Origin of the sequence: Halostella litorea (assembly GCF_004785955.1) — an archaeon.
Taxonomy (GTDB): Archaea; Halobacteriota; Halobacteria; order Halobacteriales; family Natronoarchaeaceae; genus Halostella; species Halostella litorea.
This window is the reverse complement of sequence record NZ_ML214300.1, coordinates 710379-761778: the sequence shown is the minus strand read 5'-3', so window position 1 is coordinate 761778 and position 51400 is coordinate 710379. Positions and strand designations below refer to the sequence as shown.

Below are 51400 nucleotides of genomic sequence, written 5' to 3'. Positions count from 1 at the left end.
GGTGTCAGTCGTCGTGTCGGTGGTGGTGTCAGTCGTCGTGTCGGTGGTGGTGTCAGTCGTCGTGTCGGTGGTGGTGTCAGTCGTCGTGTCGGTGGTGGTGTCAGTCGTCGTGTCGGTGGTGGTGTCAGTCGTCGTGTCGGTGGTGGTGTCAGTCGTCGTGTCGGTCGTCGTCTTCGTCTGCTCGTCGTCGCAGTCGATGGTGAACGACTGCTTGTCGACCACCTGCCCGTCGACGACGGTCTCGATCGCGTAGTCGCCGTCATCCAGTCCGCCGAAGGTTCCACCGATCTCGTTGGGCGCAAGCGTCAGGGTGTCGACGGTCGACCCGCTTCCGTCGACCAGCCGGACCTGGACCTCGACGTCGTTCAGGTTCGACACCGTGACGAACCCCTGCGATTCACCGTTGACGTCGAACTGGCACTCCAGATCGACGATGGGGACACCCTCCGGTTGGTCCGGTTCGGTGGTGGTGTCGGTGGTCGTATCAGTCGTCGTGTCAGTGGTGGTGTCGGTGGTGCTGTCGGTAGTCGTATCGGTGGTGCTGTCGGTAGTCGTATCGGTGGTAGTGTCGGTAGTCGTCTTAGTTGTCGTATCGGTGGTAGTGTCAGTCCTCGTGTCAGTAGTGGTTTCAGGCGTCGTGGTCGTCTCGCCCGGCGTTTCCGTCGTCTCGCGCGTAGTGGTCGGCTCCGCGGTAGTCTTCCGTTCGGTCGTCGTATCCGCCGGGGCTTCCGTGGTCGTCTCGCCCGGCGCTTGCGTCGTCTCTTCGGTGGACTGCTTGGTGGTGTCCCGTTCGGTGGTGGTCCGATCCCTGGTCGTTTCGCGTTCGGTGGTGTCCTCCGCGGTGGTCGTCGCCTCTTTCGTGTCCGTGTCGGTCGGTTCAGTCGTCGTCTCGGGTTCCTGCTCGACCGGGCAGTCGCCGTTCACGACGTAGGCCGCGCCGTTGTTCTCGCCGTCGGTGTCGTTGCGCGGCGCGCCGACCGCGACGTCCTTGTTGCCGTCGCCGCTGGTGTCGTTCACGTCGGCCACGGCGACGCCGGCGCGGTCGCCCGCGCCCTCGCCGTGGAGTTTCGCGTCGGCGTCCGCGAGGCCCTGCTCGGCGGACGCGTCGTCGCCCCCGTAGACGAGGTACGCGGTCCCGCTGTCGTTGCCGTTCGCGTCGGCGAGCGGCGCGCCGACGAGCACGTCGGCGTACTGGTCACAGCTCACGTCGCCCGACCCGGCCGAGGACACCGACCAGCCGGCGCGGTCGCCCGGCGAGGCCCCACGCAGGCGGCGGTCCGCGTTCCCGAGGTCGATCTCGTCCGGGAGCGACTCGCTCCCGTGGACGACGTAGGCCGACCCGGCGTCGAGGCCGGCGGTGGCGTTGTACGGCGCGCCGACGACGACGTCGTCGGTTCCGTCGCTGTTCACGTCGCCGGCGCCGGCGACCGACCAGCCGGCCAGGTCGCCCTCGCCCTCGCCGGTCAGCGTCGTGGCGTTCGCGAGCGTTTGCTCGTCGTGGTCCGTCACGACGTAGACCGCCCCCGCGTTGGTCGCGGTGCTGTTGGCGAGCGGCGCGCCGACGACGACGTCGTCGGACCCGTCGCCGTCCAGGTCGCCGCCGTTCGCGACGGCGTGACCGGCGCGGTCGCCCGCCGACTCGCCGCGGAGGACCGCGTCGGCGTCGCTCCCGTCGAGCATCACGTCGCCGTCGACGTCGAAGACGTACGCCGCGCCGGCGTCCGACCCGGCGGCGTCGTTGCGCGGCGCGCCGGCGACCACGGCGTCCGACCCGTCGCCGGACCCGACGGCGGCCACGGACAGGCCGAACTGGTCGCCCGCCGCCTCGCCGGTCAGCTTCACGTCGGCGTCCGAGAGGTTCAGCGACCCGTTCAGGTCCGCGGCGCCGTAGACGACGTACACGGCCCCCGTGTTGGCGTCGCCGGCGTCGTGGAGCGGCGCGCCGACGACGAGGTCGCTCCGCCCGTCGCCGTTGACGTCGCCCGCGGCGACGCTGTACCCCGCCCAGTCGTTCCCGGCCTCGGCCCGGAGCGTCAGGTTCGCGTCCGCGGGGTCGTACTCCCCGTCCTCGACCGGCCCGTAGAAGAGATACGCCGCCCCGCTTCGGTTCCCGGACGCGTTCGCGAACTGTGCGCCCACTATCACGTCCGCGTCCCCGTCGCCGTTCACGTCGCCGGCGCTCGAAACCGCCGACCCGAGCCTGTCACCCGGGTCCTCGCCCCGAACCGTGACGTCGGCCGCGGTGAGGCTGACGTTCCCGGAGAGCGTTCCGGTCCGTGTCTCCTGACTGAGGGCGGTCTCTTCCCCCGGACTCGCGCTGGCGGCGGCGAACCCCTGTATGGGTCCGCCGGTGATTGCGACGACGCTCAACGCAACGATCGCCACGAGGGCGACTGCGACGCCGCGATCGGTCGATGTGCTCATACGGCACCGCACGCCGGAGCGGTCCTTTGTTATAAACAACCCTACCGGACTGCTCCGACGTTACTTTCAACCGGCCTTGAGAGACAAACCCACACACTCCCGACACCGTCCACGTACGGTTGGATTACTGGCACGACGAAACGCCGCCGGAACCTGTCGAAACGCCGGACTGCGTCGGGGGACCGCCGAAACTGTCGGAAACTGTTGGGCACCGCTCACTTACCCGGCCACCGTCGCGCTGTGCCGGCCGAACGGACGGGAGGCGACGGGACCGGTCCACCCGAATCCCTTTGCCGCCGGCGGCCCACTGCCGCCCCGTGAGCTACGACATCGAGCGGTACCTCAACGTCCGGAAGGCCTACGGCGCGTCGTTCGGCCCCGACGGCGAGCGCCTCGCGTTCCTGCTGGACACGACCGGCGTCCCGCAGGTGTGGACGCTCGACGCGCCGGGCGCGTGGCCCGAACAGCGGACGTTCTCCGACGAGCGCGTCACGTTCGCCTCGTGGTCGCCCGAGCGCGCCGAACTCGCCTTCGGGATGGACGAGGGCGGCAACGAGCGGACGCAGCTGTTCCGGCTCGACGCCGACGACGGGACGGTGACGCCGCTGACGGCGACGCCCGACGCCAAGCACCGCTGGGGCGGCTGGAGCCACGACGGCGAGCGGTTCGCGTTCGCCTCGAACCGCCGCGACGAGTCCGTCTTCGACGTGTACGTACAGGGGCGCGACGAGACCGGCGACGGGGCGACGCTCGTCCACGAGGGCGACGGCTGGCTCTCGCTGGCGGGCTGGTCGCCCGACGACGACCGGCTGATCGTCCACGAGGCCCACTCCAGTTTCGACCACGACCTGCACGTGCTCCACCTCGATTCGGGCGAACTGGAGCACCTGACGGCCGACACCGACGACGTCCGCTACGGCAGCCCCGAGTGGGGGCCCGAGGGCGACGCGCTCTACCTCGTCAGCGACGCGGGGAGCGACACGACGTACCTCGCGCGGCTCCCGCTCGACGGCGGCGACCTCGCGGTCGTCGAGGACGGCGGCGAGTGGAACGTCGGCGGCGTCGCTCTCGACGACGAGACGGGGCGGCTCGCCTACTCCCGGAACGTCGACGGCTACACCGACCTCACCGTCGGCGAACTCGCCGGCCCGGCCGAGATAGAGACGTTCCCCGAGCCGGACCTGCCCGGCGGCGTCTGCGGCGGCGTGAGCTTCGGCCCGGACGCCGAGCGGTTCTCGATCACGGTCAACGGCGATACGGTCAACCCCAACGTCTTCGTCGTCGACGTCGAGAGCGGCGACGCCGAGCGCTGGACGGACGCCCCGACGGCCGGCATCCCGCGCGAGCGGTTCCGCGAGTCCGAACTCGTCCACGTCGAGAGCTTCGGCGTCGACGGGCGTCGCCCGTCGGATCGTGGGGCGGAGTCCCACGGCGGGCTGGAGGTCCCCGGCTTCCTCACGCTCCCCGACGGGGCCGAGGCGGACGGCGCGGGGGCCTCGGGCGACATCCCCGTCGTCGTCGACATCCACGGCGGCCCCGCCAGCCAGCGCCGGCCGTCGTTCTACGGCGTCAAGCAGTACCTCGTCGACCGGGGCTTCGGGGTGTTCGAGCCGAACGTCCGCGGCTCCTCCGGCTACGGCCGGGACTACGCCGCGCTGGACGACGTGGAAAAGCGGATGGACTCGGTGGCGGACGCGAAGGCCTGCGCCGACTGGCTCGCCGACCACCCCGCGGTCGACCCCGACCGGATCGCCGTCATGGGCGGCTCCTACGGCGGGTTCATGGTGCTCGCTTGCCTCACGGAGTACCCCGAACGCTGGGCCGCGGGCGTCGACATCGTCGGCATCGCCAACTTCGTCACGTTCCTGGAGAACACCGGCGAGTGGCGGCGCTCGCTCCGCGAGGCCGAGTACGGGAGCCTGGACGAGGACCGCGACCTGCTGGAGTCGATCAGCCCGATCCACCGGGCCGACCGGATCGCCGCCCCGCTGTTCGTGCTCCACGGCGAGAACGACCCGCGGGTCCCCGTCGGGGAGGCCGAACAGATCGTCGAGGAGGCCCGCGAGGGGGGCGTCCCCGTCCGCAAGCTGATCTTCGAGGACGAGGGCCACGGGTTCACCAAACTGGGCAACCGGATCGAGGCGTACTCCGCGATCGCCGAGTTCCTCGACGAGCACGTCTGACGCCGTCGGCGGGGCGGCCGCGGGACCGCGGACCGCCCTCTTCAACGTTTCCCCGCGTTGCCGCGCCCGCAACAGCTGAGCCACTTCTAATACCCTTGGGGGAGAGGTCCGAACCGAGATGACCGCCATCGAAACGAACGGCCTGACGAAGCGCTTCGGCGAGGACGTCCTCGCCGTCGACGGGCTCGACCTCACCGTCGAGGAGGGCGAGATCTTCGGCTTCCTCGGGCCGAACGGCGCGGGGAAATCGACGACGATCAACATGTTACTGGACTTCATCCGGCCCTCCGACGGCTCGGCGACGGTGCTCGGCCACGACGCGCAGGCCGAGTCCGAGGCGATCCGGCACAAGGTGGGCGTGCTCCCGGAGGGGGCGGCCGTCTACGACCGCCTCACCGGCCGCGAGCACGTCGAGTGGACGATCCAAACCAAGGGGACGGACGACGACCCCGACGAGATACTCGAGACGGTCGGCCTCTCGCCGGAGGACGCCCGGCGGGCCGCCGGCGGCTACTCGAAGGGGATGACCCAGCGGCTCTCATTCGGCATGGCGCTTGTCGGCGACCCCGACCTGCTCATCCTCGACGAGCCCTCCTCCGGCCTCGACCCCAACGGCATCCAGGAGATGCGGGAGCTGATCCGCGAGGAGGCCGCCGACGGGACGACGGTGTTTTTCTCCAGCCACATCCTCCCGGAGGTCGAGGCGGTGTGTGACCGCGTCGCCATCATGAACGAGGGGCGGCTGGCGACGGTCGACTCCATCGAGAACCTGCGGGACGGCTCCGACTCGCAGGCCCGGATCGACGTGGAACTCGGCGGGGTGCCCGAGGCCGCCGACCTCTCCGGCGTCCCGGGCGTCGTCCGGGCCGATATCGACGACGGCGTCGTCTCGGTCGTCTGCGAGGACGCGACCGTGAAGGTCGACGTGGTGACGACGCTCGCCGAGCAGGCGGAGGTCGTCGACATCCTCTCGGAGGACACGTCGCTGGAGGAACTGTTCAACGCCTACACCTCCGGCGAGACGCCCGAGCGGGAGGCCCCCGCCGCGGAGGTGACGGCATGAGCGTCGCCGACGTCCTCCGGAAGGACTTCAAGGACGTGCGCCGCGCGAAACTCGTCTGGGCGCCGGCGCTCGTGTACACGGCGTTCATGCTGCTTTTCTTCTGGGGGCAGTCCCAGAGCCCCAACCCCGACTTCTACCAGATCCTCTGGGGGCTCGTCGGGATCGGCGGGGCCCTGCTCGTGCCGCTGCTCGCGCTGGTCGCGGCCTACCTCTCCATCGCCGGCGAGCGCGAGTCGGGGAGCATCAAGTTCCTGCTGGGCCTGCCGAACACCCGGTCGGACGTGGTGCTTGGCAAGGTGCTCTCGCGGTCCGCGGTCGTGACGGCGGGCATCCTCGTCTCCTTCGCCGTCGGCGTGCCCGTGGCGGCCGTGCTGGTCCCGGACATGACCTTCGAGTACGGCGAGTACGCGCTGTTCGCCGCCGTGACCGTGCTGTACGCGCTGGCGTACGTCGCCGTCGCTGTCGCCATCTCGGCGGCGACGGCCAGCCGGTCCCGGGCCATGAGCGGCGCGATCGGCTTCTTCTTCGTCTTCAACCTCGTCTGGAACTTCCTGCCGGTCGGCCCGGTCCAGATGATCGCCTTCCTCTCCGACGAGTTCGGCGTGGAGGTCTCCGACAGCGTCACCGAACTCGTCTACAGCATCAGCCCGACCGGCGCGTACCTCAACGGCATCCTGAAGCTCATCATGCCCGACCGGTTCAACGCGCAGGCCGGCGCGGTGGTGGCCGACCCGCCGTTCTACATCCAGGGCTGGTTCATGGTGCTCATCCTCGTGGCGTGGATCGTCGTCCCGCTGGCGATCGGAACCTGGCGGTTCCAGCGCGCGGAACTGGGCTGAGGGCGGTCTCAGATCACGCCCGTCTTCGCGGCCGCCTCGCGGGCCGCCCGCTCGGTGACGCCGTCGCCGAGGATCGTGTAGCGGTCCCGGATCGAGTGGGCGGTCGTCAGCGCCTCTATCACGGTCGCGTCGTCGATCCCCAGTTCGTCGGCCGTCGTCGGCGCGTCGATGCTCGCGAGCGCGGCGCGGATGTCCCGCCAGATGCCCCGGTCCCCGCCGTGGAGGTAGGCGGTCATGATCGAGCCGACGCCGACCTGGTGGCCGTGGAGCGCCTCGTTGGGCGCGATGCGGTCCAGCTGGTGGGAGAAGAGGTGCTCCGCGCCGCTGGCGGGGCGCGACGAGCCGGCGATCGACATGGCGACGCCCGAGGAGACCAGCGCCTTCACGACGACCCACGCGGACTCCTCCAGCCCGGGCCGGACCGTGTCGGCGTTGTCGACGAGCATCTCTGCGGTCATCTCCGCCAGCGAGGCGGCGTACTCGGAGTACTCGACGTTTTTCAGCCGGTTGGCGAGCCGCCAGTCCATCACGGCGGTGTAGTTGCTGATGATGTCGGCACAGCCGGCGGTGGTCAGATCCCAGGGGGCGTCCGCGAGTATCTCCGTGTCCGCGACGACGGCAAGCGGCGGCTCGGCGGCGACGCTGTGGCGCGTGTCGCCCTCCGGCACCGAGCCGCGGCCGCTGACGATGCCGTCGTGGCTCGCCGCCGTCGGGACGGAGACGAACCCGCGGCCCACGTCGTCGCTCGCCATCTTGGCGATGTCGATGGGCTTCCCGCCGCCGACGCCGACGAGGAAGCCGGGGTCGACCTCGCGGGCGCGGTCGATGACGTGCTGGATCGCGTCGAAGCTCGCGTCCTCGATTAGCACCGTCTCCGGCTCCATCCCGGCGGCGGCGAACTCCTCGGCGATCCGCTCGCCGGCTATCTCCCAGGGCGTCGGGCTGGCGACGATGAGCGGCTGCCCCTGCAGGTGGAGTTCCTCGACGGCCTCGACCGTCCGGTCGAGCACGCCGTGGCCCACCACCACGTTGCGGGGCAGGCGGATCCACGTCGTCTTGTCGAACATGCTTGCCCCGTCACGTCGGGGGGTAAAGGGAGTTTCGTCGCGGCGTCTCCGGCGCGCTCGCGGGCCGAGCGACGGTTACAGCGTGTCCAGCACGCCGAGCACGCGCTCCTCGGCCCCGCGGTCGGGACCGACCTCGCGGCCGTCCCGGTCGCCGTCGAGGTGGTCGGCGACGCTTCGCTCCATCGCCTCGGCGAGCGGCGTCGACTCCCAGCCGAGGGCCGCGAGCTTGTCCGTGGCGAGCATATGCGGGGGGTCGCGGTAGAGCGGAAAGTCATCGAGCGTCAGGTCCGCCGCGGCGAGTTCGCGCTCGCCGGCGTGGACGACCTCGACGTCGCCGGAGCCCCGCTCCGTCCCGTCGAGCGCGTCGGCGATCAGGTCGACCATCCCGTCGAGCGTCACCATCCGGCGGTCGCCGACGTTGTACGCCTCGCCCGGGTCCCCGTCCTCCGCCACGAGGCGGATCGCGCTGGCCACGTCCTCGACGTACGCCCGGTGCCAGACGTTCGTGCCGTCGCCGGGCACGACGACGCGGTCGAAGCTGTCGACGCGGTCGATCCAGTAGTCCAGCCGCTCGGTGTAGTCGTGGGGGCCGTACACGACGCAGGGGCGGACGCTCATCGCGTTCACGCCGCGCTCGGCGGCGGCGAAGACGGCGCGGTCGCCCTCGGCCTTCCGTGGGCCGTAGGAGGCCTGGGAGTCGTCGGTCGCCTGCTCGTCGGTGCAGTCACACAGCGGGGTCTCGCCCTCGCGTTTGGGCAGGTCCTCGCGGGCGTACGCCGAGCCGCTGGAGACGAACACGTAGGCGTCGACGTCGTCGAAGATCCGCGTCGCGGTGCGCACCTCGCGGGGCTCGTACGCCACGCAGTCGACGACGGCGTCGGGGTCGGCCTCGCGGGCGGCCGCCGCCAGGTCGCCGTCGTCCGTCCGGTCGCCCTCGATGTGGGTCACGTCGTCCGTCTCGGCGAACGGGTTCTCGTGGGTCCCGCGGTTGAAGACGGTGACCTCGTACCCGTGGTCGAGGAACTCCGCGACGACGTGGCGGCCGATGAAGCGCGTGCCGCCGACGACGAACAGGTGGTCCATGCCGCCGACTCGGGGCAGCGGCGGCAAAACGGTGGCGGATCGCCGGCTTCACCTGCCGGCCGCGGCAACTCCCGGCCGTGCCGGGAACGTATGTCCTCGCGGTCGCGGTCGACGAGCCGGCGACGATCGAGGTCGGGGCGCTCGGGGAGCGGGCGTTCGACCGGGGCACCTACGCCTACGTCGGGAGCGCGTTCGGCCCCGGCGGCTTCTCGCGGGTCGAGCGCCACCGCGAACTCGCCGCCGGCGAGCGCGACGCCCGCCACTGGCACGTCGACTACCTGCTCGGCCACCCCGCCGCGTCGCTCGCGGCGGTCGTGAAGTTCCCCGAGATGGACGTCGAGTGCGACCTGGCGTCGGCGCTGCCGGGCGACCCCGTGCCGGCGTTCGGCGCGTCCGACTGCGACTGTGACTCCCACCTCCTCCGCGCGCCCGACCGCGAGGCGCTGCTGTCGGCGGCGCGGGCGGCGCGGGAGCGACTCGGGTGAGCGAGTGCGGGCCACCACAAAACAGATGACGGCAGGCCGAGACCGCCCCACCATGCCCTCCGAAGACGGCTGTCCGAAGTGCGGCCACGGCGAAGCGGACGTCGACACCATCTCCACCACCGGCGGCGGCCTGAGCAAGATGTTCGACATCCAGAACCGGAAGTTCGAGGTCGTCTCGTGTGCGAAATGCGGCTACTCGGAGCTGTACCGCGCCGACCGCTCGGGCGCGAGCGACGTCGTCGACGTGTTCTTCGGCTGATGCCCGCCGGCCCTACGCTGTTCGCGCTCGCCGTCGTCTTCGCCGTCGTCGCCCCGCTGGTCCTGTACGCGCTCGTCTCGGCCGAGGCCGACGACACGGAGCGTGTGGACCGCTCGACGGCCCAGCGGCGGGCGCGCCGGGACGACGGCGGTTCCGAGGAACGGCACGGGGCCGACGACGACCCGTGGGGGCGGCGCGACGACGGGGACGAGAACGGCCGGCCCTAGCCGCGGACGCGGCGCTCTCGCTACGGTGCGGCGGAACGGGACGCCCGCGAACGCGTGTTACACTCGCGACCGTGACGGGTCAGTGGTCGTCCTCGCGCCACTTGTGCTCGCACTCGGTGCAGATGAAAAACCGGGTCTCGGACTCGTCGGCCGCGCGGATCTGTTGCATGTACCAGTGGGCGCGGTCGTTGCCACACTCCGGGCAGTGGGTCTCCGTCGTCGGCAGGCCGCTGTCCTCGGTGCTGGACTCGATGACCTCGCTGACCTCCTGGTCGTCGGTGATGACGTAGTCGGCGTCCGGGTCCTTGATCTGCTCGTTGCCGCAGCTCGAACAGACCCACAGGCCGTCCTCGGCTTTCATCATAGAGCCGCAATCGTCGCAAAACTCCATTACTGCCCTGAGATTGCGCACGGCGCGGTTTAAACGGCGCGGTTACCTGTCGTCGACCGGCGCGTTGACCTCCTCGGGCGGGCCGCCCGAGAGGACGTTCCGGAGCTCCGACTCGATCTCGGCCATGGAGTCGAAGGCGTCGCTCCGGGTCTCCGAGACGAGCCGCCCGAGGTTCTCCTCGCCGTCGTCGAGCCGCAGCGTGACGTCGTCGAACTCGGCGGCTGCGTCGGTGCGCATCACCGGGTACGAGAGGTCGTCGAGGACGGAGTCGATCTGGTTCAGCGTGACCTGGCGGCCCATGTGATACAGTGACGATGTCCAGCGACTTCTAAATACCGACCGACACCTATCGGCCCGGCCGCGGCCGGCGACTCGCTGACGGAAAAGGGAAATACCGCGTTCCCGTAGCCGCGGGTAGATGACTCTCTCGGAGGAGGCCCGCGAGCGGCTCGCCGACGTCGTGGAGCTACAGCCCACGAAGAACGCCGAACTGCAGGAGCGGTGGGGGGTCGAGGGGGGGAGCGACGTCCACTCGTACCTCGAATCGGAGCTGGAGGAGTACTACTACCGGGACGACAACAGCCTGATCCGCGCGACAGCGGAGGCGGCCGAACTGGTCGACGTGGAGCCGGGCGTCGAGGGCGAGGACGGACTGCCGAGCGTGATCCGCGTGCCGGAGCTTCAGGCGCAGGTGTTCCGGGTCGTCGCCGGCCCGGACGAGCGCTCCGAGAGCGTGGTGTCGGTGCTGCACAAGCTCAGGGCGGAGTTCGACGTCGACCCCGACACCGACGACGTGCGGTCCGCGCTCCAGAGCCTCCGCCGGAAGGACGTCGTCGAGGTGGAGTACCGCACGGTGCCGACGTTCCGGCTGGCAGTCGAGCGCGACGCGGTCGACGTCGAGGTTTCGGCGTAGTTCTACGGCCGCCGCCGCGCCCGCCGGTCGGCGAGCAGCCGTTCGATCCGCTTGCCGGGACCGCCCTCGATCGGCCACCCGCGCGAGCGCCACGCCGGCGGCTCCGGCTCGAACGAGCCACAGGAGCCGGCGCACTCGGCGGCGGTCTGACACCGGCCCTTCGCGGCACACCACGGGAGGAACTGGTCGCCCTCCGACCGCAACTGGAAGTGCCGGCAGTCCGGCCGCATCGTGTCGACGAACGAGCGCCATCCCCGCTCGTAGGCGCGCTCGGCGATGGCCAGCCGCTTTTCGGCCTTCCACTCGGGGTCGGCGTACTCGAACCGCGCCGCCGACCGGTCGTACGCCGAGCCGTCCGGCCGTTCGAGGATGCGGGTGCCGGGGTCGTCGACGGCCAGCGACCGCGGGTGCCAGGCGACCGACGCCTCGCCGGCGTCGGGGGCGACGGTGAGCACGCCCGCCTCCACGGGCAGGTCCTCCAGCAACACCGGTTCGACCGACGCGCCCGTCTCGCGGGTGGCGACCCACACCTCGTCGGCCAGCGCGAGCGCGACGTCGCGCTCCAGTTGCGGGCGGAGCCGCCGGGCGGCGCTCGCGTCGAGGTCGGGCTTGTTCTCGACGGCGACGATCCGCTCCACCCAGTCCGGGTAGGCCCACTTCCGCCGCAACTCGATCCGGTTACCCTCCCGCCGCGTCTCGACTATCCCGCGGTCGGCCGCGCGGTGGACCGCCTCGCGGACGTACCGCCACGGGTAGCCCGGGTCGGGGAGGGCGTCGCGGTACCACGACCACCCCTCGGGTGCGTTGCGGACGACGTGGAGCAGGTCCGAGTCGAGCCGCTCCGGCCCGAAGCGGGCGCGGCGCGCCAGCGCGTCGGGGTCGGCCTCGACCACTATCGTGTCCCAGCGCCGCCGCTCCGTGCCGAGCTGGCGGGCGACGAGCGGGACCGCGTCCCGCCCGCCGCCGGGCGGCCAGCGCCGCTCGGCCCACCAGCAGACGCGCAACTCGAAGACGAACTCGGCGTCGCCGCCGGGGATCACGGGCGACCGTGCGCGCTCGTCGGGCTAAGGCGTTCGGGTTCCGGACGCGGGGGCGTCGTCACTGAGGGCGGCGGACCCATCGTCTCGCTGCGGGCTGCGGGTCGTCCCGGCGGGCCTACTCCGCGTCGCCTTCCTCCAACTTCTCGTCGAGGAACTCGTGGGCGTCCTCCAGTATCTCGCGCGGGCCGTCCTGCGTCACCGTGTTCACCGCCTGCTCGTAGTCGCGCCACTGCAGGTCGCGGTGCTCGTGGGACAGCTCCGCGCTCGCCTCGTAGGACCGCGCGATGAACAGGTGGACCGTCTTGTGGATGGTCTTCCCGTTGGCCTCGAACACGTAGTCGTAGTCCTTGCGGAACCCGTCGAGCAGCCTGAAGTCCTCGATCCCGGCCTCCTCCTGTACTTCCCGTATCGCCGTCTGCTGTAGCTCCTCGTCTCCCTCCACGCCGCCTTTGGGGAACTCCCAGTCCCCGGGGCGGCTCTTCAGGAGCAGGTACTCGCGCCGTCCGCGCGTATCCCGAAAGAGGATCGCGCCGGCGCTCGTCGCTTCGACCGTCATTACCCTTACGTAAACGACGATCGGTTAAGAGGATACCGGAGCGCCGACAGCGCCCCCGTCGCGGTACGCTTTTACGCGCGGAGCGCCCCAAGCTACGAGTACGATGACGTTCGTCACGAAACTCCGCCTCCAGAGCGGGGACCGGGCGGCCCTCGACGGGGTCGTGGAGGACATCCGCTCGACGGCCGAGCGAAAGGGCGCCGAACTGAAGGGACCGCACTCCGAGCCGCCGACCCAGCTCCGGGTGCCACAGCACAAGCGCGTCGACGGCGGCGGCCGGTTCGGCAACTGGGAGTACGTCGTGTACGCCCGCGAACTGGAGATCCACGGCCACGACGAACTCGCGCGGCGCGTGACCGAGCGGGAGTTCCCCGCCTCCATCCACGTCGAGGCGGAGGTCGAACAGGTCAACCCCCTGGGCAGCGGGCGCGACTAGAACGCCGTTTCGCCGACCACTTCGAGGAGTTCGGCGCGGCCCTCGTGGTCGCCGTCGTCGAACCGCTTTACTCTCACTCTCGCTTTCCTGTCGACGTCCGCAGGCGACGCCCCATCGACCGCGAGCGTCGAGTCGCCGACGCGTGCGACCACGTCGTCGCCGCGGACGCCGGTCAGGATCACCGTCACCTCCTCGCCCGCGTCGAACGACGGCGTCGCCGTGCGGAACCGCCAGCCCCGCAGGTACTTCCGGATCACAGCCGGGCCACCTCCCCGCTCTCCCGGTCGTGGACGTACTCCCTGCCGAAGCCCGTCACCGCGGCGATCAGGAACACCGCGACGAGGAACCAGCCGTGGAACACGTAGAGGAACACGTCCGCCGGGTTGACGACCATCGAACGGCTGAACCACGAGTACGTCTCCGGCAGGTCCGTCAGTTGGGCGTAGCCGACGAGCACCCCGCCCGACCACGGGAAGATGTAGCCGAGCGCCGACGTGTTGGCGTCGAGGATGTTTGCCCGCCGGTAGCCGTTGATGTTGAACCGCTCGCCGATCCGCGCGATGTACGGCGCGATGGCGATCTCGGCGGCGGTGTTTATCGTGATCATCGCGTTGACCAGCGCCGTCCCGCCGACCATCGTCGTCTCGGCCCGCCGGACCGAGGTGGCGACGTTGTCCAGCAGCCAGTCCTGCAGCGCCGCGAACCCGCCGCCGCGGATCATGATCTGCGCCCCGGCGACGATCAGCAACGTGAGGACGATGAGCGGGAAGAAGCCCGCGGCCCCGTCGTAGATGCTCCCCGCGACGGCCGGGTTCTCCCCGACCACCTCGACGAACGGGAGGAACTCGACCGCGTCGCCGATCGGCGCGTCCGCCGGCGCGCGGAGGACGATCATGTCCGACACCGAGGCGAGGCCGAACAGGAGGTTGAACGCCGCCGCGACGATGAGCCCCCACGAGATCGCCTCGACGATGTGGCGGCCGGCGACGGCCGTCGCGATGACGACGCCCATCGAGACGAGATGCACCAGTCCGGCCGGGTCGCTCTCGGCGATCAGGATCGCGCGGGCGTCGCCGCTCACCGAGACCCCCTCCATCACGCTGCCGGCGACGACGTAGGCGGCGAACGCGAACACCGCGGCGACGATCGCGTACTTGAACCGCGAGGCGACGACGCCGCCGATGTCGGCGTCCTGCGTGACCGCCGAGACGATCGTCGTGTCGCTGACCGGTGCGAGGTTGTCCCCGAACACCGCCCCGGAGAGGATCGCGCCGAACAACAACACCGGGTTCGCGCCGAGCAGGACGCCGGCGGGGAAAAACAGGCTGGAGAAGGCGACGGTCGTCCCGTAGCCCGTCCCGATCCCCGTCGCGAGCAGGCCGGCGAGGACGAACGTGATCGCCGGGAACAGCGTCGCGCCGACGCCCGCGGCGTCGGCCGCCCAGACAAGCCCGCTGACGAAGCCGCCGACCTGGATCGTCTCGGCGAACATGCCGGCCCACAGCCAGGCGACGATCGCCGTTGCCGCGACCCGGCGGGTCATCCCCTCGAAGATGGTGTTGGCGTACCCCTTCCACGAGCCGCGGACGAACAGCATCCCGACCGTGAGGCCGATCAGCATCCCCGCGGCCAGCCCGGTCGTGTCGCCGATCCGGAGCAGGCCGCTCTGGACGACCGCCCACGCGATGAAGAAGGCGATGGGGAACGCGCTCATCGCCCGCCCGCCGCGGAACTCGATCTCCGGCTCGTCCCGGGGGGACGTCCCCTCCCGGAGTTCCCGCTCCACGTCGCCGTCCTCGGACGTATCCTCTCCCCCTGCCATGTTCCTGTGGCCAATGCCGACACGTTTCAACGTTGGTGCCCGCCGGGTCCCACGCGGGGGTGACCGCGCGTGGTAACGGATTAAGTCGCCGGCGGCCCTGGAGCGACGTATGTCACGACAGGCTTCCGAGGACCGCATCGCCGACCTCAGACGCGACCTGCACCGCCGGCCGGAGCGGGCGTGGCGGGAGTTCTACACGACCGCACGGGTCGTCGAGGCGGTCGAGTCCGTCGGCGTCGACGCCCTCCACGTCGGGCCGGACGCGCTGGCGACCGACGAGCGGATGGCCGTCCCCGATGACGACGCGATAGCCGCCGCCGCGGAGCGCGCACGCGACGCCGGCGTCGACGAGGAACTGCTGGACGACCTGGCGGGCGGCAACACGGGGGTCGTCGCGGAACTCCATCGCGGCGAAGGGCCGACGGTCGCGCTCCGCGTGGACATCGACGGACTCCCGATCGAGGAGTCGACCGACGACGACCACGCGCCCGCAGCCGCGGGGTTCCGCTCGGAGCACGACGGGTCGATGCACGCCTGCGGCCACGACGCCCACGCCGCCATCGGCGTCGGCGTGCTCGAACGGGTCGCCGAGAGCGACTTCTCGGGGACCTTCAAGGTGCTGTTCCAGCCGGCCGAGGAGGTGATCGGCGGCGGCAAGGCGATGGCCGAGAGCGGCCACGTGGACGACGTCGACTACCTCTTTGCCGTCCACGTCGGCCTCGACCACCCGACCGGCGAAGTCGTCGCCGGCATCGACGGCTTCCTCGCGGTCGAGCACTTCGACGTGACGTTCACCGGGGAGTCGGCCCACGCCGGGGCGAAGCCCAACGAGGGCCGGAACGCGAACCAGGCGCTGGCCGCGGCGGTACAGAACCTCTACGCCATCCCGCGCCACGAGGACGGCGCGACCCGGGTCAACGCCGGGCGGATCGAGGGCGGGACGGCGGCGAACATCGTCCCGGAGCACGCCGAGATGGCCGTCGAGGTGCGCGGGGAGACGACGGCGCTGAAGGAGTACGTCGCCGACCACGCCCGGCGCGTGATCCGGAGCGCCGCCGAGATGCACGACTGCGAGGCCACCGTCGACACCGTCGGTGACGCGCCGAGCGCGGTGAGCGACGCCGACCTCGTCGACCTCGTCGAGGACACGTCGAACGGCCACGCCGACGTCGAACGGACGCTCCGGCGCGACGACCTGGGCGGGAGCGAGGACGCGACCTACCTGATGAAGCGCGTCCAGGAGGCGGGCGGCCTCGCGACGTACGTCGCGGTCGGCACGGACCACCCGGGCGGCCACCACACGCCGACGTTCGACGTGGACGAGGCGACGCTGGGGATCGGGGTCGACGTGCTGTCGGAGTCGGTGCTGGCCGTCGCGGACGAGCGGCCCTGAGCGGCCGCTCGGCGGGTTGCGAGCAGGCGACCCTCGGCGGACCGCGGGGCGGCGGGTCGCACGGCCGCGCAGCCGACCCCGCGGCGGATGGTCAGCGCACGGCGGGGGTGGCCGCGGGTTCGGATAAAAACCTCAGTACTTCGGCTCCGCACCGGTCGCTTCGTACACGTCCTCCATCAGGTCGTCCCGGCGGGCCTGCCAGTCGGCGAACGCGTCGGGGCCGGAGGGGTACCGCTCGTAGTGGTCGATGAGCTCGTCGGCGCGCTGTTTGGTCTTGTACAGCGTCCAGATGACGTCGTAGTAGCCGACGCTCTTGATCGCGGTCTGGAGCTTGAGCTTCCAGCCGATCGAGGCGCTGCCCGAGTACAGCGCCTCGGCGAGCTTGTCGCCGGGGAGCGAGGCGAGCAGCCCCATGAGGTCGTCGACGTCGACGGCCGTCGAGAGGATGTTGTACACGTCGAGGCCGGCGTACCGCGCGCCGAAATGGTCCATCACGCGCTCGTTGTACTCCCAGAGGTTCGCCTCGCTCACGTCGCCGTCCTCGATGGCGCCGATCGCCGCCTCGGCGGCGTACTTGCCGGCGTAGGCCGCGCCCGCGATGCCGCCGCCGGTGGTGGGGTTGACGTGGCCCGCCGCGTCGCCGACGGCCATGAAGCCGGGCGCGACGGCGGAGTCGTAGGGGCGGCGGGTCGGCAGCGCCGCGCCGAGTTTGTCCTCGACCTCCGCACCCTCAAACTCCTCGCGGTTGCGCAGGTCGCGTTTCAGGTCGTCGACGAGTTGCATCGGTTCCTCGGTCATCTGGAAGCCGAGCCCGACGTTTATCTCCGTGTCCGTGCGCGGGAAGTACCAGAGGTAGCCCGCGGCGCGCTCGGTGGGCTTGAACACTAGCGCGTCGTCCCACTCGACGGGCTCGTCGACGTGGACGATCTCGCGGTACGCCGAGCAGAACTGCGAGTAGTTCACGTTCGTGTCGAAGGAGGCGTCCGCAAGGTCGGCCTTGTCCTGGAGGATCGACAGCGACCCCGCGCCGTCGATGACGACGTCGCCCTCGTAGGTGACCGGCTCGCCCTTCCGAACCGCGGTGACGCCGGTGACGCGGCCCTCGTCGTCCTGCCGGACGTCCTGGACGACGGTGTCGTAGTGGAACTCGGCCCCGGCCTCGTCGGCCCCTTCGATGATCCGGCGGCCGTACTCCCAGCGGTCGATGACCGCCAGTTCGCCGGGGACCGGGATCTCCAGGACGGTGTCCTCCTGGGGGATCTCGAAGCGCCCGTGGTCGACGTCCGTGTTCGTCATCGCGGGTTCGAGCTTGGATTTGGGGATCGCCTCGGGGAACGCGTCGGCCCCCTTCAGCGCGTCGCCGCAGGCGATGTGTCCGGCCTCCTCGGCGTCCTTGCGCTCGACGACGACGGCGTCGTACCCCGCGTTCGCGACCGTCGCGGCGGCGTAACAGCCGGCCGTCCCCGCGCCGACGACGACCACGTCGTACGTCCGCGTCCCGCCGGTCGGTGCGGCGCCCGAACCGGCCTCGCTGCTTGTCATGCCACTTCCTGAACGGTCGACCGGCAAAACTCTTTATGTACCCCGTGTGTCCCCCGGTTCCGCCCCCGGATCCGTCGCCCTCCCGGGGACAGGTGTGCATAAAGAGTTTTTTGGCGGTCTTTCGTAGCCGGTGCCATGACCGAGTACACGGTGGAGTTCGTCGGGACCGGCGAGGAGATCACGGTCTCGGACACGGAGACGATCCTGAGCCGCTGCATCGAGGAGGGCATCGCTCAGGAGTACTCCTGCCGCGTCGGGATGTGCCTGGCCTGCTCCGCGAAGATCGAGGACGGCGAGGTCACCCAGCCGGCCGCCCGCGGCCTCACCGACGAGGAGGCCGAGTCCTACGCCCTGACCTGCATGGCCCGCCCGCAGTCGGACCTGAAACTGGACCGCGGGCAGTACCCGCCGAGCATCGAGACGGACGCCGCGGCCGGCGACGCCGCCGCCGACGATTAGCGGTTCTCCGCGAACCAGTCGGCCGCGAAGTCGACCAGCGCCCGCTGCGAGCACAGCGTCGCCGTCCCCTCCCCGACGGGACCCGTCGTTCCGCCGCCCGCCGCCGCGAACGCCTCGCCGACCGCGGGGAAGTCGTCGGTGTGGGTCTCGACGTCGTCGTACTCGACCCAGCGGCGCTGCCCGTCGACCAGCACCGGGCCGCCGCCGGTCGTCTCCACCTTGTCGTGGTCCGACCGGTGCTCGGCAAGGTGGAGCGAGGTGTTCGCGTCGTGACCCGTGCCGAGCAGGAGCACCCGCCCGTCGCGCTCGTACACCCGGGCCAGCGGCGACCCCTCCCCGAGCGGGTATTCGTACGCGTGGTCGTCGACGATCGCGGCCGCGCCCGGCCCGTTCGCGGCGAAGGAGAGGGTCGGGTGGCGGCTCCGAACGGTGTCGGGGTAGTCCCGGAAGCACTCGGGGACTGCGCCCACCCCGCGCGTCGGGGTGACGTCGGGACGGTAGGGGGGCGACTCCTCGCGGATCGTCCCGTGCCACGCCTCGGGGACGGGCGGGTTCGACCAGTTCGCGGGGTCCGAACACTGGAAGCTGTGTGTCGGCATCACGAGCGTCCCCTCGTCGCCGACCGCGGCGAGCAGCGCGTCGACGACTCCGGGCGCGCCGCCGGGGACCCAGCCCAGCGCGGAGAGCGACGAGTGGGCGATCACGGTGTCGCCGGCCGCGACGCCGAGGTCGCGCAGGTCGGCGAGGATCCGCCCGGGCGTGACTGGCTCGTCGGTCCGCTTGACGACGGTCTCGTCGGTCATGGGGCGTTCCGACTCCGCGCCCCGACAACTGCTTTGTGGTCCAGTGGGTGGCGGTCACACGCCCCGGGACTACCCCGCCGCACAGTTGTTCGGCCCGAGTTCGAGTTCGAAGGCGACGTCGTCCTCGGCCTCCTCCTGCCCGAGGTTGACCGCGACGATCCGCTCGTGGTTCGCCGGGGGCGCGGGCAGGTTCCCGGTGACGTGGTCGACGAACGCCGCCTCGTCCATCGCCAGCGCCGGGAGCGACTCCCGAAGGTCGCCGACGGTCGCCGCGTACGCGTCGCCGGTCCGGGGCCGCGCGTCGAGTTCGTAGTGGCCCGGCGCGACGAGGGCGTCGTCCGGCAGCGCGAGGAGGCGCTCGTGGAGGGTTTCGTACAGCGTCGCGGCCGCCGCCTCGGGGTCAGCGGTCGCCTCCAGGTCGGGGCGGGCGACGGCGTCGAGGAAGAGGCTGTCGCCCGCCAGGACGGCGTCGTCGACGCGGAACGCGGTCATCTCCGAGGTGTGGCCCGGCGCGTGGACCGCCGCGAGCGTCGCGTCGCCGACCGGCACCTCGTCGCCGTCGCCGACCAGCGTCGCGTCGAACGCCAGCCCGCGGTCGGTCGCGCCCTCGGGGAGGACGGGCTCAGCGCCGGTTTCGTCGGCCACCGCGCGCACGCCGCTGACGTGGTCCGCGTGGACGTGGGTGTCGACGGCGTACGTGATCTCGACGCCCCGTTCCGCCGCGTCGGCGACGTAGCGGTCGGCCAGGGCCCGGAGCGGGTCGACGACCGCCGCCCGGTCGCCGTCGTGGACGAGGTAGCCCAGACAGCCGCTGGAGGGGCGCTGGTACTGGACGACCGTCGCCGGGCCGTCCGTCGGGACCGGTGCCGCGAGCAGGACGCGCGCCCACGCCTCCATCCCGCCGGCGAGGTTGACCGCGTCGACCCCCGCCTCGCGGAGCAGGCCGGCCGCGTAGTCGCTCGCCTCGCCGCGGCCGCAGACGGCGACGACGGGTTCGGGGACGCCGTCGACGAGGTCGGCCGCGCCGCCGGTCACCTCGGCCTGTACGAAGCGGCTCTCGGGCACCTGCGTCGCCGCGACCGCCGGCCCGTCGACGTGCCAGGTCTCGAACTCGTCGCGGTCGCGCAGGTCCACGACGGAGAGTCGCTCCCCGGCGCGCAGGCGTTCGGCCAGTTCCCGCGGCGTGACGGTGTCGTCGTCCATGCGTCCGGGTACGCGCCGCGCGGTGAAAAGACGTGGCTCGGCTCAGCGCCGGCGCGCCAGCCAGAGCGCGAGCGCGGCGGCGGCCGCCAGCGGCCCGAAGCCGGGTTGGCCGCCCGCGTCGCTCGCGTCGGTCCCCGCGTCGTCGGTCCCGGTCGCGCCGTCCGCAGTCGTCGTTTCGGGCGCGGCGGTCGCCGTACCGTCGGTCGTCGTGGCCGTCGTCGCGTCGGCGGCCTCTACCGACACCGTGCCCGCGTCCGTTCCGTTCACGCTCACCGCGTGGTTGCCGGCGTCGTCGAACGTCACGGTGGCGGTCGCCGTCCGGGACTCGCCGGGCGGGACGGTGACGTCGACGGTGGTCACCGTCTCCCCGTCGACCGACACCGGCAGCGACGCGGTGCCCGCCGCGCCGCCGTCGTTGCCGACCGGCACGGAGACGGTCACGCCCCCGTCGGGTGCGACGGCCGTCCGGTTCAGCGACGGCTCGCCGGCGTCTAGGGCGGGCCGCGCGACGGCCACGGCGAACGCCGACAGTCCCGGCGACCGCGCGCTGACGACGAACCCGTCGACCGTCTCGCGCTCGACCCGGGTCGGGAGCGCGGTCCAGTTGCCGTCGGAATAGCGTTCGACGCGCACGTCTTCCGGCGCGGCGTCGAGTTCGTCCAGCCGCTCGCGCGAGACGGTGACGGTGAACGTCACGGACTCGACCTCGCTGTCGGGGAACTCGTGACCGACCACGACGTAGTCGACCGGTCGGCTCCCGTTCGCTGTCGGGGCGGGTACGTCGGCTGGCGGCGACGCCGCCCCGTTCACCGTCAGGTCGTAGTTCCCGCCCTCCGCCGGAACGAGTTCGACCGCGGTCACCTCGGCGGGGCCCTCGGAGTCGTTTGCCCCCTCTGCGGCGCCGTTGCCGTCAGTGGTGTCGGCTTGGTCGACGTCTATCGTCACCGTCTCGTTCGGCTTGGCCGAACGCACTTCGACCGCCGCCTCGCCGGCGTCGTCGCTCGGCTCGACGGAGACGGTCGTCACTGGGTCGCTGAGGTCCCCCTGCCCGCCGCCGCCACCGCCGACGTCGGCCGGGTCGCTCGTATCGCCGTCGGTGTCGTCAGACCCGCCGTCGGACGAGTCGTCGCCGCCGGTGCCGTCATCGGTTTCGTTGGCGTCGCTGGTGTCGTTGCCGGTGCCGTCGCCGGAGCCGCCGGCGACGCTGACGGTCCGCGGCGTCGCCCCGCCGACGGCGACCGTGCGGTTCCCGGCGGCGTCGAGCGTCACCGTTCGCTTGACGGTTCGGTGTTCGCCGGGGGCGAGCGAGACGGAGACGTTTTCGACCGTCCTGCGGTCGACCGTTACGGGCACGTCGGCCGTCGTCGCCGTCCCGCCCTGGTTCTCGACGGTCGCGGCGACGGTGACCTCGTCGCCCGCGTCGACCTCTGTCGCCGGGACGGTCAGGTCCGAGGCGACGGTCCGGGCGGGCTCCGGGCCCGTGAGCGCCGCCACCGAATACCGCATGGAGACGAACACGGTGTTGCCGCCAGCCCCGACGAGGCTCCCCCGTTCCCGCCGCAGGTCGTAGGTGTAGTTCCCGACGACGCTGCCGTTCGCAGCGTCCAGCGAAACCAGCCCGCTCCCGTCGACGAACACGCGGTCATCGACGGCGACGATCCGTTCCGCGCCGTCCGTGGACGCCGGCGCGGCTCGCCACCGTTCGTCGCCGGTCGCCGCGTCTAGCGCCACGACGACCCCCGTCCCGTTGATCTCGTTGACCGTGTAGACGCTACCGCCGTCGGCCGCGATCGAGACGGGCACGTAGTTCCGGTACGGGACGCGTCTGTCGTAGATATCGAAAAGCGTCGCGTTCCAGACGCGCTCGCCGGTCGTCGCGTTCAGCGCCGTCACGTTGTGTCCGCTGACGGCGTACACCCGGCCGTCGTCCCACCGGATCTCCCCGAGCGTCTCGATTGTGGTGTTCCAGTCCTGCGTTCCGGTTTCGCCGTCGACCGCCGTCAGCGCCCCGTCCGGCGGTACGTCGCGGATCGACCCCTTGTTCACGACGAATACCGTTCCGTTCCGGACGGTCGACCGCCACCCGGCGGTGCCGGTGGACACGTTCCAGGCGCGCTCGCCGGTCGTCGCGTTCAGCGCCGTCACGTTCCCGTCCCGGTCGGTAACGTACAGGCGGTCCGATTCGAGGTGTGCATTGGTCGGTTCGGCGGAGATCGACCGGTTCCATACCACCGTTCCGTCGGTCCGCATCGCTGCGACGGTCCGGCTGGACGCCGCGTACACCCGGTCGTCGGTCACGATCGGCACGATGGCGGCGGCTCCCGCCCCGACGCTTTCGTTCCATTCGACCGCGCCCGTTTCCCGGTCGATCGCGACCAGGGACGTGTTTATGCTCCTGTCCCTGAGCCCGACGCTACCGTTAGTCGCAGTCGCGTACACCGTCCCGTTCGCGACCGTATATCTCGGCCCGTATATCGACCCCGTCGGTGTCCGCCAGTCGACCGCGCCGGTTCCGGCGTCGACGGCGACGATGTCGTGGTTCCAGTCGCTCCGCCTATCGAACTCCTCCGGGGGCTGGCTGTAGTCGGCGACGTACACCGTTCCGTCGTCAACGATCGCGGCCCGGGGGTAGTACAGCGCCTCGCCCGTCGACCACTCCTGCACGAGTTCGCCGTCGGGGACGTTCACGTCCGGACCGGTCCCGTTCAGATACAGGTCGCGCAGCGACCACGCGTCCCGCGGCGCGACGTACACCCGCGTGGCGTCGGTGTCGGAGAGCCCGGATCCGTTCGTCACGCGCAGTCGAACGGAATGGTACCCCGATTCGTCGTACGTCACCGTGACGCGCTCGCCATCGCGCTCGTAGGTCCCGTCGCCGTCGAGGTCCCACTCGTAGGTCAACTCGGTTCCAGCGACGTCCGTGGACCCGCCGGCGTCCAGTTCGACCGCCTCGCCGGCGACCGGCGTGTCGTTGACGGCGACGGCGGCCTCGACGTGCTCGCGGACGGTCACGTTCACCGTCGTCCGGTTCGTCGCCCCGGCGTCGCTCGTCAGCCGGACGCCGACCGCGTGCTCGCCGGGGTGGGCGTACGTCCGGTTCAGCGTCGGCCCCGTGGTCTCGTACGTGCCGTCGCCGTCCGGGTCCCACTCGTAGGCCGTGATCGTCCCGCCCGGGGCCGTCGAGGCGCTCGCGTCCAGCGTCACCTCGCGGTCCTCGACGGCCGCCGACGTGCCGTCGACGGCGATGACCGGAACCGACCCCTCGACTGCGACCAGTCGTCCGTCGCCGGTCGTGAGGTACGCGCGGCCGTCCGCGACGCTCGGCTGACTGGCCCCCGACCCGACGGGAAGCGTCCCAAGCATTGTCCCGTTCGAACGGTCGTACACTTCCAGCGTCCCCTCGTCGTTGAGATACACCGCCTCGGTGGTCGTCGCAGGGTGGCTGTTGGGGATAACCAACCCGGTGAAGTCGATTACCCGTTGCCAGCGGACGGTCCCGTTCCCGTCGTACGCTGTGAGTTGACTTTTTCCTTCGGACGTCGCTGGGGCGATGATCGTCTGCCCTTCGGGACCGCTGGTGACGGCCGGTCGACCGGTAATCCGCCTCTCGTTGAGTAGGTGCGGGCCGGGTGGGGAAAGATCTGTCAGTCCCTCCAGAGTGCCCACGAGGACGTCGTCCGAGACGATCGGTGGGGTTATGAACCGTCCGGGTGTGGACAACTTCTCGACGGAATCGCCGGACTCGCGTTCGTACACCGTTACCTCTCCCTCGACCCGAGCGTTCACGTGGGAAAAGTACACGTAGTCGTCGGACACCGCAGGGGTCCGAACGTGCCCTTCGTTGGTACCCGCGGTCTCTGCCCACCGGCGTTTGCCGTCAGTCGCGTTGACCGCGTGGATTTCCTGCTCCTCGTAGAGGTTGGTCGCGTAGTAGACGGTCCCGTCGGCGACCACCGGCGGGGAAACCTGATCGCCCCGGGTCGTGTACTCCCACACCAGATCGCCAGTCGTCGCGTCGACCGCCGTCAGACTTCCCGGTTCCGTCGTGACGAACACCGTTCCGTTGACGACCGCCGGGGTCCCGACGGCGCCGTCCGCCGGGTGGAGGGATCGCTTCCACGCCACCGCGCCGGTCGTCGCGTTCAGCGCCGTCAGGTTCTCGCCGTCAGCGAGGTACGCGGTCCCGTTCACGACTGCGGGTGGCCCCTCGACGTTCTCGCTGGCGTTGTACGACCACGCCACGCCGAGGGACGTTTGCGGCCCCTCCGCGTTCGGGGCGTAGCCGGTCCCCCGCGCGCTGTACCCGGCCATCGGCCACCCGTCGCCGCCGTCCTCGTTGCTCGCCGCCGCGGCGTCGTCGGCCACCGCGGTCCCGACGCCGGCCCCGACCGACACCATCGCTGCTCCGACGAGCAGTACAACCATCCAGAGCGTCGCCGTTCGCTTGCCGCTCCCGGCCATTCTGTCAAAACGTCTTACATTCTTGTCGGAAGTAAGTAACTGTTCGGCGGAGCGGGGCGACGGTTCCCCGGGCAACGTTCAATGCCCTCCCGACCGAACGTCGTTGCATGGACGCCGCCGACCTCCGCGAGGCCGTCGAGGACGACAAGCGAACCGAACTCGACCGGATCGGCTCGTCGAAGTTCCTGATCGCCGCGACCGACGCCGACCTGGAGGCCGAGCCGGTGCTTCGCGCCGCCGCCGACAGCGAGCACGCCGCCGCGGAGACGTTCGCCGCGTGGGCCGACGACGAGGACGACGCCGCCGCGGCCGAGGCCTTCGCCGCCGTCGCCGAACAGGAGCGCGAGCACTACGACCGCGTCGCCGACCACCTGCCCGATGATTTCGAACCGGCGGACGGCGGGCCGATGCACGCCTACCTCCGGGGGCGCGACGACGGCATCGAACGCGTCGCGGGCGGCCTGCTCGGGCGGCCGCTGGTCAGCGTCCGGAGCCACACGCAGGTGATCAGTTTCTTCGTCAACGAGGCCGACGAGGCCATGGCGAACCTGTTCCGGGAACTGAAAACGGAGACCAACGAGGAACTGGAGAGGGGGCTGGACCTGCTCGACGACCGCTGTGCCGACGCCGACGACTGGGAGCGGGCGCGGTCAGTCGCGGCGTACACGATACAGGTGGCGTACGACGACTACGCGGACTCGCTGACCGAACTCGGCGTCGACCCGCGGCCCATCTGCTGAGGCCGGACGTCGACGGGGGGAGCGAGCGGGGACTGGAGCGCGTCGGTGAGGACGACGAGTCGGAGCGGGTCGACGAAGGAGGCGACGGGACGGACGGGGCCGCGGAGCGGATGGCGGAGTAACGCGCCGTGACCGGGGCCGCGTTTCTATTCTGGTGTGGGCGTGTGCCCCCCGTTCGGCCGGTGTCGCGAAGCGACGTGTATACGGCATAAACGATTCTTATATTCAATATTCTTTAATCAATAATTCATCCCTCTCGTTCTTCGCAGATTATTTATGAACGAAGTAAAAATTTCGAACGGGTGAACTGGTAGGCATGGCAGTCGAATTCGCACACAGCCCGTTGCTGACGTTCGCACTCGGGCTCGCGGCAGTCGTACTGTTGTTGGTCGTGTTAGACCTCCCGGCGTTCGTCGGGCTGATAATCGCCGCGTTCTTCGTCGGCGCGGTTAACGCCGCGTTCGTCCCCGGTTTCGCCCCGTCCGAGGCGGCGAGCCGGGTGGCGGCGGCGTTCGGGGACAACATGGCGGGCATCGGTATCCCGATCCTGATGGCCGCCATCATCGGGAAGTCGATGCTGGAAAGCGGGGCCGCACAGCGGATCGTGCGGGGGTTCCAGAACCTCCTTGGCCGCGAAAACTCCGACATCGCGCTGTGGGGCGGCAGTTCGTTCCTCGCCGTCCCGGTGTTCTTCGACAGCGTGTTTTACCTGATGGCCCCGCTCGCCCGTTCGATGCGGGCGCGGGTCGGCCGGGACTACACGCTGTTCATCGTCGTCGTCGGCGCGGGTGCCGCGACGACCCACGTGTTCGTCCCGCCGACGCCGGGGCCGCTCGCGGTCGCCGACCAGATCGCTGGCGACCAGAACATCCTCGGCACGACGATCCTCGTGGGGCTGGCGACGGCCATCCCGTCGGCCGCCGTGGCCGGCCTCGTGTACGGCCGCTGGCTCAACGCCCGGCTGGACATCCCGCTCCGGGACGCGATGTCGACCACTACCGAGGAACTGGAGGAGGTCGCCCAGCGTGACACGTCGAAGCTGCCGGGCGTGCTCGAATCGGCCGCACCGGTGCTGCTCGCCGTCCTGCTGATCGCCTCCTACACGGCGGTCGACACGTTCGAGGCGGTCGTCTCCTCGCTGTCACAGCTCAAGCCGTACGCGGCGTTCATCGGCGACAAGAACGTCGCCCTGACGGTCGCGGCGATGGTCGCCGCGTGGACGTACTACCGATACAGCGACGTCGACCGCGAGGCCTGGACCGAGGAGATGACCGAGGCGCTGAAAAGCGGCGGCAACATCGCGGCGATCACCGCGGCCGGCGGCGCGTTCGGCGCGCTGCTTGCGGCCTCGGGGATCGGCGACTACATCACCGAGGCGCTCGCCGGCGTCGGCATCCCGCTGCTCATCAGCGCGTGGCTCATCGCCGCCATCGTACGGATCGCACAGGGCTCCGCGACCGCCGCGATGCTCACCGCAGCGGGCATCATGGCCCCGCAGGTGCCCGACCTGTCCGTCCACCCGGCGTTCCTGGTGATGGCGATCGGCGCGGGCGGGAACATCTGCTCGTGGTACAACGACAGCGGCTTCTGGCTGGTCAAGGAGATCGGCGGCCTCACGCAGGGCGAGACGCTCAAGACCTGGACCGTCCTCACGACGATCATCTCCGTCACGGGGATCGTCGTGACGCTCGTCCTCTCGACGCTCTTCCCGATGGCCTGACGGGGGTGACGAGTTCACCGCTCCGACGGCCGGCGGACCGACGGCGCTTTTTTGCGGTCGAGACGTGCTCACCGCGGCAGTCGCGGATCGGTTACTGCACGGGGGCGGAGTCGCGCGTCGATCGCACCCGGTCCGACCCGTCCACCGTCGTGTTCCCTCCCGAAAAGCTGACCGTCGACTCCTCGCCGACCGCCGTCCAGTCGGTGACGTCCGTGACGGTGTCGTTCGCCAGGTCGACATCGACGCTGTACCGCAGTCGCTCCCCCTCCGCGGCGTCCGGTTGCTGGACCCTGACGACCGCGCGGTCCTCGGCGTACGACGGGTCGCGTTCGACGACGACCGTCCCGTCCCGGTCCTCGGCCGTGGCGTTCGCGACGAACACGTCCGTCTCACCGGCGGTGGCGTTCCCGTCGGCTTCGAGGGTGACGTCGTAACTGCTCACCTGGTCGGCCTCCAGCCGCTGTACCGGCTCGACGGCGAGTTCGTACCCGTCCAGTTCGGCGAGTTTCCCCCGGACCGTCCCGTTGCTCCGCGCTATCTCGACGGCCCGATCGCGCTCGGCGGGCGTCAGCGGCCGGTCGGTCTCCGTGCTCACCACGAAGCGCCCGGAATCGGTCTCCTCGAACCGGATCTCGCTGACGTTCGCCGTGCTCTCGACGACGGTCACGTTCTCCCCGTTGCCGGCGAACGTGACCGACCCGTCCGCCACGACGAACTCCCCGCCCGCGTCGGCGTCGGCGATCGGGTCCGTCACGCCGACCGCTGTTCCGACCCCTGCTAGCCCGACGGCGAGGGCGGCGAGGCCGACGAGGACGGCGAGGCGGACGCGGACGTCGTTGGCCATGTTCACTGGTTGGCTGCAAACCCTCATAGCCGTTTCTTGGAAAGGCGTTTGGAAGCGGTTGGAAACACGTTTCGCGCCGTTTCACGGCCGCTACGTGCCGTATAGACCAGTACACTGAAGTTCCGGTCAGCGGATACGTTCGCCCATGAACGCCCGAGCCCTCCGGACCTCCCACCTCGCGGCGGCCGTCGTCTTCATCGCCGCCGTGCTCGTGCTCGCCGTCCAGCTCATCACCCCCTCGCCGGTCGTGGTGTCGGTCGGCGAGAGCGGGGCGGAGACGACGCAGGTCGGCCAGTACTTCACCTACGACGAGGTTGCGGTCGTCGCCGTCGCCGCGCTCGTCAGCGGCGCGAGCGGGACGTATCTGGTCCTCGGCGGCCGTGCCCGCGCCCCCGCGGACCCTCCGACGGCGAACGGACCGGCGGAGCCGGCCCCGTCGCCGGCGGCGAACGGGGGCGGCGACGCCGACCGCGCCGCGGACGACTCCGAGGACCGCCGCGAGCGCCGGGAGGCGACGCTCGACCGCCTCGGCGACAACGAGGCGACCATCTACTCGATGCTGCTCGACGCCGACGGCGAGATCCCACAGCGTGCGCTCGTCGAGGGAACGGACCTCTCGAAGGCGACGGTCAGCCGGACGCTGGACAACCTCGAACACCGGGGGCTGGTCGAGCGCAAGCGCAGCGGGATCGGCAACACGGTCCACCTGCAGGAGCGCGAAATACGCCCCTGAAACGGCTTTCGAAGCCGTTTCCCGGGCGTTTCCAAGAAACGGCTATCAACTCTTTCGCACAACCGTAGACCGCGGCGCGCCGGGCGACGGCACCGGTCCCCGCCGACGGGACGCCCGCCGCCGTCGACCCGCGCCGCCGTACGGCAACCATGCAACGACAGCTACTCACGGTCGCGGTCGCGGCGCTGCTCGCGTTCGGCGCGAGCGGCGTCGCCGCCGCCACGACGAGTCCGCCGACGGCGACCCCTGACGGGTCGCCCGCGGACGTCGTACAGCCCTCCAACCACACCGTCGAGGTCGTCGACCCCGACGGCGACCTGAGCGAGCGCGACGTCGAGCGCGCCTGGCGAACCGCCTGGCAGCACGACGCCGTCAGAGACTGGTTCGAAAGCGGTCCCGTCCACTTTCAGGTCGAGGACGTCGGCGACGACCTGGAGGTGTACGTCGCGCCCGACGAGGACGCCGCGCCCCGGGTCGTCGCCGACGTCGACCTTGACGCCGGGACGGTGACCGACGCCCGGCCGCTGGACAACGTCCTGACGGCGTCGGACTCCGAGACGACGGAGCTGACCGCAGTGAACGACACGGGCGATCGCGTCGCGACGTTCACGGTCACGAACGGGACGGTCGTCGATGGCGAGGCGGTAACGCTCCGGACCACCGACTCGACTGGCATCTCCGTCTTGGGAATCTCCGTCGACCTCCCCGGTTCGTCGGACGCCTACGTGGTCAACGCCACGGACGCGTAACCGGAGGCTTCGCTCCACCCCGCTATCGGTTCGGTCCTCCCCTCAGTCGCCCCTTTTCCCGACGAGCTACGCTCCGTCGCCCCGTAAAATGGAAGAATTAGTTCGTCCGTCGTGCTCGATGAGCCTTACGCCTCGTCGAACAACGCAAACCGGGGATTTGCGAGCCCGACGAAGCTACGCTTCGTCGAACAGCGTCTCGCCCTCGACCATGTGCTCGGAGACGGCGTCGAGGTCGAGCGTCAGGCCGAGGCCGGGCTCCTCGGGGACCTCGATGTAGCCGTCCTCGATGACCGTCTCCTCGACGAGGTCCGACCACCAGCCCAGTTCGTAGGAGTGGTACTCGACGGCCAGCGAGTTGGGGACGGCCGTGCCGACGTGGGCGGAGGCCATCGTGGCGACCGGCGAGGAGACGTTGTGCATCGCGACCGGCACGTAGTACTGGTTGGCGACGTCGGCGACCTTCCGGGTCTCGCGCATGCCGCCGACCTTCGGCAGGTCGGGCGCGATGATGTCGACCGCCTGGTTCTCGATCAGGCGGCGCTCCTCGGTGACGCGGTAGCGGTTCTCGCCGACGGTGATCGGCGTCGTCGTGGACTTCGTGACCTCCTCCTGCACCTCGAGGTTCTCCGGCGGGACGGGGTCCTCCAGCCACCACACGTCGTAGTCCTCGATCGCCTCGGCGAGGCGCTTGGCGCTCCCGCCCGAGAACGTCCAGTGGCAGTCGAAGGCGACGTCGGCGCGGTCCTTCACGCGCTCGGTCACCTTCTCGACGATCTCGGCCTTGTGGCGGATCTCGCCGGGGCGGAGGTGGCGGTTCGCGCGGTCCTTCTCGAAGCCGCTCGGCACGTCGAGGTCGAACTTCAGCGCGTCGAAGCCCAGGTCCTCGACGACGCGCTCGGCCTCGTCGGCGCAGGCGTCGGGGTCGGCCTCCTCCTCGGTGTGGCAGTCACAGTAGACGCGCACCTCGTCGCGGTACTTGCCGCCGAGCAGCTGGTAGGCCGGCACCTCCAGGATCTTGCCCGCGAGGTCGTGCAGCGCCACCTCGATCCCCGCGATGGCGGAGACGGTGACGCCCTCGACGGAGCCCTCGCCGGACATCTTCTGGACGAGGTGCTCGTACAGCCGGTCGATGTCGAGCGGGTTCTCGCCGATCACGAACGGCTTCATCCGCTCGATGAGTTCGGGGACGCCCGCGCCCCAGTACGCCTCGCCGTCGCCGACGACGCCGGCGTCGGTGTAGATCCGGACGAGCGTCCACGGGAAGTTCCCGTCCACCATCGTCGTCTGGACGTCCGTGATCTCCACGTCGCGGCCGCCGCCGCGCTCGCGCGTCACGCCCATCGTCTCCGACGACAGCTCCCGCATCGTGTACTCCGCGTTCGGGTCGTGCAGCTCCGAGTAATCGATCCCCATACGACCCCGTTCACTCACGTCACAGTAAAGCTTTGAGATACCGGTCGGACCGCTGGGACGACCGCTCGCCGAAACCGCCCGCTGGCTACGCGTCGTCGAGCACGGCGAGCCGGTTCAGCGCGTACGCGACGCGGAGCATCTCGGCGCTTTTCCCGCGGTCGAAGACGAGTTCGTCGGTCGAGAGGACGTGGTCCAGCGTGTCCCGCGAGGCGTGTTCCGGTGCGGCCGCGATCCCGGCGTCGCGCTCCCCGGCCCACTCCATCACGCGCAGGTCGCTCTTGCTGTCGCCCATCACCAGCGCGAACGGGTCGTCGATCCCGAGCACGTCGTAGGCCGCCTCGACGCCGGCCACCTTGTTCAGTTCGAGGCTCCCGATCTCGGCGGCGTCGGCCTCGTAGTAGGCGACGTCGATGCGCTCGAACACGTCGGTCACGGCGTCCGGCACGGCGGCGGCGTCGAGCGTCGGGAACTCGCCCTGCCGTTCGAGGACGCCGCGGATCTCCGGGTCCTGGCCGGCGTAGTAGGCGCGCGCCCACTCGCCGGCCGGCGCGTCGCCGTCGACGCCGTCGACTTCCGCGACGACGGCGTCCCCGAGCAGGTCGAGTTCGTACACGAGCCCGTCGTCTATCACGTCGCGGGCCTTCGCACTCCCGATCTCGAAGTTCGGCTTGAGCGTGACGTTGAACTCGTTGCCCTGGAGGTGACAGCCGTACCGGAGGTGCTCGGGGGCGTCCGGCAGGATCCGGGACCGGACCGCGTCGAACACGGCGACTATCCCGTCGTCCAATCCCTCGTACAGCAACTGCTTGGTGTCGGCCCCGTGGCCGGGCGTGAACACGCCGGTGCCGGCCTCGTAGACGATACTCAGGTCGCCGGAGTGGACGATCTCCGACCCGAGCCCCTGGATCATGAACCCCTTCACGTTCTCCAGGGTCTGGCCCGTGCAGATGACGATCGGCACCCCCGCCTCGTGGAGTTCCGTCAGCAGGTGGAGCGTCTCGCGGGGGATCTCGTTGTCGGTGTTGCCGGCCGAGCGGAGCGTCTCGTCGACGTCCAGCACGAGGGCGTTCACGGCGCGTTCGTACTTCGTGTAGAGGTCGAGCGCGGTGAACGCCTGGTCCCGCGTCGCGTGGGCGGCGACCTCGGCGAACGTCTCCCCGGCGGCGAAGCCCTCGCGGATCGCGTCCTTCCGGTCGGCCAGTTCGTCGCTGGCGTTCTGCCAGTGTTCGAGGGCGACCCGCGAGTCCACGGGCGGGAACACGTCGACGAACTCCTGGTACTCCCGGAGCGTCGCCGCGTCGAACTCGTCGTACAGCCGATACAGGAGGTCGTACCGTTCCATACCGGAAGGCGGCGCGGCAGCGGCATAAGCGTGCCCGAAGGGCCGCCGGCCACACGCCGGCTCCCGTCCGTCTCGCTATCGAATATTTACTCAAAACAGAATAAATCTTTTTCGTCCCCCGGCGTCTTGCCACGCGCATGAAGGCCGTCGCAGTTCGCCAGGGCGAGACGAAACCGACCGTCGTCGAGAAACCGAAGCCGGAGCCCGGGCCGGGCGAGGCGCTGGTGCGGACGCTCCGCGTGGGCGTCGACGGGACCGACCACGAGGTCATCAGCGGCGCGCACGGCGGCTTCCCGGCGGGCGACGACCACCTCGTGCTCGGCCACGAGGCCGTCGGCTTCGTCGCCGACCCCAACGGGACCGACCTGCGGGAGGGGGAGGTCGTCGTCCCGACCGTCCGGCGCGCGCCCGACGGCGGCAACGAGTTCTTCGAGCGCGGCGAGCCCGACATGGCTCCCGAGGGCCAGTACCACGAGCGCGGCATCGTCGGGGACCACGGGTTCATGGCGGAGTACTTCACCAGCCCGGCCGAGTATCTCGTCTCCGTCCCGCCGGAGCTGGCCGAACTGGGCTTTCTCGTCGAGCCGGTCAGCATCACGGAGAAGGCGCTGGAACACGCCTACGCCGCCCGCTCGGCGTTCGACTGGCACCCCGAATCCGCGATGGTACTTGGCAACGGCAGCCTCGGCCTGCTCACGCTGGCGATGTTCGAGCACACGGAGGGGTTCGACCGCACCTACTGTCTGGGCCGGCGCGACCGCCCGGACCCGACGATCGAGATCATCGAGGACCTGGGCGCGACGTACGTCGACTCGCGGGAGACGCCCGTCGACGAGGTGGCCGAGGCCCACGAGGGGATGGACCTGGTGTACGAGGCGACCGGCTACGCGAAACACGCCTTCCAGACGATCGAGGCGCTCGCGCCCAACGGCGTCGGCGCGCTGCTGGGCGTGCCGGAGTCCTGGGAGTTCGAGGTCGACGGCGGGCGGCTCCACAACGAGTTCGTCCTCCACAACAAGGCGCTGGTCGGCAGCGTCAACTCCCACGTCGGGCACTTCGAGTCGGCCGTCGACACGCTGCAGGCGCTCCCGGACCCGTTCCTCGACGACCTCGTCACCGGCGTGTACGGGATCGACGACCTCGACCGCGCGTTTGACGACGACGACACGACTATAAAAACCGCGGTCGAACTGGCCGCATATGAAAAACGTTGACGACCTCATGGAGTCCGCCGCCGAACTGGCGGATCGGGGGCTCTCCAAGGGCGAGATCGCCGACGAACTGAACGTCTCCAGAGAGACGGCGAGCTGGCTCGTCGAGCGCAGCGGCACGACCACGCCGGCGAAATCGGCCCCGTCGGACGCGAACGGCGGCGGGGGTCCCCACGACATCCACGTCGACTGGAGCGCGGTCGGCCGGGACAGCGCCCGCCTCGGCGCGGTCGGCTCCGCGATGGCCGACCTGCTCGTCAAGGAGGGCGAGGAGGTCGACCTCACCATCGGCATCGAGAAGGCCGGTGCGCCGCTAGCGACGACCGTCGCGCGCGAACTCGACACCGACCTCGGCACCTACGCCCCCCGGAAGCACCAGTGGGAGGAGGGCGACATCGAGGACCTGGGCGGCACGTTCTCCCGCAACTTCGCCCAGATCCGGGACCGGGAGTGCTACGTCGTTGACGACACCATCACCAGCGGCACCACCATGACCGAGACGGTCGAGGCGATCCGCGAGCAGGGCGGCGAGCCCGTCGCCTGCGTCGTCCTCGCCGACAAGCAGGGCGTCGAGGAGATAGACGGCGTCCCCGTCTACTCGCTGCTGCAGGTCATCCGCGTCGGCTCGGAGGAGCAGTAGCCGGGGTGTATCGCCCCGCGGCCCGTGTTACTGATTCCCACGCCGTACGGCGGTGAACGCCACGTTCCGTCCGGTTCGGTCGAGAATAAAATAGCAGTCCATATAAGCGGCCGTGTCGTAGTTAGGGGTAAGCGATTGGCCGTCGCGGTACCTCGACAGCACATCATCAGATATGTCAAACCAAGTTTATCGCCTTCATTCGACGCTCGAACTGCCACTCGAAACAGTCCACGACTTCTTCGAGGACGCGGACCTCCCCGACGCCATCGAGGACATCGACATCACGCGACGCAACAACACCCTGATACTGAAAGCGGTCGCCGAGGACAAGAGCATCAGCAAGTACACCCCGACGGCCCAGCTGAAAGCCAGCGTCACCGAGAACCGGGTGTACGAGGAGGACCCCGAGGAGCGACGCGCCGCCGGCCCACAGTGGGGCGAGGAGGAAGAGGAGATCGAGTCCGAACTCGTCGAGTACGCGGCGTTCAAGGGCGACCGCGAGACGGTGCTCCAGAACTCCACGCTCCAGTACGAGATGTTCCTCGTCCTCTGTGACATCGCGCGCCAGGCCGAGAAGGGCACGCTGACGGCCATCACCGAGCGCGACGACGAACTGCAGGCCACCCGGATCGTCGACGGCGACGACCGCCCCGCCTCCATCGAGGTCGTCGAGGGACCGGGCGACGGCAACAACGGCGAGAGCGGCGTCAACTGGCGCGACAACAAGTTCATCAGCGACTGACGGCGGCCCGCGTACGGCGGCGTACGGCGGTGTGTGACACGATACCGGGCGTACCGCGGCTCGGCTCCACTAGACTTTTACGGCTCCTAATTATATCTAATTACACGATGTCAGCAGACTTCCCCGACTACCTGGACGTCGACTACGACGAGGGCGAGGGCGAGACCCCCGCCGACTACCCGTCGATCAACCACAAGATCGAGAAGGCCATCGAGGTCACGAAGGAGGGCCTCGAACAGTACGAGAACCCCGTCGTGATGTGGACGGGCGGCAAGGACTCGACGCTGACGCTGTACTTCGTCAAGGAGGTCGCGGACCGCTTCGACCTCGAAGTCCCGCCGGTCGTGTTCATCGACCACTACCAGCACTTCGACGAACTCATCGACTTCGTCGAGCACTGGGCCGACGAGTGGGACCTCGACGTCATCTGGGCGCGCAACGAGGACGTCGGCGAGTACGTCGACGAGCACGGCCTCGAACCCGGCGACGACATCCCGATCGACGAGCTCTCGGAGCACAACCAGCACCACGTCCGTGAAATCCTCGAGTACGAGGAGGAGGACTTCCCGTTCCTGCTGGACACGTACGTCGGCAACCACCTCCTCAAGACGGTCGCGCTCAACGACGCCATCGAGGAGCACGACGTCGACGGCATCATCTCCGGCATCCGCTGGGACGAACAGGAGTCCCGCGCCGACGAGACGTTCTTCTCGCCGCGCCACGACCCGGACATCTACCCGCCCCACGACCGCATCCAGACGATCCTCCAGTTCGACGAGGCCGCCGTCTGGGACGCCTTCTGGAACTTCGTCGTGCCGGACACGGTCGAGGAGTTCCCGGACGAGGGCTACGTCCCCGACACCGACGACGACCTCCCCGAGGGCGTCGAGCAGGAGGACATCCCGGTCTCCCCGAAGTACTTCGCCGGCTTCCGCTCGCTCGGCAGCGAGGTTTCGACCGACAAGGCCGCCGAGGAGCCTGCCTGGCAGCAGGACCTGGACAACACGACCGAGCGCGCGGGCCGCGCCCAGGACAAGGAGGACCTGATGGAGCGCCTGCGCGACCTCGGTTACATGTAGACGACCTTTTCCGCTGCGCCTTGACGAGCGGTCCGCCGAGGGCGGACACGCTCGCAGTGCTCGGGAAAAGCTCGACCAAAATCCTTCGTCACCGCCTCGGGACGGCGTCGCCGTCCCTCGACGGTTTCCTCGGACCGCGACCGCCGATGGCGGTCGCGGCGAACCGCGCTCGCTTCGCTCGCGCGGATGCTTTCTTACGGGACGCGGTTTCGTTAGCCTGCCCTCCCCCGAACGCTCGCCCGCGGCGCGTCGGTGCGCCGCGCGCTCGCGCCGGCCGCGTGAGCAGTGACGCACCGCAGTAATCGGTGTGGTGACCGTATCGGTGACCGAAACGGTCGAAACCGGATCGGTTGTGGTCGCCTCGTTCGGCCGGGGAGGGCACCGGTCGGCGACGAATCGGCCGTCACCCTGAAGCTTTACTGTCGGCTCGGCGAACGGTTTCCCCATGCAAGCCGACGAGATCGACCCGCAGGCGAAGGCGGCGGTCGAACGTCAGGACCGGTTCCCGCTGCCGCACAGCCGGCGGGGGCTGAAGGCGCTCCGTCTCCTCTCGCGGGCGGCGATGTGGGTACAGAACCGAAACCCGCCGAGCGTCGGGGCGACCGTCGACGGAACGGTCCCCGGCCCCGCGGGCGACAGGGACGCCCGCCTCTACGTGCCGGAGGGGGACGGCCCGTTCCCCACGGTCGTCTTCTTCCACGGCGGCGGGTACGTGCTCGGGAGCATCGCCACGCACGACTGGCTCTGTCGCCACCTCACCCGGGAGAGCGGCTGTGCCCTCCTCTCGGTCGACTACCGGCTCGCGCCGGAACACCCGTTCCCCGCGGCGGTCGAGGACGCGTACGCCGCCGTCGAGTGGGCGGCGGCGAACACCGACGCGGTCGCCGGCGACGGGCAGGTCGCGGTCGCGGGCGACTCCGCCGGCGGGACGCTCGCCGCCGTCGCCGCGCTCATGGCCGCCGAGCGCGACGGCCCGGAGATCGCCCACCAGGCGCTTTTGTATCCGGGGATCGGGGTCGATGAGGACCAGGCGTCGGTCAGGGACCACGCGGGCATCGTCCTCGACGAGGCCGACCTGGAGTGGTTCCGGGAGTGTTACTACCGCAGCGAGATCCACGAGCGCAACCCCTACGCCGACCCGACGAACGCCGGCGACGTCTCCGGCGTCGCCCCCGCGACGGTCGTCACCGCGGGCTTCGACCCGCTCCGCGACGGCGGGAAGGCGTACGCCGAACAGCTCGTCCGGGACGGCGTCGACACGCGCTACGAGAACTACGAGGCCATGGTGCACGGCTTCATGACGCTCCGCGGGGTCGACCGCACCCACGACGCCATCGCGGACGTCGCCGGCGACCTCGCGGACGCCCTCGGTGCGGACTGACCGCGGGAAGCCGGACGCGTCGGCCGCGTTACTCCGACTCCGTCAGCGCCGAAACCGGAACGGGCTGGGCCGACAGGTGAGTGTCTTCGAACCCGGACTCGAACTTGCGGCCGTAGCCGAAGAACCGGTCGGCACCGATGTGGCCGGTCCAGACCAGCGCGACGAGGACGGCCGCGTGGCCATCGACCCAGAGGCCCGCTACACCGAGTGCGAGCGAGAGCGTGTAGGTGTGGACCAGATCGTAACTCGCGCTCCCGAAGCGGGGACCGGCGAGGTAGCCGAGCATCGAGAGGTCCGGTGCCAGCGCGAGCGCGAGCAGCAGCCAGAGCGGGCCGTCCGAGGCGGCGTACCCGGCCAGCGCGAGGGCCAGGACGGCCAGCCCCTCGACGCGGAGCACGGTGCGCGGTTCCATACTACCGATCCGTCGCCCGGCTCCTTGAACGCCCTCGCTGTGTGGGCCGTGCGCGGTTCCTCGCGTTCGTGCCGCGAGAAGCGTTTCCCGCGGTCAGTGCGTCGCGCGGTACTGGCCGTGGCCGACGCCGATCGCGAGGCAGATCAGTCCGAAGACGACCATCGAGGGCATCACCATCATGAGAACCGTGCTGTCCTGCATCATCGGCGCGACGATCAGGCCGCCGACGCTGACGGCGATCAGTGCGACGAACGCGACCGCTGTCTTCGTGAGGTCGAGTTCCATACGCCCGGGGGTTAGGACGCCCGATCCGTAACGTTTCCGAGACGGTCGCTGGGCGGACGCTCGATTCGGGCCCGCACGCGGCCGGTTCACTATAGCTCGTCGATGAGGGATTCGAGGGCGGCGACGTGTTCCTCGAACTTCTCCGCACCCAGGTCGGTGAGCGCGTACGTCGTCTGCGGGCGGCGGTCGACGAACTGCTTCTCGACGGAGACGGCGTCGGCCTCCTCCATCGTCCCGAGGTGGCTGGAGAGGTTCCCCTCGGTGAGCCCCAGTTCCTCCCGCAGTTCGGGGAACGTCGCCTCCCCGTGCCGGTAGAGGTAGGCGAAGATCTGCAGTCGCGTTTGCTGGTGGACGAGCTTGTCGAAGTCCATCGTCAGGTGCGGGCGAGGACGGCGTAGCTTGCGAGCGCGTAGGCGAGGTACGCCAGCCCAAACGCGGCGTAGTGCCACGTCAGCAGGGCGTCCACGAACGGCATGACGGTGCCGAGCGCGACCATGAGCGCCCCGCCGCCGTAGAACGCGTAGCGGTCGCGCGTGCGGATGCGGTACGCCTTCAGCGTGTTCCCGACCACGAGGTACGCCGCGCCGATCAGGACGACGATGGTCGCGAGCGTGGACGCGCTCGCGACGGCCCGCGGGGCGTCGACGAGCGACTGCTGGATGTTCACTATCGGGAAGGAGACGGCGTACACGACCGCGATCTGGAGGTACGGGTCGGGCGCGTCGTCGCTGCCCCAGCCGCCCGCATCGTCGCCGGCGACGAGCCGGTTGGCGACGGCCCCGCCGCCGCCGAGGAGGCCGATCCAGATGACGGGGTGGTACCAGTCCGACAGTTCAGCGAGGAACACGTACTGGCTGAGGCCGGCGGCGACGGCCACGAGGCCGCCGAAGGCGAGCCAGAGCACGGCCGCGCCCTCGTAGCGCTCCTCGAGGCCCATCGCGTCCTTGATGGTCTCGATGTCCTCGCGCAGTTCCGCCGGGTCGACGTTTTCGCGTGACATTCGTGGTGTGGGTGACGGGTCCGTCGTGGTCGGTGCCGGGTGCGGATAGGCAGTGCGCCGTGGGGCGCGGGCGATCCGCGACGGATCGCGGCCGGGCCGCGATTGCCGGCGTTTCGCAGGGGCGTGGTAAGTCGGTTGCGTTCGGCGGAGCGCGGCCGGCGGGACCGGCCGCGGGAGGGGGAAGGTCAGCGGGGAGCGGTCGTCGGCAGGTGGACGTGGTAGTTGAACAGGTCGGTGAACGTCGGGTCGGCGACGGTCACGGCGTCGGCGTCGAACGCCCGCTCGACGGCCTCGACCGACGCGTCCGGCCGGAGGAACCCGCGGACGTCGCCGCCCTCCTCGAACACCTCGTCGTCGACTGCGAACTCGGCGAGCGCGCCCGCGGCGGCGGTCCCCCGGACCCGGACCACCGGCGGGACCGCGTCCAGCAGCGCGTCGGGGTCGTCGACCGCGCCGACGTGGCCCTCGCGGACGAACGCCACGCGGTCGGCGAGGTCGACGTCGGCCGGGCGGTGGCTGCTGAGGACGACCGTCGCGCCGGCCTCGCGGCGCTCCCGGACGAAGTCGTGGACGCACTCGACCATCGACACGTCGACCCCCGCGGTCGGCTCGTCGAGCAGGTACACCGGCGCGTCGACGGAAAGCGCGATGGCGAGTTCGAGCTTGCGGCGCATCCCGCCGGAGTACGTCGAGACGCGGTCATCGAGGGCGTCGGCGACGCCGAGGTCGTCGACGTAGCGCTCCCAGCGGTCGGTGAACGCGGGGTGGACGCGGCCGTAGAACCGGACGTTCTCGCGGCCGGTCAGCGACGGGACGGTCAGGGCCTCCTGCCGGAGGTAGCTCGTGTGTTCGCCGGGGCAGTCGCCCCGCGGCCGGCCGAACACCTCGACTTCGCCCGCGGTCGGGGTGGTCGCGCCCGCGAGGCAGGACAGCAACACCGTCTTCCCGACGCCGTTCGGGCCGAGGAGGGCGAGCGTCTCGTCGTCGCGGACCGTCAGGTCGACGCCGTCGAGGACGCCGTCGTCGCCGAAGGACTTCCTGACGCCGCGGGCGCAAAGCGCCGGGGCGGCGTCCGCGTCGGGGGCGCTCACGCGACCACCCCCCGGTCGTAGACGACGGCGCGGACGATGGCGACGCCGGCGAGGAGGGCGACGGCCCCGTAGCCGGCGAGGACGGCGAGCGCGCCGGGGCCGCTCGGCATCGCCGGCGGCGCGAGGCCCGCCTGGCTCCAGTCGGCGACGTCGACCAGGTGATAGCAGATCACCCGCGCCGCGAGCGTGTTCGGCAGGGCGTTCAGCAGGGCCGGGTCGCCCGCGAACATCGCGACCTGCGTCCCGTTGTAGCCGGTGACGAAGTACGACACCACCGCGACGCTGACGGCGACGATGTTCGCGTAGTTCTCGTCGGTGACGACGACGGCCACCGCCACGGCGAGCGTCATCCACGTGACGGCGAAGCCCGCGAACACGGCGAGGACGAGCGGGACCGACAGCGCCGACCGGAGCGTGAACGCCGCCCCGGTGACGACGCCGACGGCCAGCACCGACCCCAGCGAGAGCAGCGCCAGCAGGTATCCGGCGAGCAGGCGGCCACAGAGGTCCGCGCTCGGCGACAGCGGGAGCGACCGGAACTGCCCGTACCGCCCCGCGTCCATGTCCTCGACGAGGTGGGTCGCGAACGCCGAGAGGCAGACGACCACCGCACCGAAGACGCCGTAGCTGACCGCCGTGACGGCCTTCGTCGCGGCGACCACGTCCGCCGGGGCCCCGCCCATGTCGAGGAACAGTTCGACGGTCAGCAGGTAGAACGCGACCGGGAAGCCGACCGCCCAGAACAGGACGATCCGGTTCCGGACGAGCACCCGGAGGTAGCGCTCGGTGAACGCACGCGCCTGCCGGAGCCATCCGCCGGCGTCGGCGGTCGGGGACGGCGCGGGCGACGACTGCGGTATCGTGGAGGTCGTGGGTTCGCTCGGCATCCTCGTTCCACAGATTACTCTCTCCCGACTAATACTTTGTGGAGTAAAGTAGACACAAGGTTTAAATAGTACTGATAGGGCTACGGCCGCAGCTAGGCGGTTCGAAAACACTCATCGGGCGCTGTCGGTCACTTCGGGCGGATCAGGTCCGCGAGCGTCACGACGCCGCCGACCAGCCAGCCCAGCGGGACGGCGATGCCGAACCACATCCCGACGTAGCCCAGTCCGGACAGCGAGTACCGCGAGCGCAGGTACTCGTTGATGTCGCCGACGTACAGCACGTTGTCGAGGAGCCAGATCGCCAGCGACTCGCTCTGCGGGAAGATCCTCTCGGCCAGCACCGGCGAGTACAGCGCCGCGACGACCGGCGGCAGGAAGATGGCCGTCATCCCGAACGGGTAGCCCAGAAACACCGTCGTCTTCCGGCCGCCGATCCGGGAGAACACGACGGCGAGCACGGCGGAGACGGTCGCGACGCCGCCCGCGGCAGCGACGGCGACGAACCCGGTAAACGAGAAGCGCAGTCGCGCGAACACGGTCAGCGCGCCCCACACCACGACCGATATCGCCACGACGCCGAGGATACCGATCCGCGTCGCGGTGCCGTCGGCCTTCCGGGCGTAGAACCGCGCCATGAAGCCGACGAGCGCGAGCGGGTACAGCAAGGCGACGGCGAGCATCCCCAGAACCCCCCAGATCCGGTAGCCGATCCAGCCGGTCGTCGTGTTCGGCGTCCACTTGCCGAGCACCGAGTGGGCGGACTCGCGTTGCCGCGGGAACACGATCTCCATCCAGGCCTCGTGTAGCCGCCGCAGGTCCACCGTTACCGCGCGAAAGACCCCCCCGCTTCCTGACCCGGTAGCCATATCCACGTAGACAGGATCGCCGGATTTCAATTTTCCGGCCTGCGGGACCGACGCGGCGTCCCGCGGTCGGCGTCCGCTACCAGGGCGCGAAGCCCGGGTCGACCTGCCGCTGCCGCTCGTCGATCCCGTCGATGGTCTCGACGTCCTCGGCGTCCAGGTCCAGCGCGAGGCTCCCCCAGTTGTCGCGGATGTGTGCCTCGCTCGTCGCCTTCGGGATCGCCGTGACGCCTTTCTCGCGGAGCCACGCGAGGCTCACCTGCGCGGGGCTGGCGTCGTGTTTCTCCGCGACCTCCTCGATCTCCGGGACGTCGAACACCTCGCCGCGGGCGAGCGGCGAGTACGCGACCAGGTTCACGCCCAGGTCGTCCGCGGCCTCGCGCAGTTCGTCCTGCGGGAGCAGCGGGTGCATCTCGACCTGGTTGGCAAACACCGGCGCGTCGCAGACGTCGACGGCCTCCCGGAGTTGGTCGGGCGTGAAGTTGCTCACGCCGACGTTGTCGATCAGGCCGTCGTCGTACAGCTCCGCGAACGCGGCCAGCGTGTCCTCGGCGTCGTACTCCTCGGCCGGCCAGTGGACGTACAGCAGGTCCACCGACTCGACGCCGAGCCGGTTCAGGCTCTCGCGTGCGGTGTGGAGCACGTCGTCGTACGCGAGGTTGCTCGTCCAGATCTTCGTCGCGAGGAACACGTCGTCGCGGTCGACGTCGGCCGCGGCCAGGCCCTTGCCGACAGACACCTCGTTGTCGTAGGCCTGTGCGGTGTCGACGTGTCGGTACCCCGCCTCCAGCGCCGTCCGGACGCTGTCGGCACACTGGTCGGCGTCCGTGTTCTGCCACGTTCCGAGGCCGAGCATCGGCATGCCGTCGGCTCGGGGTACGCTCTCGGGTGATAGCTGCTGCTGAGTCATCTCGTCTATCGCTTGGGCCGTGACGCCAAAAGGGGTTGTGAAACCGGCGAGCGGGCGGCCGGCCCGCTACCGCTCGGCGAGGCGCTGTTTCCCGAACCGCGCGAGCAGCGGCAGGTCCGAGAGGTGGATGAGCTTCGAGATGGCGCGGACGCCGCCCTCGTTGGCCTCGCTGAGCGTCTCGACGTCCATCGCGTTCAGGTCGGCCATCAGGCGGTCGTAGCGCTCGTTCGGCGCGAGGTAGAGCAGCTGGGTCATCGTCAGCCGGCGGCGCATGTCCGGCGCGACGCGGCCGTGCCAGAGGTCGTCGTACACCGACATCGCGTCCGCGGAGGTGTCCGTCTCGCCGCCCATCAGGCACCGGTCGGCGGTGATGGCGGCCGCGCGGGCCGACTCCATGCACTTGTGGATGCCCTCCCCCCACAGCGGGTCGAGGGTCGGTACCGTGTCGCCGATGGCCATGAAGTTGTCCGTGCTGAGGCTCGCGGGCATCTGGATGTGCGCGGAGCCGCGGTGCTGCTGTTTGTCCGCGATGCGCTGGGCGTCCGCGAACCGCGGGTCGGAGTCGAGCCAGTGTTCGAGGTGGTCGTCGATGCTCCGGGAGGTGTCCCCGTACCGCTGGTACCGCTCGTTCTGGATGTAACAGAGGCCGACCTTCGCGGTGTCCCCGCCCGTGTGGAAGATCCACGAGTAGCCGCCGGGCGCGAGTTCGTGGTCCAGGCGCAGCATCATCGCGTCCGAGAGGTCCGCGTAGTGCCGGTGGTCGACGTCGACGCCCTCCATCTCCCACTCGATGCCGACCGCCTGGTGCTGGCGTTCGAGGCCGGTGACGCCCAGTTTCTTCGCGAGCGGTGCCGCGGGGCCGGTGGCGTCGATCACGATGTCGGCGTACACCTCCTCGTCGCCGGCGTACTTGACGCCCACGACGTTCCCGTCCTCCGTGATGGGGTTGTTCACCCGCGCGTCGAACCGGTACTCCGCGCCGTGCTCGCGGCCCGCCGCGACCAGCCACTGCTTGAAGTCCGCGAACTCCAGGACTGCACCGGGCTGGGTCTGCACGAAGTGGTCGTTCGGGGACTCGAGGACGACGTTGTCGGTGTAGTTCATCACCACGTCGTCCGGAATCCCGAACGCGCCGGTCATCGACGCGAACGTCCCCGCCGTGGACTTGTTGGACTGGCGCGGGAACCCGTCCTCGGGTTCGGCCTCCAGTACCAGCACGTCGTAGTCCCGCTGGGCGAGGTCCCTGGCACACTGTGCCCCTGCCGGGCCGGCGCCGGCGACGACGACGTCGTAGCGCTCAGACATGTCGGGGACCGTGGAACTGCGGCGTTCCGGCCGCCCCTGGTGGTCGCTCCAGCGGGGCGACGTCTACCCCCTCGTCGGCCGCCGTCGTCGGGGCGAAACGGTCGGCGGTCCCGCCGCCGTCGACGACGATGTCGTAGGTCGCTGCCATAGTTGTGCTGAGTTAATGGCCATCTCATAAAAAACAGACGGGAACGGACCCGGCGTCAGACGCCGTGCTCCGGGCGGAAGGCCTATACGCTCTCGGGCCACTGTCAACCAACAATGAATGGTATCGCGAGGGACCTGTCGACCCGGAGACTGATAGCGACGGTCGCCGTCGCGCTGTTGCTGGCGACGAGCGGTTGTATCGGGTTCATCCTCGGAAACGCGCCGGCCGAGTTCACCGCCGCGAACGCGACGGCGGGCGAGGACGCGCTGGCCGAAACCGGCTACGGGCTGAACGAATCGCGGACCGTCGTCGAGAACCGGACCCTCGACGAACTGGGCAACCGCACCGTCCGTGTCGAGGGGCACGCGAACCTCTACACGAAAAGCGACGAGTTCCTCGACAGACAACAGCAGGTGGGGATGTTCGCCGCCGTGTCCGTCCCCCAGGTCGAGGTCGCCGGCCGCTCGTTCAACCCGATCAGCGACCAGTCCAACGCGGAACTGGTCGACCGGTTCCAGTCGGAGATATCCGCGGAGTACCGCGACGTCGACCTCACCGCGACCGGATCGAAGTCCGTCGACGGCGTCCTCGGGAAACGGGCCAACGTGACCCGCTTTACCGGCACGTCCGAGTTCCAGGGCCGGGAGGTCGAGGTCGCCATCTACGTCACGAAAGTCAAACACGACGGGGACTGGGTCGTGCTGATGGGCGCACACCCCACCCAGCGCCCCGAGGAGGAGTTCAACGTCGAGGCGCTGATGCAGTCCGTGGAACACGAAAGCGAGTAGCCAGCGCCGCCGGCCGCGGCGGCGAGACGCCGGAGTTTTGCGGTCGCTGACGACACGGGCAGGCGACGAACCGATCCCGACGGTCGCCGTCGGGCGGGAAGAAAGGCCGTACGGACCGAACCGGGGCGGTCAGTAGAACTCGCGAACCAGGTCCATCGCGTCCTCGGGCGCGCCGTCGGGGATCTCCGACATGTTCGAGTCGAGGCCGTGGAGGTCGCTGTAGGGGACGGAGTTCTCGTCCTCGTAGATGACGCCCTGGTACTCCTTGTCCGCGTCGAGGATCTTCTTCTTGGCCGCGTCGCGGTCCGACGGGTCGTGGTCCTCGTCGTCCAGGTCGACGATGGAGTCGCGGAAGTAGTCGTACGTGTCGACGTCGTTGAACGTCACGCACGGGCTGTACACATTGACGAAGCCGAACCCGTCGTGTTCGACGGCCCGCTTGACGATCTCGGTGTGGCGCTGGGCGTCCGACGAGAACGACTGGGCGATGAACGTGCCGCCGGCCGCCAGCGCGAGCGCGAGCGGGTTGACCGGGGGCTGTTTCGGCCCCTCGGGCGTGGTGCTCGTCTCGAAGTCCTCGCGGCTGGTCGGCGACGCCTGACCCTTCGTCAGGCCGTAGATCCGGTTGTCCATGACGACGTACGTCATGTCGACGTTCCGCCGGACGGCGTGGATGAAGTGACCCGCGCCGATGGAGTAGCCGTCGCCGTCGCCGCCCGCGACCATCACTTCGAGGTCGGGGTTGGCGAGTTTGACGCCGGTGCCGACCGGGAGCGCGCGCCCGTGGACGCCGTGGAGGGCGTACGAGTGCATGTACGTCCCGATCTTGCCGGAACAGCCGATCCCGGCACAGACGAACGTGTTGTCCGGGTCGTTGCCGGTCTCGGCGAGCGCTTTCATCATCCCGTTCATCGTGCCGAAGTCCCCACACCCGGGGCACCACGTCGGCTGCTTGTCCGATTTGAAGTCGGTGAATCTAACGTCCGAGCTCATGCTGTGACCTCCGCTTCGAGTTTCGCCTTGATGTCGTCGGCCAGTTCGTCGGCCTTGAACCGCACGCCGTTGTACTTGTTCACGCGCTTCAGCCGGGTAAGGGTGTCGTGCTCCAGCAGGTCGGCGAACTGCCCCTGCTCGTTACACTCCACGACGATGACCTGCTCGGCCGCCTCGACCGCCTCGGTGAGGTCCGGCCGCGGGAAGATGTACGGCACCGAGATGAAGCGCACGTCGATGCCCTCGTCGTCGAGGTAGTCGAGCGCCTCGACCATCGCGCCCTCGTTCGACCCCCACGAGATGACGAGCGCGTCCGCGTCGGCGTCGCCGTACTCGCGGTAGTCCCACTCCTCCTCGCGCTGTGCGGTCTCGACCTTGCGGTTGCGCTTGTCGACCTGCTTGATGCGCTCGTCGGTGTCCTCCGTCCGGCGGCCCAGTTCGTTGTGTTCGAGGCCGGTGGACATGTGCGCGCCGCCCTCGGTGCCCGGGAACGCACGGGGGCTGATGCCGTCGGCCGCGTCGTAGTGGGGCTGGAAGCGGTCCTGCTCGTCGAGGTACTGGTCGATGTCGTCCTCGTCGACGACGTTGCCCCGCTCGACCTCGACCTCGTCCATGTCGAACTCCTCGGGCCGGAACGTCCGCTCGGTCACGGCCATCGCGAGGTCCGAGACCAGGTACACCGGCACCTGGTACTTCTCGGCGAGGTTGAACGCCTCGATCGTCTTGTGGAAACACTCCGAGATGGTCGTCGGCGCGAGGACGAACCGCGGCACCTCGCCGTGGCCGCCGTACAGGGCCATGTTGAGGTCGCCCTGCTCCTGCTTGGTCGGCATCCCCGTCGAGGGGCCCGAGCGCATCACGTCACAGATGACCAGCGGCGTCTCGCTGGTCGCGACCAGCCCGAACGTCTCGGTCATCAGGTCGATGCCCGGCCCCGAAGTGGCCGTCATCGCGCGTGCGCCGGAGCGCGCAGCGCCGAGCGCCATGTTGATCGCCGAGAGCTCGTCCTCGGCCTGGACGACGTGGCCGCCGTACCGGTCGATCCGGCCGGTGAGGTACTCCATCACGTCCGTCGCCGGGGTGATCGGGTACCCGGAGTAGAAGCGACAGCCGGCCGCGATAGCGCCCATGCCGATCGCCTCGTCGCCGTTCAGCAGGACGTAGTCCTCGTCGGTCTCCGCCAGGCTGTACTCCGGGAGGTCCTCGGCGTAGTGCTCCTGGACGTACTCCTGGCCCAGCCGCGCAGCCTGCTTGTTGTTCTCGACCAGCTTCTCGCCCTTGCTGGAGAAGCGCTTCGCCAGCGCCTCGTCCAGGTTCTCGATCGAGAAGGAGGCGATCTCGCAGGCCGCGCCCAGCGCGACGACGTTGCGCATGATGGCGCCCCCGGCGTCCTCGGCCAGGGACTTCAGCGGCACGTCCACGCCGACGACGCCCTCCGGGATCTCGGCGTCCCAGGAGCGCTCGCCGTCGTAGATGACGACGCTGCCGTCGTGGAGTTCGTCGACGTTCTCGTCGATGGTGCGCTGGGTCAGCGCCACCAGGATGTCCAGTCGGTCGACGACGCTCCGGACGCGGTCGGTCGACGTGCGGATCTTGTACGCGGTGTACCCCCCGCGGATCCGGGACGCGAAGTCCTTCGATGTGAACACGTGGCGTCCCGCTCGTGAGAGCGCCTGCGCGAAGATCTTGCCGGTGGAGTCGATCCCGTCTCCGGCCTCCCCACCGATCGCCCAGTTCAGGTCCTCGGCCATATTGACGTGGGAGTAGCCCCCACCAAATCAAAAGCCTTCTGAAACCCCTACCGTACAGGTCGACCGTGAAGGACTCTCGGCGAAGCCGAGAGAACGGTGCGTACGCCGTCGCCTCCGAAAGGAAGGCCTTTGTCCGGCCCCCCGCTACCGGGGCGTATGGACGCAACTCAGGTGTCGGTCCGCGACGTTCGCTCCGTCGGTGCCGACACGATCGCCTTGCAGTTCGAGACGCCGGCCGGGTTCGACGCCGCGCCCGGACAGTTCGTGCTCCTGCGCGCCACGGTCGACGGCGAGGAGGTCTCCCGCCACTACACGCTCTCCTCGCCCGACGTGAACGACACCTTCGAGATAACCGTCGGCGTCGACCCCGACGGCGACCTCAGCCCCTGGCTGGCGGACCTGTCGCCCGGCGACGAGGTGACCGTCGAGGGGCCGTTCGGCACCGTGGTGTATGACGACACCGACGTGGTGCTGCTCGCCGGCGGGCCCGGCGTCGGCCCCGCGGTCGGGATGGCCGAGCGCGCGCTGGCCGACGGGTACGACGCCGCCGTAGTGTACCGTGACGATGCGCCCGCACACGAGGAGCGCCTCGCGGCGCTGTCCGCGGGCGGCGCGACCGTCGTCCTGACGTCCGACAGCCTCGACGCGGGCGTCGCCGAAGCGCTCGGCCGCGGGCAGGTGTACGTGTTCGGGTTCAGCGAGTTCGTCGACGACGCGCTCGCGGCCGTCGAGGCCGCCGGCGGCGACCCGGACGACGTCAAGGTCGAGAACTTCGGCTGACCGACACCGACGCGAAACCGCCCGACTGCATCGCCGTGAAACGTCGCCGGGTACTAAGTACCGGTCGGCCATTGGAAATCCTACATGTCCTTGACCGAGGAGACGCGGCGGGCAGTCAACGAGCGCGTCTCCAGGCTTCGGGAGGAGTACGGGGAGTTCAGCGTGTCCGGCGACACCGTCGAACTCCCCCGCGAGGAGTTCGACGCCGCCCGGGAGCAGGCCCGCCGGAGCCAGGCCGGGAGCGCGAGCGCCTGCGTCCTCGACGGCGACCGGTTGCTGCTCGTCCGGACCCGCGAAAGCGGCGAGCTGTGGGGCGTCCCCGGCACCACGACCGACGGGGACGAATCCCTGGAGGCGGCGGCCGTTCGGGCCGTCAGGGAGGCGGTCGACGTCCGCTGTGCGGTCAGCGGCCTCCACCGGGTGCGTCGACGGCGGGTCGTGCCCGTTGACGGCGACGACCGCGCGATACACAGCCTCTGGACGCTGTTCGACGCCCGCCACGAGTCAGGGTCACCGCGGGCCTGCGGGGACGCGGTCACCGACGTGGCGTGGTGGGAATCGCCGCCCGACGCGGTCCACGCGAGCGTCCAGTTCCGGGTCGACTCGTGGGCGAACGCCGCGGGTCCGGCGACGCGGTAAGGTGGACGCCTCCTCGCGGGGGTACGGTGACGGTGCCGATTGCTCAGTGCTCCACGTACTCGACCAGCACCCCGCCCGTCGACTTCGGGTGCAGGAACGCGACATCGTGGCCCCACGCGCCCGGACGGGGCTCCTCGTCGATCAGTTCGACGCCGTGGTCGCGCGCGGCGTCCAGCGCGGCCGCGACGTCGTCGGTCGCCAGCGCGAGGTGGTGGATGCCCGGCCCGTTTCGGTCGAGGTAGCGCGCGACGGTCCCCTCGTCGGTCGGTTCGAGGAGTTCGAAGTAGCCGTCACCGAGGTCCAAGAAGACGACCCGCAGGTCGTCGAGGTGCTCCTCGTGTGCGACCGGCGCGTCGAACAGGTCGGCGTACAGGTCGGCGAGCGCGTCGGCGTCGTCGGTGGCGATCCCGGCGTGGTCGAACTGCATGGGCGGGGCAACGTCGGGAACCCACTAAGAAGGTGCGAACGGGCGACGCTCGGGCTCCCGCGCGGCGGTGCGTCGCACACCCGCCTCGGCCGCCGCGCGCCCGCGGTCAGGGCACGCCGGGCGCTGGCCGCGGCTCCGTACAAAAACCTCAGCCCAGCGCGCTCCCGGGGTGGTACTCGCCGAACGTGTCCCGGAGCACGTCACAGACCTCGCCGACCGTCGCGTACGCCTTGACGGCGTCGACGATGTACGGCATCACGTTCTCGTCGCCCTCGGCGGCCTCGCGGAGCGCGGCGAGGGCGGCCTCGACGGCCTCGTCGTCGCGGTCCTCCTTGACCGACTCCAGCCGGTCGATCTGGCGGCGCTCGTCCTCCTCGGTCACCTCCTGGATGTCCATCTCCGGCTCCTCGTCGGTCTCGAACTCGTTGACGCCGACGATGACCCGGTCGCCCTCCTCTATCTCCTGCTGGCGGTCGAAGGCGGTGTCCTGGATCTGGCGCTGGACCCACTGCTCCTCGACCGCGCGGAGCATGCCGCCTTTCCCGTCGACGGTGTCGAGGATGTCGAACGCCTCGGATTCGAGTTCGTCGGTGAGGCTCTCGACGTAGTAGCTCCCGGCCAGCGGGTCGATGGTGTCGGCCGCGCCGGACTCGTGGGCGAGGATCTGCTGGGTGCGCAGGGCGGTGCGGACGCTCTCCTCGGTCGGGAGCGCCAGCGCCTCGTCTTTCCCGTTCGTGTGGAGGCTCTGGGTGCCGCCGAGCACGGCGGCAAGCGCCTGGTAGGCGACGCGGACGACGTTGTTCTCTATCTGCTGGGCGGTGAGCGTCGACCCGGCGGTCTGGGTGTGGAACTTGAGCTGTTTCGACTTGGGGTTCTCGGCGTCGAACCGCTCCTCCATGATCTCGGCCCACATCCGCCGGGCGGCGCGGAACTTCGCGACCTCCTCGAAGATGTTGTTGTGGGCGTTGAAGAAAAAGGACAGCTGGGGGGCGAAGTCGTCGACGTCCAGCCCGGCGTCGAGCGCCGCCTCGACGTACTCGATGCCGTTGCCGATGGTGAAAGCGAGCTCCTGGGCGGCGGTCGCGCCCGCCTCGCGGATGTGGTAGCCGGAGATGGAGATGGTGTTGAACTTCGGCGTCTCCGCGGCGCAGTACTCGAAGATGTCCGTGATGATCCGCATCGAGGGCTCCGGCGGGTAGATGTACGTGTTGCGCGCGACGTACTCCTTCAGCAGGTCGTTCTGGATGGTGCCCCGGAGCTCCTCGCGGTCGACGCCCTGGTCGTCGCCGACGGCGATGTACATCGCGAGCAGCACCGACGCCGGCGCGTTGATCGTCATCGACGTCGACACCTCGTCCAGCGGGATGCCGTCGAACACCGTCTCCATGTCGGCCAGCGTGTCGATGGCGACGCCGGACTTGCCCACCTCGCCGGCGGCCATCGCGTCGTCGGAGTCGTACCCCATCTGCGTCGGCAGGTCGAACGCCATCGAGAGGCCGGTCTGGCCCTCGTCGAGCAGGTAGTTGAACCGCTCGTTGGTCTCCTCGGGCGTGCCGAAGCCGGCGTACTGGCGCATCGTCCACAGGCGGCCGCGGTAGCCCGTCGAGTAGACGCCGCGGGTGTACGGCTCCCGGCCGGGGAACCCGAGGTCGTCGTCGTAGTCCATGTCGGCCACGTCGTCGGGCGTGTACAGCCGGTCGACCGTCCGGCCGCCGGTGTCGGTCGTGAACTCCGCCTTGCGCTCCCCGAACCGCTCGACGGTCGGCTCCACGTCCTCGTCCTCCCACTCGGCTTTCGCCTCGCGGATCGATTCGAGGTCGTCCGGGTCGAACATTATTTAAAACGAGGGTTGCCGGGGACTTAATCGTTGACGGAACG

General features: G+C 70.0%; 52 protein-coding genes. 22 read left to right on the top strand and 30 right to left on the bottom strand.

Annotated features, from left to right (window positions below):
- Positions 1-2424, bottom strand: a 2424-nt coding sequence (locus EYW40_RS19505) for an integrin alpha (RefSeq protein ID WP_202614423.1), incomplete at its 3' end; no start/stop codon positions are given.
- 317 nt (positions 2425-2741) lie between these two features.
- On the opposite strand from EYW40_RS19505, the gene EYW40_RS03970 reads away from it, so the two are divergent.
- The 3 genes from EYW40_RS03970 to EYW40_RS03960 all read left to right on the top strand — a co-directional run bounded on the left by EYW40_RS03970 (position 2742) and on the right by EYW40_RS03960 (position 6509).
- Complete coding sequence (locus tag EYW40_RS03970) at positions 2742-4607, top strand: S9 family peptidase (protein WP_135820309.1); 1866 nt, start codon at positions 2742-2744, stop codon at positions 4605-4607.
- Positions 4608-4725: 118 nt separating this feature from the next.
- Positions 4726-5670 carry an ABC transporter ATP-binding protein gene (locus tag EYW40_RS03965; protein ID WP_135820308.1) on the top strand — a complete coding sequence of 315 codons (945 nt, stop codon included), beginning with the start codon at positions 4726-4728 and terminating at the stop codon, positions 5668-5670.
- Positions 5667-6509, top strand: coding sequence for an ABC transporter permease subunit (locus EYW40_RS03960; protein ID WP_135820307.1), 843 nt, complete (start codon positions 5667-5669; stop codon positions 6507-6509). The genes EYW40_RS03965 and EYW40_RS03960 overlap by 4 nt, the downstream gene beginning before the upstream one ends.
- 8 nt (positions 6510-6517) lie before the next feature.
- Here the strand turns inward: EYW40_RS03960 and EYW40_RS03955 are convergent, their stop codons facing one another.
- Positions 6518-7576 carry an NAD(P)-dependent glycerol-1-phosphate dehydrogenase gene (locus tag EYW40_RS03955; protein WP_135820306.1) on the bottom strand — a complete coding sequence of 353 codons (1059 nt, stop codon included), beginning with the start codon at positions 7574-7576 and terminating at the stop codon, positions 6518-6520.
- A gap of 75 nt (positions 7577-7651) precedes the next feature.
- On the bottom strand, positions 7652-8659 hold the full coding sequence (locus EYW40_RS03950; protein WP_135820305.1) for an NAD-dependent epimerase/dehydratase family protein: 1008 nt from the start codon (positions 8657-8659) through the stop codon (positions 7652-7654).
- Positions 8660-8736: 77 nt separating this feature from the next.
- On the opposite strand from EYW40_RS03950, the gene EYW40_RS03945 reads away from it, so the two are divergent.
- The 3 genes from EYW40_RS03945 to EYW40_RS19825 are packed head-to-tail and all read left to right on the top strand — an operon-like array spanning position 8737 to position 9630.
- The gene (locus tag EYW40_RS03945) at positions 8737-9144 is read left to right on the top strand and encodes a GIY-YIG nuclease family protein (RefSeq protein WP_135820304.1); all 408 of its coding nucleotides are present in this window, start codon (positions 8737-8739) and stop codon (positions 9142-9144) included.
- A 52-nt stretch (positions 9145-9196) separates the two neighbouring features.
- On the top strand, positions 9197-9403 hold the full coding sequence (locus tag EYW40_RS03940) for a zinc ribbon domain-containing protein (protein WP_135820303.1): 207 nt from the start codon (positions 9197-9199) through the stop codon (positions 9401-9403).
- Positions 9403-9630, top strand: a complete 228-nt coding sequence (locus tag EYW40_RS19825) for a DUF8143 family protein (RefSeq protein ID WP_135820302.1) — start codon at positions 9403-9405, stop codon at positions 9628-9630. Before EYW40_RS03940 ends, EYW40_RS19825 begins: the two co-directional genes overlap by 1 nt.
- Positions 9631-9709: 79 nt before the next feature.
- Here EYW40_RS19825 and EYW40_RS03930 read toward each other — a convergent pair whose 3' ends face one another.
- Both EYW40_RS03930 and EYW40_RS03925 read right to left on the bottom strand, forming a co-directional pair.
- Positions 9710-10021, bottom strand: a complete 312-nt coding sequence (locus EYW40_RS03930) for a transcription factor S (protein ID WP_135820301.1) — start codon at positions 10019-10021, stop codon at positions 9710-9712.
- Positions 10022-10063: 42 nt separating this feature from the next.
- Positions 10064-10321, bottom strand: coding sequence for a DUF5789 family protein (locus EYW40_RS03925; protein ID WP_135820300.1), 258 nt, complete (start codon positions 10319-10321; stop codon positions 10064-10066).
- A 118-nt stretch (positions 10322-10439) separates the two neighbouring features.
- On the opposite strand from EYW40_RS03925, the gene EYW40_RS03920 reads away from it, so the two are divergent.
- On the top strand, positions 10440-10934 hold the full coding sequence (locus tag EYW40_RS03920; protein ID WP_135820299.1) for a DUF5797 family protein: 495 nt from the start codon (positions 10440-10442) through the stop codon (positions 10932-10934).
- A gap of 2 nt (positions 10935-10936) precedes the next feature.
- Here the strand turns inward: EYW40_RS03920 and EYW40_RS03915 are convergent, their stop codons facing one another.
- Positions 10937-11971: a DUF5787 family protein gene (locus EYW40_RS03915; RefSeq protein ID WP_135820627.1), complete on the bottom strand. Its 1035-nt coding sequence runs from the start codon at positions 11969-11971 to the stop codon at positions 10937-10939.
- A gap of 118 nt (positions 11972-12089) precedes the next feature.
- The gene (locus EYW40_RS03910) at positions 12090-12530 is read right to left on the bottom strand and encodes a bis(5'-nucleosyl)-tetraphosphatase (RefSeq protein WP_135820298.1); all 441 of its coding nucleotides are present in this window, start codon (positions 12528-12530) and stop codon (positions 12090-12092) included.
- A gap of 103 nt (positions 12531-12633) precedes the next feature.
- Between EYW40_RS03910 and EYW40_RS03905 the strand changes: the two genes are divergently transcribed.
- Positions 12634-12966 carry an uS10/mL48 family ribosomal protein gene (locus EYW40_RS03905; RefSeq protein WP_135820297.1) on the top strand — a complete coding sequence of 111 codons (333 nt, stop codon included), beginning with the start codon at positions 12634-12636 and terminating at the stop codon, positions 12964-12966.
- Here EYW40_RS03905 and EYW40_RS03900 read toward each other — a convergent pair.
- Both EYW40_RS03900 and EYW40_RS03895 read right to left on the bottom strand, forming a co-directional pair.
- Positions 12963-13223, bottom strand: coding sequence for a DUF7513 family protein (locus tag EYW40_RS03900; protein WP_135820296.1), 261 nt, complete (start codon positions 13221-13223; stop codon positions 12963-12965). The two genes, EYW40_RS03905 and EYW40_RS03900, sit on opposite strands and share 4 nt — an antisense overlap.
- Positions 13220-14788, bottom strand: a complete 1569-nt coding sequence (locus tag EYW40_RS03895) for a Na+/H+ antiporter NhaC family protein (protein WP_135820295.1) — start codon at positions 14786-14788, stop codon at positions 13220-13222. Before EYW40_RS03895 ends, EYW40_RS03900 begins: the two co-directional genes overlap by 4 nt.
- 109 nt (positions 14789-14897) lie before the next feature.
- Between EYW40_RS03895 and EYW40_RS03890 the strand changes: the two genes are divergently transcribed.
- Complete coding sequence (locus EYW40_RS03890) at positions 14898-16181, top strand: amidohydrolase (protein WP_135820294.1); 1284 nt, start codon at positions 14898-14900, stop codon at positions 16179-16181.
- 132 nt (positions 16182-16313) lie between these two features.
- On the opposite strand, the gene EYW40_RS03885 is transcribed toward EYW40_RS03890, so the two are convergent.
- Positions 16314-17723, bottom strand: a complete 1410-nt coding sequence (locus EYW40_RS03885) for a geranylgeranyl reductase family protein (protein WP_135820293.1) — start codon at positions 17721-17723, stop codon at positions 16314-16316.
- Positions 17724-17858: 135 nt separating this feature from the next.
- On the opposite strand from EYW40_RS03885, the gene EYW40_RS03880 reads away from it, so the two are divergent.
- On the top strand, positions 17859-18182 hold the full coding sequence (locus EYW40_RS03880; RefSeq protein WP_135820292.1) for a 2Fe-2S iron-sulfur cluster-binding protein: 324 nt from the start codon (positions 17859-17861) through the stop codon (positions 18180-18182).
- Here the strand turns inward: EYW40_RS03880 and EYW40_RS03875 are convergent.
- From EYW40_RS03875 to EYW40_RS03865, 3 genes are all read right to left on the bottom strand, one after another.
- Positions 18179-18985, bottom strand: coding sequence for an AAC(3) family N-acetyltransferase (locus EYW40_RS03875; RefSeq protein WP_135820291.1), 807 nt, complete (start codon positions 18983-18985; stop codon positions 18179-18181). The two genes, EYW40_RS03880 and EYW40_RS03875, sit on opposite strands and share 4 nt — an antisense overlap.
- Before the next feature lie 69 nt (positions 18986-19054).
- Positions 19055-20188: an MBL fold metallo-hydrolase gene (locus EYW40_RS03870; RefSeq protein ID WP_135820290.1), complete on the bottom strand. Its 1134-nt coding sequence runs from the start codon at positions 20186-20188 to the stop codon at positions 19055-19057.
- 42 nt (positions 20189-20230) lie between these two features.
- Positions 20231-24649, bottom strand: coding sequence for an outer membrane protein assembly factor BamB family protein (locus tag EYW40_RS03865; protein WP_135820289.1), 4419 nt, complete (start codon positions 24647-24649; stop codon positions 20231-20233).
- A gap of 107 nt (positions 24650-24756) precedes the next feature.
- Here EYW40_RS03865 and EYW40_RS03860 point away from each other — a divergent pair, with 107 nt between their 5' ends.
- The gene (locus EYW40_RS03860; RefSeq protein ID WP_135820288.1) at positions 24757-25389 is read left to right on the top strand and encodes a rubrerythrin family protein; all 633 of its coding nucleotides are present in this window, start codon (positions 24757-24759) and stop codon (positions 25387-25389) included.
- 316 nt (positions 25390-25705) lie between these two features.
- Positions 25706-27109, top strand: coding sequence for a GntP family permease (locus tag EYW40_RS03855; RefSeq protein WP_135820287.1), 1404 nt, complete (start codon positions 25706-25708; stop codon positions 27107-27109).
- A gap of 91 nt (positions 27110-27200) precedes the next feature.
- On the opposite strand, the gene EYW40_RS03850 is transcribed toward EYW40_RS03855, so the two are convergent.
- Entirely contained in the window at positions 27201-27953 is a 753-nt protein-coding gene (locus tag EYW40_RS03850; RefSeq protein WP_202614421.1) for a hypothetical protein, read from the bottom strand.
- Positions 27954-28098: 145 nt separating this feature from the next.
- Here EYW40_RS03850 and EYW40_RS03845 point away from each other — a divergent pair, with 145 nt between their 5' ends.
- Both EYW40_RS03845 and EYW40_RS03840 read left to right on the top strand, forming a co-directional pair.
- Entirely contained in the window at positions 28099-28686 is a 588-nt protein-coding gene (locus tag EYW40_RS03845; RefSeq protein WP_135820286.1) for a helix-turn-helix transcriptional regulator, read from the top strand.
- Between the two features lie 149 nt (positions 28687-28835).
- Positions 28836-29435 carry a hypothetical protein gene (locus EYW40_RS03840; protein ID WP_135820285.1) on the top strand — a complete coding sequence of 200 codons (600 nt, stop codon included), beginning with the start codon at positions 28836-28838 and terminating at the stop codon, positions 29433-29435.
- A 174-nt stretch (positions 29436-29609) separates the two neighbouring features.
- Here EYW40_RS03840 and EYW40_RS03835 read toward each other — a convergent pair whose 3' ends face one another.
- Together EYW40_RS03835 and EYW40_RS03830 are read right to left on the bottom strand one after the other, a co-directional pair.
- On the bottom strand, positions 29610-30848 hold the full coding sequence (locus EYW40_RS03835; RefSeq protein ID WP_135820284.1) for a mandelate racemase/muconate lactonizing enzyme family protein: 1239 nt from the start codon (positions 30846-30848) through the stop codon (positions 29610-29612).
- 85 nt (positions 30849-30933) lie between these two features.
- The gene (locus EYW40_RS03830; RefSeq protein ID WP_135820283.1) at positions 30934-32190 is read right to left on the bottom strand and encodes an HAD family hydrolase; all 1257 of its coding nucleotides are present in this window, start codon (positions 32188-32190) and stop codon (positions 30934-30936) included.
- 137 nt (positions 32191-32327) lie between these two features.
- On the opposite strand from EYW40_RS03830, the gene EYW40_RS03825 reads away from it, so the two are divergent.
- From EYW40_RS03825 to EYW40_RS03805, 5 genes are all read left to right on the top strand, one after another.
- On the top strand, positions 32328-33404 hold the full coding sequence (locus EYW40_RS03825; protein WP_135820282.1) for a glucose 1-dehydrogenase: 1077 nt from the start codon (positions 32328-32330) through the stop codon (positions 33402-33404).
- Positions 33391-34041, top strand: coding sequence for a transcriptional regulator GfcR (gene gfcR, locus EYW40_RS03820; protein WP_135820281.1), 651 nt, complete (start codon positions 33391-33393; stop codon positions 34039-34041). Before EYW40_RS03825 ends, gfcR begins: the two co-directional genes overlap by 14 nt.
- A 172-nt stretch (positions 34042-34213) precedes the next feature.
- Entirely contained in the window at positions 34214-34783 is a 570-nt protein-coding gene (locus EYW40_RS03815) for a DUF7110 family protein (protein ID WP_135820280.1), read from the top strand.
- A 107-nt stretch (positions 34784-34890) separates the two neighbouring features.
- Positions 34891-35862 carry a phosphoadenosine phosphosulfate reductase family protein gene (locus EYW40_RS03810; RefSeq protein ID WP_135820279.1) on the top strand — a complete coding sequence of 324 codons (972 nt, stop codon included), beginning with the start codon at positions 34891-34893 and terminating at the stop codon, positions 35860-35862.
- 445 nt (positions 35863-36307) lie between these two features.
- Positions 36308-37243, top strand: coding sequence for an alpha/beta hydrolase (locus tag EYW40_RS03805; protein WP_135820278.1), 936 nt, complete (start codon positions 36308-36310; stop codon positions 37241-37243).
- Positions 37244-37271: 28 nt separating this feature from the next.
- On the opposite strand, the gene EYW40_RS03800 is transcribed toward EYW40_RS03805, so the two are convergent.
- The 10 genes from EYW40_RS03800 to EYW40_RS19815 form a co-directional block, all read right to left on the bottom strand.
- Positions 37272-37655 (bottom strand): DUF4260 family protein, encoded by a 384-nt coding sequence (locus EYW40_RS03800; protein WP_135820277.1) that lies wholly within the window; start codon positions 37653-37655, stop codon positions 37272-37274.
- A 93-nt stretch (positions 37656-37748) separates the two neighbouring features.
- Positions 37749-37940: a DUF7333 family protein gene (locus tag EYW40_RS03795; RefSeq protein ID WP_135820276.1), complete on the bottom strand. Its 192-nt coding sequence runs from the start codon at positions 37938-37940 to the stop codon at positions 37749-37751.
- An 89-nt stretch (positions 37941-38029) separates the two neighbouring features.
- Complete coding sequence (locus EYW40_RS03790) at positions 38030-38311, bottom strand: winged helix-turn-helix domain-containing protein (protein WP_135820275.1); 282 nt, start codon at positions 38309-38311, stop codon at positions 38030-38032.
- 2 nt (positions 38312-38313) lie between these two features.
- Positions 38314-38940 carry a hypothetical protein gene (locus tag EYW40_RS03785; RefSeq protein ID WP_135820274.1) on the bottom strand — a complete coding sequence of 209 codons (627 nt, stop codon included), beginning with the start codon at positions 38938-38940 and terminating at the stop codon, positions 38314-38316.
- 185 nt (positions 38941-39125) lie between these two features.
- A complete protein-coding gene (locus EYW40_RS20150) occupies positions 39126-40031 on the bottom strand; it encodes an ABC transporter ATP-binding protein (RefSeq protein WP_135820273.1) in 906 nt (301 codons plus the stop codon).
- Positions 40028-40918 (bottom strand): ABC transporter permease, encoded by an 891-nt coding sequence (locus EYW40_RS20145; RefSeq protein ID WP_135820272.1) that lies wholly within the window; start codon positions 40916-40918, stop codon positions 40028-40030. The genes EYW40_RS20150 and EYW40_RS20145 overlap by 4 nt, the downstream gene beginning before the upstream one ends.
- A 128-nt stretch (positions 40919-41046) precedes the next feature.
- Complete coding sequence (locus EYW40_RS03770) at positions 41047-41784, bottom strand: hypothetical protein (RefSeq protein ID WP_135820271.1); 738 nt, start codon at positions 41782-41784, stop codon at positions 41047-41049.
- Between the two features lie 76 nt (positions 41785-41860).
- On the bottom strand, positions 41861-42691 hold the full coding sequence (locus tag EYW40_RS03765; protein WP_135820270.1) for an aldo/keto reductase: 831 nt from the start codon (positions 42689-42691) through the stop codon (positions 41861-41863).
- Positions 42692-42757: 66 nt separating this feature from the next.
- Positions 42758-43996, bottom strand: a complete 1239-nt coding sequence (locus EYW40_RS03760; protein ID WP_135820269.1) for a digeranylgeranylglycerophospholipid reductase — start codon at positions 43994-43996, stop codon at positions 42758-42760.
- Positions 43989-44144: a hypothetical protein gene (locus EYW40_RS19815; RefSeq protein ID WP_202614420.1), complete on the bottom strand. Its 156-nt coding sequence runs from the start codon at positions 44142-44144 to the stop codon at positions 43989-43991. Before EYW40_RS19815 ends, EYW40_RS03760 begins: the two co-directional genes overlap by 8 nt.
- A gap of 113 nt (positions 44145-44257) precedes the next feature.
- On the opposite strand from EYW40_RS19815, the gene EYW40_RS03755 reads away from it, so the two are divergent.
- Complete coding sequence (locus EYW40_RS03755; RefSeq protein WP_135820268.1) at positions 44258-44932, top strand: DUF6517 family protein; 675 nt, start codon at positions 44258-44260, stop codon at positions 44930-44932.
- Positions 44933-45061: 129 nt separating this feature from the next.
- Here EYW40_RS03755 and EYW40_RS03750 read toward each other — a convergent pair whose 3' ends face one another.
- The gene (locus EYW40_RS03750) at positions 45062-45925 is read right to left on the bottom strand and encodes a 2-oxoacid:ferredoxin oxidoreductase subunit beta (RefSeq protein WP_135820267.1); all 864 of its coding nucleotides are present in this window, start codon (positions 45923-45925) and stop codon (positions 45062-45064) included.
- Entirely contained in the window at positions 45922-47676 is a 1755-nt protein-coding gene (locus tag EYW40_RS03745; RefSeq protein ID WP_135820266.1) for a 2-oxoacid:acceptor oxidoreductase subunit alpha, read from the bottom strand. Before EYW40_RS03745 ends, EYW40_RS03750 begins: the two co-directional genes overlap by 4 nt.
- A 156-nt stretch (positions 47677-47832) precedes the next feature.
- Between EYW40_RS03745 and EYW40_RS03740 the strand changes: the two genes are divergently transcribed.
- Complete coding sequence (locus EYW40_RS03740; RefSeq protein WP_135820265.1) at positions 47833-48456, top strand: ferredoxin--NADP reductase; 624 nt, start codon at positions 47833-47835, stop codon at positions 48454-48456.
- Between the two features lie 84 nt (positions 48457-48540).
- Entirely contained in the window at positions 48541-49095 is a 555-nt protein-coding gene (locus EYW40_RS03735) for an NUDIX domain-containing protein (protein WP_135820264.1), read from the top strand.
- A gap of 43 nt (positions 49096-49138) precedes the next feature.
- On the opposite strand, the gene mce is transcribed toward EYW40_RS03735, so the two are convergent.
- Together mce and EYW40_RS03725 are read right to left on the bottom strand one after the other, a co-directional pair.
- Positions 49139-49522, bottom strand: coding sequence for a methylmalonyl-CoA epimerase (mce, locus tag EYW40_RS03730; RefSeq protein ID WP_135820263.1), 384 nt, complete (start codon positions 49520-49522; stop codon positions 49139-49141).
- Positions 49523-49670: 148 nt separating this feature from the next.
- Entirely contained in the window at positions 49671-51356 is a 1686-nt protein-coding gene (locus EYW40_RS03725) for an acyl-CoA mutase large subunit family protein (RefSeq protein WP_135820262.1), read from the bottom strand.
- Between the last annotated feature and the right edge of the window lie 44 nt (positions 51357-51400).

Bases quoted from the DNA above. Each gene is read 5' to 3' on its own strand.
- EYW40_RS03815 (WP_135820280.1), top strand. From the start codon at position 34,214: ATGTCAAACCAAGTTTATCGCCTTCATTCGACGCTCGAACTGCCACTC.
- EYW40_RS03840 (WP_135820285.1), top strand. From the start codon at position 28,836: ATGCAACGACAGCTACTCACGGTCGCGGTCGCGGCGCTGCTCGCGTTC.
- EYW40_RS03785 (WP_135820274.1), bottom strand. From the start codon at position 38,940: ATGTCACGCGAAAACGTCGACCCGGCGGAACTGCGCGAGGACATCGAG.
- EYW40_RS03750 (WP_135820267.1), bottom strand. From the start codon at position 45,925: ATGAGCTCGGACGTTAGATTCACCGACTTCAAATCGGACAAGCAGCCG.
- EYW40_RS03955 (WP_135820306.1), bottom strand. From the start codon at position 7,576: ATGTTCGACAAGACGACGTGGATCCGCCTGCCCCGCAACGTGGTGGTG.
- EYW40_RS03865 (WP_135820289.1), bottom strand. From the start codon at position 24,649: ATGGCCGGGAGCGGCAAGCGAACGGCGACGCTCTGGATGGTTGTACTG.
- EYW40_RS19815 (WP_202614420.1), bottom strand. From the start codon at position 44,144: ATGGCAGCGACCTACGACATCGTCGTCGACGGCGGCGGGACCGCCGAC.
- EYW40_RS03770 (WP_135820271.1), bottom strand. From the start codon at position 41,784: ATGGCTACCGGGTCAGGAAGCGGGGGGGTCTTTCGCGCGGTAACGGTG.
- EYW40_RS03905 (WP_135820297.1), top strand. From the start codon at position 12,634: ATGACGTTCGTCACGAAACTCCGCCTCCAGAGCGGGGACCGGGCGGCC.
- EYW40_RS03920 (WP_135820299.1), top strand. From the start codon at position 10,440: ATGACTCTCTCGGAGGAGGCCCGCGAGCGGCTCGCCGACGTCGTGGAG.
- EYW40_RS03760 (WP_135820269.1), bottom strand. From the start codon at position 43,996: ATGTCTGAGCGCTACGACGTCGTCGTCGCCGGCGCCGGCCCGGCAGGG.
- EYW40_RS03960 (WP_135820307.1), top strand. From the start codon at position 5,667: ATGAGCGTCGCCGACGTCCTCCGGAAGGACTTCAAGGACGTGCGCCGC.
- EYW40_RS03745 (WP_135820266.1), bottom strand. From the start codon at position 47,676: ATGGCCGAGGACCTGAACTGGGCGATCGGTGGGGAGGCCGGAGACGGG.
- EYW40_RS19825 (WP_135820302.1), top strand. From the start codon at position 9,403: ATGCCCGCCGGCCCTACGCTGTTCGCGCTCGCCGTCGTCTTCGCCGTC.
- gfcR (WP_135820281.1), top strand. From the start codon at position 33,391: ATGAAAAACGTTGACGACCTCATGGAGTCCGCCGCCGAACTGGCGGAT.
- EYW40_RS03885 (WP_135820293.1), bottom strand. From the start codon at position 17,723: ATGACAAGCAGCGAGGCCGGTTCGGGCGCCGCACCGACCGGCGGGACG.
- EYW40_RS03725 (WP_135820262.1), bottom strand. From the start codon at position 51,356: ATGTTCGACCCGGACGACCTCGAATCGATCCGCGAGGCGAAAGCCGAG.
- EYW40_RS03875 (WP_135820291.1), bottom strand. From the start codon at position 18,985: ATGACCGACGAGACCGTCGTCAAGCGGACCGACGAGCCAGTCACGCCC.
- mce (WP_135820263.1), bottom strand. From the start codon at position 49,522: ATGCAGTTCGACCACGCCGGGATCGCCACCGACGACGCCGACGCGCTC.
- EYW40_RS20145 (WP_135820272.1), bottom strand. From the start codon at position 40,918: ATGCCGAGCGAACCCACGACCTCCACGATACCGCAGTCGTCGCCCGCG.
- EYW40_RS03950 (WP_135820305.1), bottom strand. From the start codon at position 8,659: ATGGACCACCTGTTCGTCGTCGGCGGCACGCGCTTCATCGGCCGCCAC.
- EYW40_RS03895 (WP_135820295.1), bottom strand. From the start codon at position 14,788: ATGGCAGGGGGAGAGGATACGTCCGAGGACGGCGACGTGGAGCGGGAA.
- EYW40_RS03765 (WP_135820270.1), bottom strand. From the start codon at position 42,691: ATGACTCAGCAGCAGCTATCACCCGAGAGCGTACCCCGAGCCGACGGC.
- EYW40_RS03810 (WP_135820279.1), top strand. From the start codon at position 34,891: ATGTCAGCAGACTTCCCCGACTACCTGGACGTCGACTACGACGAGGGC.
- EYW40_RS03740 (WP_135820265.1), top strand. From the start codon at position 47,833: ATGGACGCAACTCAGGTGTCGGTCCGCGACGTTCGCTCCGTCGGTGCC.
- EYW40_RS03830 (WP_135820283.1), bottom strand. From the start codon at position 32,190: ATGGAACGGTACGACCTCCTGTATCGGCTGTACGACGAGTTCGACGCG.
- EYW40_RS03965 (WP_135820308.1), top strand. From the start codon at position 4,726: ATGACCGCCATCGAAACGAACGGCCTGACGAAGCGCTTCGGCGAGGAC.
- EYW40_RS03940 (WP_135820303.1), top strand. From the start codon at position 9,197: ATGCCCTCCGAAGACGGCTGTCCGAAGTGCGGCCACGGCGAAGCGGAC.
- EYW40_RS03825 (WP_135820282.1), top strand. From the start codon at position 32,328: ATGAAGGCCGTCGCAGTTCGCCAGGGCGAGACGAAACCGACCGTCGTC.
- EYW40_RS03800 (WP_135820277.1), bottom strand. From the start codon at position 37,655: ATGGAACCGCGCACCGTGCTCCGCGTCGAGGGGCTGGCCGTCCTGGCC.
- EYW40_RS03910 (WP_135820298.1), bottom strand. From the start codon at position 12,530: ATGACGGTCGAAGCGACGAGCGCCGGCGCGATCCTCTTTCGGGATACG.
- EYW40_RS03845 (WP_135820286.1), top strand. From the start codon at position 28,099: ATGAACGCCCGAGCCCTCCGGACCTCCCACCTCGCGGCGGCCGTCGTC.
- EYW40_RS03880 (WP_135820292.1), top strand. From the start codon at position 17,859: ATGACCGAGTACACGGTGGAGTTCGTCGGGACCGGCGAGGAGATCACG.
- EYW40_RS03735 (WP_135820264.1), top strand. From the start codon at position 48,541: ATGTCCTTGACCGAGGAGACGCGGCGGGCAGTCAACGAGCGCGTCTCC.
- EYW40_RS03925 (WP_135820300.1), bottom strand. From the start codon at position 10,321: ATGGGCCGCCAGGTCACGCTGAACCAGATCGACTCCGTCCTCGACGAC.
- EYW40_RS03850 (WP_202614421.1), bottom strand. From the start codon at position 27,953: ATGGCCAACGACGTCCGCGTCCGCCTCGCCGTCCTCGTCGGCCTCGCC.
- EYW40_RS03930 (WP_135820301.1), bottom strand. From the start codon at position 10,021: ATGGAGTTTTGCGACGATTGCGGCTCTATGATGAAAGCCGAGGACGGC.
- EYW40_RS03795 (WP_135820276.1), bottom strand. From the start codon at position 37,940: ATGGAACTCGACCTCACGAAGACAGCGGTCGCGTTCGTCGCACTGATC.
- EYW40_RS03870 (WP_135820290.1), bottom strand. From the start codon at position 20,188: ATGGACGACGACACCGTCACGCCGCGGGAACTGGCCGAACGCCTGCGC.
- EYW40_RS03805 (WP_135820278.1), top strand. From the start codon at position 36,308: ATGCAAGCCGACGAGATCGACCCGCAGGCGAAGGCGGCGGTCGAACGT.
- EYW40_RS03855 (WP_135820287.1), top strand. From the start codon at position 25,706: ATGGCAGTCGAATTCGCACACAGCCCGTTGCTGACGTTCGCACTCGGG.
- EYW40_RS03755 (WP_135820268.1), top strand. From the start codon at position 44,258: ATGAATGGTATCGCGAGGGACCTGTCGACCCGGAGACTGATAGCGACG.
- EYW40_RS03860 (WP_135820288.1), top strand. From the start codon at position 24,757: ATGGACGCCGCCGACCTCCGCGAGGCCGTCGAGGACGACAAGCGAACC.
- EYW40_RS03790 (WP_135820275.1), bottom strand. From the start codon at position 38,311: ATGGACTTCGACAAGCTCGTCCACCAGCAAACGCGACTGCAGATCTTC.
- EYW40_RS03835 (WP_135820284.1), bottom strand. From the start codon at position 30,848: ATGGGGATCGATTACTCGGAGCTGCACGACCCGAACGCGGAGTACACG.
- EYW40_RS03890 (WP_135820294.1), top strand. From the start codon at position 14,898: ATGTCACGACAGGCTTCCGAGGACCGCATCGCCGACCTCAGACGCGAC.